Origin of the sequence: Citrobacter sp. TBCS-14 (assembly GCF_005280805.1) — a bacterium.
GTDB lineage: Bacteria > Pseudomonadota > Gammaproteobacteria > Enterobacterales > Enterobacteriaceae > Citrobacter > Citrobacter gillenii.
Genome location: NZ_SZWM01001345.1, coordinates 1 through 56,230, shown reverse-complemented (window position 1 = coordinate 56,230; position 56,230 = coordinate 1). Strand labels below are relative to the sequence as shown.

The 56,230-nt window shown below is 53.8% G+C and carries 57 protein-coding genes and 2 pseudogenes (1 of these 59 cut by a window edge); 42 read left to right on the top strand and 17 right to left on the bottom strand.

What is annotated here, in order from left to right; translation table 11 throughout:
* On the bottom strand, positions 1–1,766 hold the 5' portion of the coding sequence (gene igaA, locus FDX22_RS28045; RefSeq protein WP_117342462.1) for an intracellular growth attenuator protein IgaA. 370 nt of this gene lie to the left of the window's left edge; only the first 1,766 of its 2,136 coding nucleotides appear in the window; the start codon lies at positions 1,764–1,766; its stop codon lies off the left edge, out of view.
* Positions 1,767–2,089: 323 nt separating this feature from the next.
* Between igaA and nudE the strand changes: the two genes are divergently transcribed.
* On the top strand, positions 2,090–2,650 hold the full coding sequence (nudE, locus tag FDX22_RS28040) for an ADP compounds hydrolase NudE (protein ID WP_168246936.1): 561 nt from the start codon (positions 2,090–2,092) through the stop codon (positions 2,648–2,650).
* Between the two features lie 95 nt (positions 2,651–2,745).
* On the opposite strand, the gene mrcA is transcribed toward nudE, so the two are convergent.
* Complete coding sequence (gene mrcA, locus FDX22_RS28035) at positions 2,746–5,298, bottom strand: peptidoglycan glycosyltransferase/peptidoglycan DD-transpeptidase MrcA (RefSeq protein ID WP_170974773.1); 2,553 nt, start codon at positions 5,296–5,298, stop codon at positions 2,746–2,748.
* Positions 5,299–5,418: 120 nt separating this feature from the next.
* On the opposite strand from mrcA, the pseudogene FDX22_RS32400 reads away from it, so the two are divergent.
* The 13 genes and pseudogenes from FDX22_RS32400 to trpS form a co-directional block, all read left to right on the top strand.
* A pseudogene (locus tag FDX22_RS32400) lies at positions 5,419–5,726 on the top strand (DNA utilization protein HofM); the annotation flags it as partial.
* Positions 5,727–5,773: 47 nt separating this feature from the next.
* Complete coding sequence (locus FDX22_RS28025; RefSeq protein WP_146718095.1) at positions 5,774–6,553, top strand: DNA utilization protein HofM; 780 nt, start codon at positions 5,774–5,776, stop codon at positions 6,551–6,553.
* Entirely contained in the window at positions 6,553–7,092 is a 540-nt protein-coding gene (locus FDX22_RS28020; RefSeq protein WP_146718094.1) for a PilN domain-containing protein, read from the top strand. Before FDX22_RS28025 ends, FDX22_RS28020 begins: the two co-directional genes overlap by 1 nt.
* Positions 7,076–7,546, top strand: coding sequence for a hypothetical protein (locus FDX22_RS28015; RefSeq protein WP_115257307.1), 471 nt, complete (start codon positions 7,076–7,078; stop codon positions 7,544–7,546). The genes FDX22_RS28020 and FDX22_RS28015 overlap by 17 nt, the downstream gene beginning before the upstream one ends.
* Positions 7,536–7,940 carry a HofP DNA utilization family protein gene (locus FDX22_RS28010; protein WP_146718093.1) on the top strand — a complete coding sequence of 135 codons (405 nt, stop codon included), beginning with the start codon at positions 7,536–7,538 and terminating at the stop codon, positions 7,938–7,940. The genes FDX22_RS28015 and FDX22_RS28010 overlap by 11 nt, the downstream gene beginning before the upstream one ends.
* On the top strand, positions 7,852–9,090 hold the full coding sequence (gene hofQ, locus FDX22_RS28005; RefSeq protein WP_146718092.1) for a DNA uptake porin HofQ: 1,239 nt from the start codon (positions 7,852–7,854) through the stop codon (positions 9,088–9,090). The genes FDX22_RS28010 and hofQ overlap by 89 nt, the downstream gene beginning before the upstream one ends.
* A gap of 403 nt (positions 9,091–9,493) precedes the next feature.
* Positions 9,494–10,015 carry a shikimate kinase AroK gene (gene aroK / locus FDX22_RS28000; RefSeq protein WP_003023552.1) on the top strand — a complete coding sequence of 174 codons (522 nt, stop codon included), beginning with the start codon at positions 9,494–9,496 and terminating at the stop codon, positions 10,013–10,015.
* A gap of 55 nt (positions 10,016–10,070) precedes the next feature.
* A complete protein-coding gene (aroB, locus tag FDX22_RS27995; RefSeq protein ID WP_115257310.1) occupies positions 10,071–11,159 on the top strand; it encodes a 3-dehydroquinate synthase in 1,089 nt (362 codons plus the stop codon).
* A gap of 96 nt (positions 11,160–11,255) precedes the next feature.
* Positions 11,256–12,566, top strand: a complete 1,311-nt coding sequence (damX, locus tag FDX22_RS27990; protein WP_146718091.1) for a cell division protein DamX — start codon at positions 11,256–11,258, stop codon at positions 12,564–12,566.
* A 117-nt stretch (positions 12,567–12,683) separates the two neighbouring features.
* The gene (gene dam / locus FDX22_RS27985; protein WP_115257312.1) at positions 12,684–13,520 is read left to right on the top strand and encodes an adenine-specific DNA-methyltransferase; all 837 of its coding nucleotides are present in this window, start codon (positions 12,684–12,686) and stop codon (positions 13,518–13,520) included.
* 17 nt (positions 13,521–13,537) lie between these two features.
* Positions 13,538–14,215 (top strand): ribulose-phosphate 3-epimerase, encoded by a 678-nt coding sequence (gene rpe / locus FDX22_RS27980; RefSeq protein WP_096759286.1) that lies wholly within the window; start codon positions 13,538–13,540, stop codon positions 14,213–14,215.
* Entirely contained in the window at positions 14,208–14,966 is a 759-nt protein-coding gene (gph, locus tag FDX22_RS27975) for a phosphoglycolate phosphatase (protein ID WP_096759287.1), read from the top strand. Before rpe ends, gph begins: the two co-directional genes overlap by 8 nt.
* Positions 14,959–15,963 (top strand): tryptophan--tRNA ligase, encoded by a 1,005-nt coding sequence (trpS, locus tag FDX22_RS27970; protein ID WP_096759288.1) that lies wholly within the window; start codon positions 14,959–14,961, stop codon positions 15,961–15,963. The genes gph and trpS overlap by 8 nt, the downstream gene beginning before the upstream one ends.
* Before the next feature lie 106 nt (positions 15,964–16,069).
* On the opposite strand, the gene FDX22_RS27965 is transcribed toward trpS, so the two are convergent.
* From FDX22_RS27965 to tsgA, 6 genes are all read right to left on the bottom strand, one after another.
* Complete coding sequence (locus FDX22_RS27965; RefSeq protein ID WP_096759289.1) at positions 16,070–16,237, bottom strand: DUF4223 family protein; 168 nt, start codon at positions 16,235–16,237, stop codon at positions 16,070–16,072.
* Between the two features lie 240 nt (positions 16,238–16,477).
* On the bottom strand, positions 16,478–17,851 hold the full coding sequence (gene cysG / locus FDX22_RS27960; protein WP_096759290.1) for a siroheme synthase CysG: 1,374 nt from the start codon (positions 17,849–17,851) through the stop codon (positions 16,478–16,480).
* 11 nt (positions 17,852–17,862) lie between these two features.
* On the bottom strand, positions 17,863–18,672 hold the full coding sequence (gene nirC, locus FDX22_RS27955) for a nitrite transporter NirC (RefSeq protein ID WP_115257313.1): 810 nt from the start codon (positions 18,670–18,672) through the stop codon (positions 17,863–17,865).
* A gap of 173 nt (positions 18,673–18,845) precedes the next feature.
* Positions 18,846–19,172 carry a nitrite reductase small subunit NirD gene (gene nirD / locus FDX22_RS27950; protein ID WP_115257314.1) on the bottom strand — a complete coding sequence of 109 codons (327 nt, stop codon included), beginning with the start codon at positions 19,170–19,172 and terminating at the stop codon, positions 18,846–18,848.
* Positions 19,169–21,712 carry an NADPH-nitrite reductase large subunit gene (gene nirB / locus FDX22_RS27945; RefSeq protein ID WP_096759293.1) on the bottom strand — a complete coding sequence of 848 codons (2,544 nt, stop codon included), beginning with the start codon at positions 21,710–21,712 and terminating at the stop codon, positions 19,169–19,171. The genes nirD and nirB overlap by 4 nt, the downstream gene beginning before the upstream one ends.
* A gap of 271 nt (positions 21,713–21,983) precedes the next feature.
* Positions 21,984–23,165 carry an MFS transporter TsgA gene (gene tsgA / locus FDX22_RS27940; protein WP_115257316.1) on the bottom strand — a complete coding sequence of 394 codons (1,182 nt, stop codon included), beginning with the start codon at positions 23,163–23,165 and terminating at the stop codon, positions 21,984–21,986.
* A gap of 264 nt (positions 23,166–23,429) precedes the next feature.
* Here tsgA and ppiA point away from each other — a divergent pair, with 264 nt between their 5' ends.
* The 5 genes from ppiA to FDX22_RS27915 all read left to right on the top strand — a co-directional run bounded on the left by ppiA (position 23,430) and on the right by FDX22_RS27915 (position 26,767).
* Complete coding sequence (gene ppiA / locus FDX22_RS27935) at positions 23,430–24,002, top strand: peptidylprolyl isomerase A (RefSeq protein WP_096759295.1); 573 nt, start codon at positions 23,430–23,432, stop codon at positions 24,000–24,002.
* Positions 24,003–24,109: 107 nt separating this feature from the next.
* Positions 24,110–24,277 (top strand): YhfG family protein, encoded by a 168-nt coding sequence (locus tag FDX22_RS27930; RefSeq protein WP_115257317.1) that lies wholly within the window; start codon positions 24,110–24,112, stop codon positions 24,275–24,277.
* Entirely contained in the window at positions 24,267–24,869 is a 603-nt protein-coding gene (locus tag FDX22_RS27925) for a putative adenosine monophosphate-protein transferase Fic (RefSeq protein ID WP_117342456.1), read from the top strand. The genes FDX22_RS27930 and FDX22_RS27925 overlap by 11 nt, the downstream gene beginning before the upstream one ends.
* Positions 24,870–24,900: 31 nt before the next feature.
* The gene (pabA, locus tag FDX22_RS27920) at positions 24,901–25,464 is read left to right on the top strand and encodes an aminodeoxychorismate synthase component 2 (protein WP_117342455.1); all 564 of its coding nucleotides are present in this window, start codon (positions 24,901–24,903) and stop codon (positions 25,462–25,464) included.
* Between the two features lie 85 nt (positions 25,465–25,549).
* Positions 25,550–26,767 (top strand): aspartate aminotransferase family protein, encoded by a 1,218-nt coding sequence (locus tag FDX22_RS27915; protein WP_146718090.1) that lies wholly within the window; start codon positions 25,550–25,552, stop codon positions 26,765–26,767.
* Positions 26,768–26,858: 91 nt separating this feature from the next.
* Here FDX22_RS27915 and FDX22_RS27910 read toward each other — a convergent pair whose 3' ends face one another.
* Together FDX22_RS27910 and crp are read right to left on the bottom strand one after the other, a co-directional pair.
* On the bottom strand, positions 26,859–28,946 hold the full coding sequence (locus FDX22_RS27910; RefSeq protein WP_115257320.1) for a YccS/YhfK family putative transporter: 2,088 nt from the start codon (positions 28,944–28,946) through the stop codon (positions 26,859–26,861).
* 51 nt (positions 28,947–28,997) lie between these two features.
* Positions 28,998–29,630: a cAMP-activated global transcriptional regulator CRP gene (gene crp, locus FDX22_RS27905; protein WP_000242758.1), complete on the bottom strand. Its 633-nt coding sequence runs from the start codon at positions 29,628–29,630 to the stop codon at positions 28,998–29,000.
* A gap of 309 nt (positions 29,631–29,939) precedes the next feature.
* Here crp and FDX22_RS27900 point away from each other — a divergent pair, with 309 nt between their 5' ends.
* Entirely contained in the window at positions 29,940–30,344 is a 405-nt protein-coding gene (locus FDX22_RS27900) for an OsmC family protein (protein ID WP_096759301.1), read from the top strand.
* A gap of 72 nt (positions 30,345–30,416) precedes the next feature.
* Here the strand turns inward: FDX22_RS27900 and FDX22_RS27895 are convergent, their stop codons facing one another.
* The 4 genes and pseudogenes from FDX22_RS27895 to FDX22_RS27880 all read right to left on the bottom strand — a co-directional run bounded on the left by FDX22_RS27895 (position 30,417) and on the right by FDX22_RS27880 (position 33,377).
* The gene (locus FDX22_RS27895) at positions 30,417–31,286 is read right to left on the bottom strand and encodes a phosphoribulokinase (protein WP_096759302.1); all 870 of its coding nucleotides are present in this window, start codon (positions 31,284–31,286) and stop codon (positions 30,417–30,419) included.
* A 52-nt stretch (positions 31,287–31,338) separates the two neighbouring features.
* On the bottom strand, positions 31,339–31,557 hold the full coding sequence (locus tag FDX22_RS27890; RefSeq protein ID WP_096759303.1) for a YheU family protein: 219 nt from the start codon (positions 31,555–31,557) through the stop codon (positions 31,339–31,341).
* 2 nt (positions 31,558–31,559) lie between these two features.
* Positions 31,560–32,622 (bottom strand): annotated as a pseudogene (locus FDX22_RS27885) (hydrolase).
* A gap of 35 nt (positions 32,623–32,657) precedes the next feature.
* Entirely contained in the window at positions 32,658–33,377 is a 720-nt protein-coding gene (locus FDX22_RS27880; protein WP_146718089.1) for an NUDIX domain-containing protein, read from the bottom strand.
* Positions 33,378–33,569: 192 nt separating this feature from the next.
* On the opposite strand from FDX22_RS27880, the gene prs reads away from it, so the two are divergent.
* The 10 genes from prs (at position 33,570) to mdcH (ending at position 43,181) form a co-directional block, all read left to right on the top strand.
* Complete coding sequence (gene prs, locus FDX22_RS27875; protein ID WP_146718088.1) at positions 33,570–34,430, top strand: ribose-phosphate diphosphokinase; 861 nt, start codon at positions 33,570–33,572, stop codon at positions 34,428–34,430.
* A gap of 14 nt (positions 34,431–34,444) precedes the next feature.
* Positions 34,445–35,935 (top strand): nicotinate phosphoribosyltransferase, encoded by a 1,491-nt coding sequence (locus tag FDX22_RS27870; protein ID WP_117342450.1) that lies wholly within the window; start codon positions 34,445–34,447, stop codon positions 35,933–35,935.
* A 194-nt stretch (positions 35,936–36,129) separates the two neighbouring features.
* Positions 36,130–37,785 carry a malonate decarboxylase subunit alpha gene (mdcA, locus tag FDX22_RS27865; protein ID WP_062775702.1) on the top strand — a complete coding sequence of 552 codons (1,656 nt, stop codon included), beginning with the start codon at positions 36,130–36,132 and terminating at the stop codon, positions 37,783–37,785.
* Complete coding sequence (locus FDX22_RS27860; protein ID WP_146718087.1) at positions 37,785–38,672, top strand: triphosphoribosyl-dephospho-CoA synthase; 888 nt, start codon at positions 37,785–37,787, stop codon at positions 38,670–38,672. The genes mdcA and FDX22_RS27860 overlap by 1 nt, the downstream gene beginning before the upstream one ends.
* Positions 38,654–38,953, top strand: coding sequence for a malonate decarboxylase acyl carrier protein (gene mdcC / locus FDX22_RS27855; protein WP_062775705.1), 300 nt, complete (start codon positions 38,654–38,656; stop codon positions 38,951–38,953). Before FDX22_RS27860 ends, mdcC begins: the two co-directional genes overlap by 19 nt.
* On the top strand, positions 38,946–39,779 hold the full coding sequence (locus tag FDX22_RS27850; RefSeq protein ID WP_146718086.1) for a biotin-independent malonate decarboxylase subunit beta: 834 nt from the start codon (positions 38,946–38,948) through the stop codon (positions 39,777–39,779). Before mdcC ends, FDX22_RS27850 begins: the two co-directional genes overlap by 8 nt.
* Positions 39,779–40,579 (top strand): biotin-independent malonate decarboxylase subunit gamma, encoded by an 801-nt coding sequence (mdcE, locus tag FDX22_RS27845; protein WP_117342448.1) that lies wholly within the window; start codon positions 39,779–39,781, stop codon positions 40,577–40,579. The genes FDX22_RS27850 and mdcE overlap by 1 nt, the downstream gene beginning before the upstream one ends.
* A 124-nt stretch (positions 40,580–40,703) precedes the next feature.
* The gene (locus tag FDX22_RS27840; RefSeq protein WP_115257328.1) at positions 40,704–41,663 is read left to right on the top strand and encodes an AEC family transporter; all 960 of its coding nucleotides are present in this window, start codon (positions 40,704–40,706) and stop codon (positions 41,661–41,663) included.
* A gap of 3 nt (positions 41,664–41,666) precedes the next feature.
* Positions 41,667–42,284: a malonate decarboxylase holo-ACP synthase gene (locus FDX22_RS27835; RefSeq protein WP_146718085.1), complete on the top strand. Its 618-nt coding sequence runs from the start codon at positions 41,667–41,669 to the stop codon at positions 42,282–42,284.
* Entirely contained in the window at positions 42,285–43,181 is an 897-nt protein-coding gene (mdcH, locus tag FDX22_RS27830) for a malonate decarboxylase subunit epsilon (RefSeq protein ID WP_146718084.1), read from the top strand.
* Positions 43,182–43,264: 83 nt separating this feature from the next.
* Here the strand turns inward: mdcH and FDX22_RS27825 are convergent, their stop codons facing one another.
* Positions 43,265–44,197 (bottom strand): LysR family transcriptional regulator, encoded by a 933-nt coding sequence (locus tag FDX22_RS27825; RefSeq protein ID WP_117342446.1) that lies wholly within the window; start codon positions 44,195–44,197, stop codon positions 43,265–43,267.
* A gap of 16 nt (positions 44,198–44,213) precedes the next feature.
* Positions 44,214–46,118, bottom strand: coding sequence for an ABC transporter ATP-binding protein (locus tag FDX22_RS27820; RefSeq protein ID WP_115257332.1), 1,905 nt, complete (start codon positions 46,116–46,118; stop codon positions 44,214–44,216).
* A 131-nt stretch (positions 46,119–46,249) separates the two neighbouring features.
* Between FDX22_RS27820 and kefG the strand changes: the two genes are divergently transcribed.
* The 4 genes from kefG (at position 46,250) to slyD (ending at position 49,528) form a co-directional block, all read left to right on the top strand.
* On the top strand, positions 46,250–46,801 hold the full coding sequence (gene kefG / locus FDX22_RS27815) for a glutathione-regulated potassium-efflux system ancillary protein KefG (RefSeq protein WP_135912833.1): 552 nt from the start codon (positions 46,250–46,252) through the stop codon (positions 46,799–46,801).
* Positions 46,801–48,606 carry a glutathione-regulated potassium-efflux system protein KefB gene (gene kefB / locus FDX22_RS27810; protein ID WP_117342445.1) on the top strand — a complete coding sequence of 602 codons (1,806 nt, stop codon included), beginning with the start codon at positions 46,801–46,803 and terminating at the stop codon, positions 48,604–48,606. The genes kefG and kefB overlap by 1 nt, the downstream gene beginning before the upstream one ends.
* A 9-nt stretch (positions 48,607–48,615) precedes the next feature.
* A complete protein-coding gene (locus tag FDX22_RS27805; protein ID WP_005121675.1) occupies positions 48,616–48,816 on the top strand; it encodes a YheV family putative zinc ribbon protein in 201 nt (66 codons plus the stop codon).
* Between the two features lie 94 nt (positions 48,817–48,910).
* Entirely contained in the window at positions 48,911–49,528 is a 618-nt protein-coding gene (gene slyD / locus FDX22_RS27800; RefSeq protein ID WP_115257335.1) for a peptidylprolyl isomerase, read from the top strand.
* A gap of 113 nt (positions 49,529–49,641) precedes the next feature.
* Here the strand turns inward: slyD and FDX22_RS27795 are convergent, their stop codons facing one another.
* Positions 49,642–49,860 (bottom strand): protein SlyX, encoded by a 219-nt coding sequence (locus tag FDX22_RS27795; RefSeq protein ID WP_003023639.1) that lies wholly within the window; start codon positions 49,858–49,860, stop codon positions 49,642–49,644.
* 231 nt (positions 49,861–50,091) lie between these two features.
* On the opposite strand from FDX22_RS27795, the gene fkpA reads away from it, so the two are divergent.
* From fkpA to fusA, 8 genes are all read left to right on the top strand, one after another.
* On the top strand, positions 50,092–50,910 hold the full coding sequence (gene fkpA, locus FDX22_RS27790) for an FKBP-type peptidyl-prolyl cis-trans isomerase (protein WP_115257336.1): 819 nt from the start codon (positions 50,092–50,094) through the stop codon (positions 50,908–50,910).
* Positions 50,911–51,075: 165 nt separating this feature from the next.
* Entirely contained in the window at positions 51,076–51,798 is a 723-nt protein-coding gene (locus FDX22_RS27785) for a transcriptional regulator (protein WP_003023643.1), read from the top strand.
* Positions 51,798–52,184 (top strand): sulfurtransferase complex subunit TusD, encoded by a 387-nt coding sequence (gene tusD, locus FDX22_RS27780; RefSeq protein WP_115257337.1) that lies wholly within the window; start codon positions 51,798–51,800, stop codon positions 52,182–52,184. The genes FDX22_RS27785 and tusD overlap by 1 nt, the downstream gene beginning before the upstream one ends.
* Positions 52,184–52,543: a sulfurtransferase complex subunit TusC gene (gene tusC, locus FDX22_RS27775; protein ID WP_146718083.1), complete on the top strand. Its 360-nt coding sequence runs from the start codon at positions 52,184–52,186 to the stop codon at positions 52,541–52,543. The genes tusD and tusC overlap by 1 nt, the downstream gene beginning before the upstream one ends.
* 6 nt (positions 52,544–52,549) lie before the next feature.
* Positions 52,550–52,837 (top strand): sulfurtransferase complex subunit TusB, encoded by a 288-nt coding sequence (tusB, locus tag FDX22_RS27770; RefSeq protein ID WP_115257339.1) that lies wholly within the window; start codon positions 52,550–52,552, stop codon positions 52,835–52,837.
* Positions 52,838–52,962: 125 nt separating this feature from the next.
* Positions 52,963–53,337: a 30S ribosomal protein S12 gene (rpsL, locus tag FDX22_RS27765; protein ID WP_003023654.1), complete on the top strand. Its 375-nt coding sequence runs from the start codon at positions 52,963–52,965 to the stop codon at positions 53,335–53,337.
* A 95-nt stretch (positions 53,338–53,432) separates the two neighbouring features.
* Positions 53,433–53,903, top strand: coding sequence for a 30S ribosomal protein S7 (gene rpsG / locus FDX22_RS27760; protein WP_016154763.1), 471 nt, complete (start codon positions 53,433–53,435; stop codon positions 53,901–53,903).
* A 96-nt stretch (positions 53,904–53,999) separates the two neighbouring features.
* Positions 54,000–56,114 carry an elongation factor G gene (fusA, locus tag FDX22_RS27755; RefSeq protein WP_096759315.1) on the top strand — a complete coding sequence of 705 codons (2,115 nt, stop codon included), beginning with the start codon at positions 54,000–54,002 and terminating at the stop codon, positions 56,112–56,114.
* The last annotated feature ends 116 nt before the right edge of the window (positions 56,115–56,230 follow it).

Below are 56,230 nucleotides of genomic sequence, written 5' to 3'. Positions count from 1 at the left end.
ACCAGATCGCTGCCTTCGTCACTGATAATCAGGAAGCCGCCAGGCGCAGGGCTGTTCAGTGCCTGAGCGGCGCGGGCGGTCTCACGTGCAATAAACGGCGCAGTGGAGGTATTGACCAGGTTATCCAGCGACTCGGCGCTGACCGGGCGCAGCAACACGTTTACACCATCCAGCTTACCTGCGTTGGCCCGCTTCACCAGCGCGGTCCAGTCTTTACTGTTACCCAGATTGACCAGCGCATTTTTCAGGCGCACACATTCATCTTCGGCGGCGCACAGGTCGGCAGTCTTCAGGACAATCTCACCAAAGTCATCCAGTAATACCATGCCGGATTTCTGAATGGCCGATCGTAACGATGCGCTGACACGGGAATCATCATCGGGTTTGGGGTGTAGTTGGCGGCTGACGGCCTGCGTGAGTGCCGTCGCTTTATTCACCAAATCGGACTCGGGCAGCGGCAGCGCGCGTGCATCATTCCAGATAATCTGTGAGCAATCGAAAGGTAGAAAAGGCGTGGTGGGCTGTGCGTTCCAGCTTCCGGATGTGTGAATGTTGCACATTCCCGTACCGCTCAGATGCAGGGTATCGCCGACGCGAACCCCGGCGTTTTCGAGCTGCTTAACGCTGGTGGCCTCGATAGTTTGCGCGCCTTTCATCCAGGACAGCGTGAATTTTATCGGCATATCCAGCGGGATCCAGAACAGCAGCATCAGCAGGACCAGCAACGATCCCCCTGCGATAACAGCGCTGCGTAGCCAGTGCTGCAAGGGGAAGTTTTTCACTTCGTCATGCAAGGATAAAAAACGCCCCTGGCGGACAACGTGGCGATCGAGATAAATATCGATATCCGTTTGCTGCCCGAGATCTTGCGCAATGTAGGGCTGCCAGTGAGGTGGATAAATCAGATCAATAATACCCAGTGAGATATTATTAATATGTTCCTGGTCGTTTTCGCCAAACAGCCCCCAACGACGCGGGGTTCCGCGCAGGCAATGGATCTCCCGCAGGGCAGTTTTAGACGGCGGGGCGAACAGTCCCCACAGGCCCGCAGCCAGCAGCAATACGGCACCACCGGCCAGCCACGGTACAAAACCATCCGGCACGATTAAGCAAAAGAAGAACAACAGGAAAGATGCGGCAATCAGCAACGCCTCGCGGAGTCCTGCCGGGCGGCTCAGCGCATACTCTTCATGGGTTTCCTGGCGAATATTTAGCAGCTCAATTTGCTCGCTTTCTTCACCACGAATAGAGGCCTGCGTCGATGCAGTATGCTGTAGCGCATAGCCACGCGCTTCCTGCATGTACTCTTGCAGCGTATGACCGTTTAACGAGATCACCAGCGGTAGCGTATTTGTGTGGATCAGCTCAACGCTATTTTCGTCATTGATGTATTGTTCCCAGAAGGGAGGCAAATGCACTTCGACGGAATCCAGATAATAACGCCACTTATTGGGATCGTCCGTGGTGATACCGTAGCGCGTAATCGAATGGGTCAGCACGATGACGCTATTACTTTGGGCATTCAGTGTGAGCGATACAGGGGCGGCGCTGGCGCCTGTTGGGCCAGGTATCTGCTGATTTTGACTCAGGTTTTCCAGGTAGTTTTCGACTGCGCTGCGCTCTTCGGGCGTCAGTTTACGCTTATTGGCGTCTGAGAAAACGTTACTCCAGGGCAGTTTTTGCCGCCTGGATTTTGATCTGAGTCGCCACCCTGCAAGTAACGAGCAGGCCAGCAAAGCAGCTAAAAAAATCAGAATGGTGCTCATGCTTTCCCCATCTTACTTAGTCTGTCAGGCGTGGTCAGTCGCACCCTGGAAAATAATCGTGATTCTGTCGTTGGCTATCGGCAAGCGTGGAGTTGAACTTGAGCATCTTTAAAGTACAGCCCAGTAAATGCGAATCATAGCAAAATCACCAAAAACGGCATATCAGCAAATTCCTGGAGTTATTTCAACCTATTGACTTTTAATTTGAAATGGGAATTAACTTTTAGTGCGTTACATAAATGTAAATAAACGGCAATTCACATTGCCGAAACCGTGCGGTATATCGCACAATGACCCCAGATTTCACGGCAAAGACTCTCACGATGAGCAAATCATTACAAAAACCCACGATTCTGAAAGTGGAAACCGTCGCACAATCCCGGCTGTTTAAAGTCGAAAGTGTTGACCTTGAGTTCAGCAACGGCGTACGCCGCGTCTACGAACGTATGCGTCCGTCCACGCGCGAAGCGGTAATGATTGTGCCGATTGTTGATGACCATCTGATTCTCATCCGCGAATACGCGGTCGGGACCGAATCTTATGAGCTTGGTTTTTCCAAAGGGTTAATCGATCCCGGTGAAAGCGTGTTTGAAGCGGCGAATCGGGAGCTGAAAGAAGAGGTCGGGTATGGGGCAAATGACCTGACGTTTTTGAAAAAACTCAGCATGGCACCGTCCTATTTCTCCAGCAAGATGAACATCGTCGTGGCCGAGGACCTGTATCCTGAATCGCTGGAAGGTGATGAACCCGAGCCGTTGCCGCAGGTGCGCTGGCCGTTGGCACATTTGATGGATTTGTTAGAAGACCCGGACTTTCACGAAGCGCGTAATGTGAGCGCGCTGTTTCTGGTGCGTGAATGGCTGAAAGGGCAGGGACGACTGTAGCGTATAGCGCCGGAAGGTGACGCCAGAGGCGTCTTATCCGGCCTACCATGTTGCGTTAAGTAGGCCGGATAAGCGAAGCGCCATCCGGCAATAGATCAGAACAGTTCGTGAGCCTCACCATTATCAATAATGGTGGTCCCCACTTCATGTACCGCCTGCTGTGTGGGCTGAGTCCCTTCAATAAAATACTCTTCGCGACTGTTGCCGCCGCTCGCCAGTTGACCGGTGCTGCGATCGATATTGACCGTTACGATACCTGGCGGTGGCGTCAGCGGCTGCTCTGGTACGCCCTCTAACACACTCTTCATATAGGCATCCCACGCTGGCTGGGCACTCTTCGCCCCCCCTTCATAGCCGGAGATCTGATCTTTGATCGCACCCGAGGCCGTAGAGTGTCCAAGGTTACGGCGATGGTCATCAAAACCAATCCATACCGAGGTCACGACCCCTGGGCCGTAGCCGGAGAACCAGGCATCTTTCGAGCTGTTGGTGGTCCCGGTTTTACCGCCGATATCTCGACGCTGTAAATCACGACCTGCACGCCAGCCGGTACCCATCCAGCCTGGCTCACCAAAGATATTGGTGTTCAGCGCGCTTTTAATCAGGAACGCCAGCGGCGTGTTGATCACATGCGGGGCGTATTCCTGGGTCCCGCTTTGCGCGACCAGCGCCTGATTCGCCTGCTCAAGTTGCGGCATTGGCACCGCGGCATTCTGCTGTTCCTGAGAAATGGCAACGTCTTCAACGTTACTGTTTTCCAGCACGTTAGATTTCTGGGTGTCGCCATAAATCACCGGAATATCACACTCCGGACAGGCAATTTTGGGCTTCGCTTCGAAGATAACACCGCCCTGATCGGTTTCAATCTTACTGATGAAGTACGGATCAACCAGGAAACCACCGTTGGCCATCACCGCGTAGCCGCGGGCAACTTGCAGCGGGGTGAACGAGGCGGAACCCAGCGCCAGCGACTCGGTATGAACAATATTTTGCGCCGGGAAGCCAAAACGTTGCAGATACTCTGCTGCGTAATCTACACCCATCGCGCGCATGGCGCGGACCATCACCACGTTCTTCGACTGACCCAGCCCCTGACGTAAGCGGATAGGGCCGGCATATTGCGGCGGTGAGTTTTTCGGCTGCCAGTCAGAGCCTGCGCCCGCATCCCAGCGGGAAATTGGGACGTCATTCAGCATACTGGCCAGCGTCAGGCCTTTATCCATTGCCGCGGTGTAGAGGAACGGTTTGATATTCGAACCGACCTGACGTAACGCCTGGGTAGCACGGTTAAACTTGCTCTGGTTGAAATCAAAGCCACCAACCAGCGCCATTACCGCGCCGTTTTGCGGATTGATGGAGACCAACGCGGAGTTGACGTCAGGAACCTGTGCCAGCCACCAGGCGTCACCGACCTGGCGGACCCAGATTTGCTGACCCGTCTGGACAACATCGGTCACTTTTCGCGGCGTCGGGCCCTGTTGGGTATCGGAGCGGTAAGGACGCGCCCAGCGCATGCCTTCCATACGCAGCGCCACCGATGTGCCGTCCGCCAGCGTGGCGGTCGCTTCCTGTGGATTTGCGTTGGTGACCACCGCCGGCAGCAGCGGTCCGTAGGTCGGCAGCGCTTTTAGTGAGTCGGTGATTTTTTTGGTGTCCCAGGCGCTTTCGCCCACTTTCCATAGCACGTTTGACGGGCCACGGTAGCCGTGGCGCATGTCGTAATCCATGACGTTATTACGGACCGCCTGCTGGGCCGCCTGTTGGACTTTACGCGTAATGGTGGTGGTGATGCGATACCCGTCTTCATAGGCTTTTTCACCATAACGGCTATACATTTCCTGGCGCACCATTTCAGACAGATACGGCGCAGAGAAGGCAATTTCCGGCGCATGATAGTTGGCGTCAATAGCTTCGCTGCGTGCCTGATCGTACTGGGCCTGCGTGATGTAGTTTTCGCTCAACATACGCGACAGCACAACGTTACGTCGCGAGGTAGCCCGGTCCATTGAATAGAGCGGGTTGAAGGTTGACGGTGCTTTTGGCAGACCGGCGATGACTGCCATCTCGCTTAAGCTGAGCTGGTCGACCGTCTTACCGAAATAGACTTGTGCTGCGGCACCAACGCCATAGGCGCGATACCCCAGGTAGATCTTATTCAGATAAAGCTCGAGGATCTCATCTTTACTCAGCAGTTGCTCGATGCGGATCGCGAGGAAGACCTCTTTGATCTTACGCATCAGCGTGCGTTCCGGGCTGAGGAAGAAGTTTCTCGCCAACTGTTGGGTGATGGTACTCGCCCCTTGCGACGCGTGCCCGGAGAACAGCGCAACGCTGGCCGCACGGAAGATCCCCACCGGGTCAACGCCGTGGTGCTCATAAAAGCGGCTGTCTTCGGTGGCGATAAAGGCTTTGACCATTTCCGGCGGCATCTGATCCAGCGTGACCGGAATACGACGTTTCTCGCCATATTGCGCGATCAGTTCGCCGTCAGCGCTGTAAACCTGCATCGGGATCTGCAAACGCACATCTTTTAACGTCGCGACGTCAGGTAATTGCGGCTCAATATAGCGATAGAGGCCATAAATCGAGCCTGCTCCCAGCAGGATGCAACATACTGCAAGGATTAATAAATACTTTACGAACTTCACTGGAGATTTCCCATTTAGTGGCATTTGGGCAGTTTATAAACAAACGCGCGGTAGTATAAAGGCAAGCCAGACGCATTGATATACCCGTTAAAGCAACGGGTGATAAGGAGATCATCAGCAATGGCTTTCAATATCTGGCAAATTGGTCTGCATATTCAGCAACATGACGTGCTGGCTGTGGCCGTCGTTCGCGACGCCTCCGGTTGNGTTGGGTCCTACAACGCTGGTGGCGTATGCCGCTGGCACATCAGGTTGTCGTCGATGGGCACATTCGTGAGCCGGAACAGCTTACTGCGGTGCTCCTGCCGTGGAGCCGTGAACTACCGCACAGGCACCATATTCACCTTTCTTTTCCTGCCAACAGGACGTTACAAAAAAAGTTACCCCGTCCAGCAATNACGCGCGGTAGTATAAAGGCAAGCCAGACGCATTGATATACCCGTTAAAGCAACGGGTGATAAGGAGATCATCAGCAATGGCTTTCAATATCTGGCAAATTGGTCTGCATATTCAGCAACATGACGTGCTGGCTGTGGCCGTCGTTCGCGACGCCTCCGGTTGGTTTCTACAGCGCTGGTGGCGGTTGCCGCTGGCGAACCAGACGATTGTCGACGGGCACATTCGCGCACCTGAACAGCTCAGCAAGGTGTTATTGCCGTGGAGTCGTGAACTCCCTCGCAGACACCACATTCATCTGTCCTTTCCCGCCCACAGGACGTTACAAAAAAAGATCCCCCGCCCAGTCATGACGCTGCGTGAGCCAGAACAAACGGCATGGTTGTCTGGGTCGATGGCGCGTGAGCTGGATATGGACCCAGATGCGCTGCAATTCGATTATAGCGAAGACACCTTAAGTCCGGCCTTTAACGTGACCGCCGCGCAAAGCAAAGAGGTGTCGACCCTCCTGACGCTGATGCAAACGCTGAAAGTACAGATAACCGCCATTACGCCGGATGCCAGCGCGTTACAGCGCTTTATACCGTACTTATCGGTGCATCAGCAGTGTCTGGCCTGGCGCGATGACGCGCAGTGGTTGTGGGCGACTCGTTATGCATGGGGGCGTAAACCGGTGGGCGACAGTCACGCTATCGACGATCTTGCTGCAACATTATCGCTTTCCCCGGAAGAGATTGCGTTGTGCGGGCCAGGCCGTTTTGACCCCTTAAGCGTGGTGTCTGTTCGTCAGCCGCCCATTCCGCCTGAAAGTCATATCTTTACTATTGCGCTTGGGCTGGCAATGGGGGGAACAGACTGATGATAGCGACCATCAACCTTCTCCCCTGGCGTCAGTCACAGCGGCGCGCCTGCCTGCGGTTTTGGGCTGTTTTATTTAGCGGATCGCTGCTGTTGATCGTTGGCTGTGCACTGAGCTATTACGCTGTCGTCATCGAAGACAACCGGGCAAAAACGGTGAAGATAGCTGCTGAGAAAATGCGGGGCGAGACGCTTGTGGCCCAAAAACCGCATTTACTCAGCAGCCAGCAACAATGGCAACAGCGACAGCTGCGTAAAACGCAGCGAGATCAGACGCGAAGCTGGCAACCGATGCTCGAAGGACTGGCAAATTTACTGCCCGAACAGGTGTGGCTGACAACCCTGACCTGGCAACATGAAGTGCTGGAACTGAGCGGAATGGCGCAGAACTTTAGCGCCCTCAATACGCTGGAAACGCAATTACGCAAACAGTCCTTTTTTCGCTTAGGCGACCCCGGCGAAACTCAGAAGGATGCGTTGGGACGTTGGCAATTTCACTATCGTCTGACGCGGAGCGTAATGCATGAACGTACTCTGTGATCGTTGGCTGGCCTTGTCGCCGCGTTGTCGAATCGTCTGCTGGGGCGGCTGGAGTGTCACCATGGCGCTGATGGTCATGTTGTGCCTGCTTTATCCGCTACGGCAAGAATGGAACGTACAACGGGAGGAACTGCGGCAGCAACATGCGGCGAACCAGGCGCAATGGCGGAATCTGTACCAACTGGTTACACCGGCTGACCCCACACTTTGGGCTAATGACGAGAATACGATGCCTTTTTCCGCTCTGGATTTTCAGACTCCGCTTTCACGCCTGACTCACTGGCAGCCTTCTGCACAGGGCGGGGAGATGACGCTGAAGCCCGCCTGGGATGCTGTTCCAGCATTGTTTGTCCGGCTGGCGGAACGGGGGATGCAGGTCAACGGTTTTTCTCTTCACCTGGAGAATGCCGAGTTGATGCTAACACTGCAGCTGGAGCGCCTGAATGACGGTTAAGCGTGGACTGTTGGTGGGGATTAGCCTGCTGATACTGACCGGGATGCGCGATCCTTTCCTGCCGCCGGAGGATCGTTGCCATACTACTGAGCTGTCGACGTGGCGTTATCAAGGCGCGGTAAGTCGGGGAGGGCGCCTGATTGGCCTGGTTCAGGATAGTAAAAATACATGGCGGCGGATCGAATTGCATGAGGCGCTGAAGGGGGGATGGACGGTTTCTCATATCTCGGCACAAAGCATAACTATTGAGATGGGTAAAGACTGTGAGCCGTCACGCTGGCAGTGGCAACGACAAGGAGAAGGGCATGAAGCGATGGATAGCCGTGGTGCTGATGATCGTCATCCCCAGCGTGCTGGCGGGAAAAGCGCCAAACGTGACGCTGGTGGTGGATGATGTTCCCGTGGTTCAGGTATTGCAGGCGATGGCTGAGCAGGAAGGAAAAAATCTGGTGATTTCGCCCGATGTCAGCGGCGTGATGTCGTTGCATCTGACGGATGTCCCGTGGAAGCAGGCATTCCAGACGGTGGTGAAAAGCGCCGGACTGGTGTTGCGCCAGGAGGGGAGCATCCTGCATGTGCATTCGGTAGGCTGGCAGAATGAAAATGTGGCACGCCTGGAGATCGAGCAGGCGCGGCGGCAGGCCAGTCTCCCGCTGGAACATCGCAGCATTGTTTTGCAGTACGCTGACGCCACCGATCTGGCAAAAGCGGGTGAGAAACTGCTGAGCGCCAAAGGCAGTATGACGGTAGATAAACGCACGAACCGACTGCTGCTTCGTGATAACAAACCTGCGCTGATGGCGCTGGAAACGTGGGTGGCACAGATGGACTTGCCGGTTGAACAGGTCGAACTGGCGGCACACATTGTGACGATTAACGAAAAAAGCCTACACGAGTTGGGCGTGAAATGGTCGCTCGCCGATGCCACGCAAGCGGGGACTGTGGGCGGCGTCACTACAATGACCAGCGATCTCTCTGTGCCCGCAGCGACGTCGCGTGTGGGGTTTAACATTGGTCGTATCAATGGTCGTCTACTGGAACTGGAGCTGTCTGCACTGGAGCAAAAACAGCAGCTTGATATCATCGCCAGCCCACGATTACTGGCTTCTCACCTGCAACCTGCCAGTATTAAGCAGGGCAGCGAGATCCCTTATCAGGTCTCCAGCGGGGAAAGCGGAGCCACGTCCGTTGAGTTCAAAGAAGCCGTACTGGGAATGGAGGTGACGCCAACCGTGCTGCAAAAAGGGCGAATTAGACTAAAGTTGCATATCAGCCAGAATGTCCCCGGGCAGGTGTTACAGCAGGCGGATGGCGAAGTACTGGCTATCGATAAGCAGGAAATTGAAACGCAGGTCGAGGTAAAAAGCGGAGAGACAATCGCGCTGGGTGGGATTTTTTCGCATAAAAATAAATCTGCGGCGGACAGCGTGCCGTTGTTAGGCGATATCCCCTGGCTTGGATATTTATTTCGCCATGACGGTAAAGAGGATGAGCGGCGCGAGTTAGTGGTTTTTATCACGCCCAGACTGGTCTCGAGCGAATAATTTATGCATGAAAAGCCGTTGTTTTTGCACTGGACATGTTTCAGAAATTTGACGTGCGGGTGTATTTAGCATACAAGGAGTACCGATTTGAGCGTCGGTCGTTTTCTTTACTTGTGCACCGGTAATACGCTTTGCCTTTCTGGTGGTGTGTCATGGGTTGATTTGGCGTCATTTGGCCGTGCGATTCGTTGCCAGGCCTGATGTTTGCAGGGCAATACGCCTGCCACGACCAGAAATGCGAAAGGTTTGGTGATTTATTCAGTTGCCAAACCCGCTTGAGTATTGAGATAATTTTCAGTCTGACTCTCGCAATATCTTATGAGGTTTCAGTTCATGTCCTGCTGCGCTGAGTGTCTGCGAAGCGGGTTTATCATTAACGAATAGTCTTAGTAGTACCGAAAAAATGGCAGAGAAACGCAATATCTTTCTGGTTGGGCCTATGGGTGCCGGAAAAAGCACTATTGGGCGCCAGTTAGCTCAACAACTCAATATGGAATTTTACGATTCTGATCAAGAGATTGAGAAACGAACCGGAGCTGATGTGGGCTGGGTCTTCGATGTAGAAGGTGAAGACGGCTTCCGCGATCGCGAAGAAAAAGTCATCAACGAGTTGACGGAAAAACAGGGTATTGTGCTGGCAACTGGCGGTGGCTCTGTTAAATCACGTGAAACACGTAACCGTCTTTCCGCGCGTGGCGTCGTGGTCTATCTTGAAACGACAATTGAAAAACAACTTGCGCGAACTCAACGCGACAAGAAACGCCCACTGCTGCAGGTAGAATCACCGCCTCGCGAAGTTCTGGAAGCGTTGGCTGACGAACGCAATCCTCTGTATGAAGAGATTGCTGACGTGACCATTCGCACCGATGATCAGAGCGCTAAAGTCGTGGCAAACCAGATTATTCATATGTTGGAAAGCAACTGATTCTGGCTTAATACACTCGTCTGCGGGTACAAGTAACTAAGGTGGATGTCGCGTCATGGAGAGGATTACAGTCACTCTCGGGGAACGTAGTTACCCTATCACCATCGCGGCTGGTTTGTTTAATGAGCCGGCTTCATTCTTACCGCTGAAATCGGGCGATCAGGTTATGTTGGTGACCAACGAAACCCTGGCTCCCCTTTATCTCGATAAGATTCGCGGCGTACTTGAACAGGCGGGTGTTAATGTTGATAGCGTCATCCTTCCCGACGGCGAGCAGTATAAAAGCCTGACGGTGCTGGATACGGTATTCACAGCATTACTGCAAAAACCGCACGGTCGCGATACCACGCTGGTTGCTCTTGGCGGCGGCGTGATTGGCGATCTTACCGGTTTTGCAGCCGCCAGCTATCAGCGCGGCGTACGTTTTATTCAAGTTCCGACAACGCTGTTGTCGCAGGTTGATTCCTCCGTTGGCGGCAAAACCGCCGTAAACCATCCCCTCGGCAAGAACATGATTGGTGCTTTTTACCAACCCGCTTCCGTGGTGGTGGACCTCGACTGTCTGAAAACGCTTCCTGCGCGTGAACTGGCGTCGGGTCTGGCGGAAGTGATCAAATACGGCATCATCCTTGACGGTGAATTTTTCAGCTGGCTGGAAGACAATCTGGACGCATTACTGCATCTGGACGGTCCGGCAATGGCGTACTGTATCCGCCGTTGTTGTGAGCTGAAGGCAGAAGTTGTCGCAGCAGACGAGCGCGAAATGGGCTTACGTGCTTTACTGAATCTGGGACATACGTTTGGCCATGCAATCGAAGCTGAAATGGGTTATGGCAATTGGTTACATGGTGAAGCGGTGGCCGCAGGTATGGTAATGGCTGCTCGTACGTCAGAACGTCTGGGTCAGTTTTGCTCCGCGGACACGCAGCGCATCATTACGCTGCTGAAGCGGGCAGGCTTACCGGTTGATGGACCACGTGAGATGTCCACTCAGGCCTATTTACCGCACATGCTGCGAGATAAAAAAGTGTTGGCGGGGGAGATGCGTTTAGTGCTTCCGTTGGCAATAGGGAAGAGTGAAGTGCGCGGCGGAGTGTCGCACGAGGTGGTTCTTAACGCTATTGCTGATTGCCAGCAGGCGTAACAACAAGAAAGGTCCGGCTTGCGTTGTAAGGCGTAAGTCTTTTAGCTTCAGGTTATGTGCAACGTCGTAAGCATTAACCTTTGAGTGGGGTGTTAAATGGATGAATTCAAACCAGAAGACGAGCTGAAACCCGATCCCAGCGATCGTCGTACTGGTCGTTCTCGTCAATCGTCTGAACGCGATAATGAGCCGCAAATCAATTTTGATGATGTTGATCTGGATACTGACGATCGTCGTCCAGCGCGCGCGCGTAAAGAACGTGACGAAGAGCAAGACATTGAAGAAGACTATGAATCTGATGACGATACCGTGGATGAAGAGCGTGTAGAACGCCGTCCGCGTAAGCGTAAGAAGGCCGCCAGCAAACCTGCCTCTCGTCAATATATGATGATGGGTGTGGGGGTTCTGGTGCTGCTGCTGTTGATAGTCGGCATCGGGTCAGCGTTGAAAGCCCCCTCATCTCCCTCTTCCAGCGATCAGACGGCGTCTGGCGAGAAGAGTATCGATCTTTCTGGCAATAGCGCGACCGATCAGGCGAGTACCACTCAGCCTGCAACGACTGCTGAGCAACCGGCTGGCAATGCGCAGCAGGATGTTTCTCTGCCGCCAATTTCTTCTACGCCAACTCAGGGGCAAGCACCTGTTGCCGCTGAAGGTCAACAGCGTGTTGAAGTTCAGGGCGATCTGAATAATGCCCTGACGCAATCGCAAGGTCAGGAACAGGTGAACAACGTGGTTGTGAACTCCACGCTGCCAACCGAACCTGCTACCGTTGCACCTGTTCGTAATGGTACTACGGCGCGTCCTGCAACAACGGAGCCTGCTGAGCGTCACGCGACTGCGCGTCCGGAACGCAAACAGGCCGTTATTGAGCCGAAGAGCAAACCGCAGACGACCGTGAAAGCAACGCCGACAGAGCCAAAACCTGTTGCCCAGGCGAAGCGCACTGAACCGACTGCGCCAGTGACTGCACCGGTTACTACGACCAAAGCACCTGCGGCAACGACTGCGCCAAAAGCGACAGCTGAGCCTAAAGCAACCGTCAGTACCACCACACCTGCGCAGACTGCTACTCCTGCGCCAACTACGGCAACGCCTGTAGCGGGCGGAGCAAAAACGGCGGGTAATGTTGGGGCGTTAAAATCAGCGCCGTCCAGTCATTACACTCTGCAGCTCAGCAGTTCTTCTAACTACGACAACCTGAACGGTTGGGCGAAGAAAGAGAACCTGAAGAACTACGTGGTGTATCAGACGACGCGTAACGGTCAACCGTGGTATGTTCTGGTGACGGGTGTATATGCATCTAAAGACGATGCTAAACGTGCGGTGTCTACGTTGCCAGCCGACATTCAGGCGAAAAACCCGTGGGCGAAACCGCTGCATCAGGTTCAGGCCGATCTGAAGTAAGATAGGATATGTTCTGCAATGGTTTGATGTTTCGCCCAATTGCGGGACAAAGACTAAAGCGCAGGATGCTGTCGGAGCTTTCTCCACAGCCGGAGAAGGTGTAATTAGTTAGTCAGCATGAAAAAAAATCGCGCTTTTCTGAAGTGGGCAGGGGGAAAATACCCCCTGCTTGATGATATCAAACGGCATTTGCCTCAGGGCGAATGTCTTGTCGAACCCTTCGTGGGTGCAGGGTCGGTGTTCCTCAACACCGACTTTTCTCGTTATATTCTTGCCGATATCAACAGCGACCTCATCAGTCTCTATAACATCGTGAAGTCGCGTACCGATGAGTATGTGCAGGCTTCGCGCGAGCTGTTTGTCCCTGAGACCAATCAGTCTGAGGTGTACTATCAGTTCCGGACAGAATTTAACGCCAGCCAGGATCCATTCCGACGTGCGGTACTGTTCTTATACCTCAACCGTTTTGGTTACAACGGCCTGTGTCGGTACAACCTGCGTGGCGAATTTAACGTGCCGTTTGGCCGTTATAAAAAACCCTACTTCCCGGAAGCAGAGTTGTATCATTTTGCCGAAAAAGCGCAGAATGCAGAGTTTCATTGCCTCTCCTATGAAGAGTGCATGGAGCGTGCTGATATCAACTCTGTGGTTTATTGCGACCCGCCTTATGCGCCGCTGTCGGCGACGGCGAATTTCACCGCGTATCACACCAATAGCTTTAGCCCGAAAGAGCAGGCGCATCTGGCCGAAATGGCAGAAAAGCTGGTCAGTAAGCAGATCCCGGTGTTAATTTCGAACCATGACACGCCCGATACGCGCGAGTGGTACCGAGCGGCGAAGCATTTTCAGGTAAAAGTGCGGCGCAGTATAAGCAGCAACGGCGGCACACGTAAAAAGGTGAATGAACTGCTGGCTCTGTACAAACCAGGAGTCGTAACGCCTGCGAAAAAATAATTCTCAAGGAGAAGCGGATGAAACAGTATTTGATTGCCCCCTCAATTCTGTCGGCTGATTTTGCCCGCCTGGGTGAGGACACCGCGAGCGTTCTGGCCGCCGGTGCCGATGTCGTGCACTTCGACGTCATGGACAACCATTATGTACCTAACCTGACTATCGGGCCGATGGTACTGAAATCGCTACGCAAATATGGGATTACCGCCCCTATTGATGTGCATCTGATGGTGAAGCCGGTTGACCGTATTATCCCGGACTTCGCTGCCGCTGGCGCCAGCATCATTACTTTTCACCCGGAAGCCTCCGAACACGTCGATCGCACCTTACAGCTGATCAAAGAGAATGGCTGTAAAGCGGGCCTGGTGTTCAACCCGGCCACGCCGCTGAGCTACCTGGACTACGTTATGGATAAGCTGGATGTGATCCTGCTGATGTCCGTTAACCCCGGTTTTGGCGGCCAATCTTTCATTCCGCAAACGCTGGAAAAACTGCGTGAAGTCCGCCGTCGTATTGATGAGTCTGGCTATGACATTCGCCTGGAAGTTGATGGCGGCGTGAAGGTGAACAATATCGGCGAAATCGCCGCAGCGGGTGCGGATATGTTTGTCGCAGGTTCCGCGATTTTCGACCAACCTGACTACAAAAAAGTCATTGATGAAATGCGCCATGAACTGGCGAAGGTAAGTCATGGATAAATTTCAGGATATTCGGGGCGTAGCTTTTGACCTCGACGGTACGCTGGTTGATAGCGCGCCGGGATTAGCCGCCGCAGTGGATATGGCGCTGTACGCGCTGGAATTACCCACTGCAGGCGAAGAACGTGTGATTACCTGGATTGGTAATGGCGCAGATGTATTGATGGAGCGTGCACTCACCTGGGCTCGCCTTGAACGCGCTACGCTGCGTAAAACGACGGGCAAACCGCCTATCGATGACGACATTCCTGCCGTTGAGCAGGTGCGTATTTTACGTAAGCTGTTTGACCGCTATTACGGTGATGTTGCCGAAGAAGGGACGTTCTTATTTCCCCACGTTGCCGATACGCTGGGCGCGCTGCATGCGAAAGGCCTGCCGTTAGGTCTGGTGACCAACAAGCCGACACCGTTTGTGGCACCGCTGCTTAACGCACTGGATATCGCCAAGTATTTTAGTGTGGTCATCGGCGGTGACGACGTGAAAAATAAAAAACCGCATCCCGATCCGCTGCTGCTAGTGGCCTCACGTATGGGGATTGCGCCTGAAAAATTGCTCTTTGTGGGTGATTCGCGCAATGATATTCAGGCGGCAAAAGCCGCTGGCTGTCCTTCGGTTGGTCTTACGTATGGGTATAACTACGGTGAAGGGATCGACCTCAGCCAGCCGGATGTAATATATGACAGCATTAATGACCTTCTGCCCGCACTCGGGCTTCCGCATAGCGAAAATCAGGAATTGAAAAATGACTAAGCCCATCGTTTTTAGTGGCGCACAGCCCTCAGGTGAATTGACCATTGGCAACTATATGGGTGCGCTGCGTCAATGGGTAAACATGCAGGATGATTACCACTGCATCTACTGTATCGTGGACCAGCATGCTATCACCGTCCGCCAGGACGCGCAGAAGCTGCGTAATGCTACGCTGAATACGCTGGCGCTGTATCTGGCGTGTGGTATCGATCCTGAGAAAAGCACCATTTTCGTTCAGTCCCACGTGCCGGAACATGCACAGTTAGGCTGGGCGCTGAACTGCTACACCTATTTTGGTGAACTGAGCCGCATGACCCAGTTCAAAGATAAATCTTCCCGTTACGCTGAAAACATCAATGCCGGTCTGTTCGACTACCCGGTACTGATGGCAGCCGATATTCTGCTGTACCAGACCAATCTGGTACCGGTAGGGGAAGATCAGAAACAGCACCTGGAACTGAGCCGTGACGTCGCCCAGCGTTTTAACGCACTGTATGGTGACATCTTCAAAGTGCCTGAGCCGTTTATTCCGAAATCCGGTGCGCGCGTGATGTCCCTGCTGGAGCCGACGAAGAAAATGTCTAAGTCGGATGACAACCGCAACAACGTGATCGGCCTGTTGGAAGATCCGAAATCTGTGGTGAAGAAAATCAAACGCGCCATGACGGATTCCGATGAGCCGCCTGTTGTTCGTTACGATGTGCAGAATAAAGCGGGTGTTGCCAACTTGCTGGATATTCTCTCTGCCGTAACGGGTAAGAGCATCCCGGAACTGGAGCAGCACTTTGAAGGCAAGATGTATGGCCACCTGAAGGGTGAAGTTGCCGATGCCGTTTCCGGTATGTTGACTGAGCTTCAGGAACGTTACCACCGTTTCCGTAACGATGAAGCCTTCCTGCAGCAAGTGATGAAAGATGGTGCAGAAAAAGCCAGTGCGCGCGCAGCAGAAACACTGAAAGCGGTGTATGAAGCAATTGGATTTGTTGCGAAGCCGTAATGTAACGTACGGCTAAAATAAAAGCCGGATTATCTCCCATACTGTTTAATATTATAACGGCATGGGAGATAATCCGGCTTTATATATTTATACGGAATATAAATAATTACAGCGCAGTGTCACCGCAGCCGCCAATGATTTTAGAAATAGAAATGGCTGGGTGCAGAAAATAATCGTAATCACAGGTCTTGTTTTTGTTCTGAACGCTACCGGTGCAGGCAGTCAATGTGGAGAGAGCCAGCAGTACTGCAGCAGCTTTAAGCATGTTTTTCATTTAATAATCCCTATCAATCAATAAAATATCAGTATGCCAATTCCATATGCTTCGAAAAACACGTAGTGAATTAAGCTTGCTATATATAACGTGACCAGGAAGTTATTACTTGTTCTTTTAACTTAATAGTAGATTTAAGAATTTTTAAAAAATAATAATTGATGATGATTAAAGATGAAGGATAATGACTGGAAGGGTAATCAAAAGACGGCGCTATGCAGAAAACATAGCGCCTGAATATTAATGGTTTGAGAACCAGTTCAGCTTATCGCGCAGGCCAACCACGCGACCAACAATGATCAGCGCCGGGCTTTCCACCTGTTGCGCCAGTTCACCGAGTTGCGTCAGTACACCATTGACAACGCGCTGTTTCACGGAGGTCCCGTTTTCGACCAGCGCAACCGGCATGTCTGCTGGCATCCCAAATGCGATCAATTTTTCCTGGATAGTGGCCGCCTGATTCAGCCCCATATAGAACACCAGCGTCTGTTTTTCTGCTGCCAGGTTTTCCCAGTCCAGCTCGCCGCCGGTCTTCAGGTGTCCGGTGACCAGGCGTACGCTCTGGGCGTAATCACGATGCGTCAGCGGAATGCCGGAATAGGCAGAACAGCCGGACGCCGCGGTAATACCGGGAACAACAGAGAACGGGATACCTTCGTGGCACAGGGTTTCCAGCTCTTCGCCACCGCGACCAAAGATGAACGGGTCGCCGCCTTTCAGGCGCACTACGCGTTTGCCCTGTTTCGCCTGGTTCAGCAGGATCTGGTTGATCTCTTCCTGCGGTACGCAGTGATAACCCGCACGCTTGCCGACGAAAATGCGATCGGCATCGCGACGAACAAGGTTCATGATGTCATCGGATACCAGGCGGTCATACACCACGACATCGGCCTGCTGGATCTGTTGTAGCCCTTTCAGCGTCAGCAGTCCGGCATCGCCTGGACCGGCACCAACCAGCACTACTTCGCCACGATGGTCCAGCGGTTCGCTGAGCATCTGCTCGGTCGTTTCTTCTATTGCCTGCCGATCGTCGTTTGCCAGAGACTGCGCCAGCCTGTCGTTAACAAACAGCTTTTCCCAGAAGCGGCGACGTTCACCCATACTGGCGAACTGCTTTTTCACCCGGGAACGCAGCTGTCCTGCATACTGCGCGACCTGGCCCAGATGCTGTGGCAACACGGATTCGAGCCTTTCACGCAGCAGTCGCGCCAGAACAGGAGAGGTACCGCCAGAGGAGACCGCCACCATCAGTGGTGAACGGTCAATAATGGAGGGCATGATGAAACTGGCCGCTTTTGGGGCGTCGACCACGTTACAGAAGATGCGACGTGATTCAGCGGCGTTGCTGACGCGAAGGTTGACGGCATCGTCATCGGTGGCGGCGATCGCCAGCCAGCAGGAGTCGAGCAGGGCTTCGTCAAACGGCCCCTCAACCAGCGTCAGCATGCCTTCATTTGCCCATACGGTGAACTGTGGAATAAACGCTAGCGCATTAACCGTTAAACGGGCGCCTGCTTCCAGCAGTAACCGCGCTTTGCGTTCTGCGACATCACCACCGCCGACGATCAAGCAGTCGCGGTCACGTAGTTGACAAAATATAGGCAAATGATCCACGACATTACCCCTTAATTATTGGCAGCAGCCTCAGTTTGGTTGATTTTTGCCGGAACGGGACGCTCCGATTTTGGCGTAGCATACCAATAACCCAACCCCATGAATACGACACCGGACAAAGTATTACCGAGTGTCACCCACAGCAGGTTATGGCCAATTCCGGACAAGGTATAGGCATCGCTGTGATGACCGAACCAGGAGAGCGCAAATAGCGTCATGTTGGCAACGGAGTGTTCATAGCCAGAAGCGATAAACGCCAGCAGGCACCACCAGATGGCGAGGAACTTCGCCGCACCTTCAGTACGGATCGCCATCCAGATTGCCAGGCAAACCAACCAGTTACACAACGCACCTTTAAAGAAGAGTACGCTGGCAGGGGCTGTAGTTTTCGCCAGGGCAACGCTATGTACGATGCTGGTATCGACCGGCAGCAGGCTACCGCCACCCCAGCTGTACAGCAGGGCGACGAACACGGAACCGAGCAGATTTCCCAGCCAGGTTTGCGGCAGAATGGCCCACATCTGACCGTGGCTGATGGTGCCCGCTTTGACGCCAAGCGTCAGGAACATGGTGTGCCCGGTAAACAACTCTGAACCGGCAATAATCACCAGCGTTAAGGCAATACCAAAGGTTGCACCCATCACCAGAGGGCGTACGGATGGATCAAGCAGATTGCCGAGAGTGAAAATAAGAATGATGCCGAGACCGACATAAGCGCCCGCCATGGCGGAACTGACCCAGAAACCGATTGGGTTGTTGGCCGACAGGCGTGCAATGCGCGCAGCGTTAGCCGCACACTTATTGATAGTGTCTGTAAACATGTGTTTGATTATCCTTGAAGAACAAAAAGTAAAATAAAATCGTAACCGTAGGCCGGATAAGGCAGTTATGCCGCCATCCGGCAATGTGCCTGATGGCGCTACGCTTATCAGGCCTACTAAAAAGGCCTACCAATACGTCTAAAAAGGGAGGCATTGCGCCTCCCAATAATTTACTAACCGCGCAACTGCACCATGCCGTCTTTCACCCGGGCTTCGTAGTGCGCCACGGAATGACTTTCGTCCTCCATGCACAGACCGTCGCTGAGGCGGAAGCGCTGTTTTTTCAGCGGGCTGGCAACCCATAGCTCGCCCTGGTGCTCAGCAATAATCCCGCGTGAAAGTACGCTGGACTGGAAGAACGGGTCGATGTTGCTGATCGCAAACACCTGGTCGCTGTGATAAGGACGGAAAATCGCGACTTGCTCTTTACCTAACAGGGCGCAGACGCCTGTTGCAGGCAGAATGTCATCGATTTTGCAGATGTTTTTCCACTGGCTCATGCGTTTTCCTCCACCAGAGTGACCGGGATACGCTCATACGGCGTGGCCGGGCGATGTTGTTCACGTTCAGGCACAACCTGGACATTCGGATCGCGTTTATCGCTGTTAATAAAGTGCTTGAAGCGAACCTGCGCGGACGGCGTGTTGACGGTTTCTGTCCACTCGCATACGACGGCTTCACGCAGACGTGCCATCTCTTCTTCCAGATGCTCGTTCAGGCCCAGTTTGTCGTCAATGATGACAGACTTCAGATACTCGATGCCGCCTTCCAGGTTATCTAACCACGGTGCGGTACGGGTCAGTTTGTCCGCAGTACGGATGTAGAACATCATGAAGCGGTCAAGGTATTTCATCAGCGTTTCACGGTCGAGATCCGCTGCCAGTAGATCCGCATGGCGTGGTTTCATCCCGCCGTTACCACAGACGTACAGGTTCCAGCCTTTTTCAGTGGCGATGATACCCACGTCTTTACCTTGGGCTTCTGCGCACTCACGGGTACAGCCAGAGACGCCAAACTTCATTTTGTGCGGGGTACGAATGCCCTTGTAGCGGTTTTCAAGCTCAACGCCGAAGCCTACGCTATCGCCGACACCATAACGGCACCAGGTGCTACCCACGCAGGTTTTCGCCATACGCAGCGCTTTAGCATACGCATGACCGGTTTCGAAGCCCGCTTCAATCAACTGACGCCAGATTTCCGGCAGGTCATCTTTTTGCGCGCCGAACAGACCAATACGCTGAGAACCGGTGATCTTGGTGTACAGATTGAACTCACGAGCGATACGGCCCACGGCAACCAGACCTTCCGGGGTAATTTCGCCACCGGCAGAGCGTGGGATAACGGAGTAGGTACCGTCTTTCTGGATGTTGGCCAGGAAGTTGTCGTTGGTATCCTGCAGCGGCGTGTGCTGCGGCTTGAGGATGTATTCATTCCAGCAGGAGGCCAGCAGGGAACCGACGGTTGGTTTACACACTTCGCAGCCGTAACCTTTACCGTGTTTCGCCAGCAATTCCTCGAAGGTTTTAATGCCTTCCACGCGGATGAGATGGAACAGTTCCTGACGTGAGTACGGGAAGTGATCGCACAGGTTGTTGTTGACTTCGATGCCCTGTTTCGCCAGTTCGGCATTCAGCACCTGGGTAACCAGCGGAATACAACCACCGCAGCCAGTACCGGCTTTGGTTTCGGCTTTCAGCGCTGCAACGGTGTGGCAGCCTTTGTTAATGGCGGCAACCAGCATGCCTTTGGTGACGTCGAAGCAGGAACAAATCTGCGCGCTGTCCGGCAGTTTATCCACGCCGATGGACGGCTTACCGCTGCCTGAGTGTGCTGGCAGGATCAGTGAGTCCGGGTTTTCCGGCAGTTCGATGGCGTTCAGCACCAGCTGCAGCAGGTTGCCGTAATCGCTGGTGTCACCCACCAGAACCGCGCCCAGCAGCGTTTTGTTATCTTCGCTGACGATCAGGCGTTTGTAGACTTCTTTACTTTCGTCGAGGTAAACGTAGCTACGGGCGCCCGGTGTACGCGCATGTGCGTCGCCGATACCGCCGACATCTACGCCCAGCAGTTTCAGCTTGGCGCTCAGGTCTGCGCCTTCGAACGCGTTTTTGCTACCGAGAATATGGTCAACGGCGACCTGCGCCATTTTGTACCCCGGTGCGACCAGGCCATAAACGCGGTCGTTCCAGCTGGCGCATTCGCCGATAGCGTAGATATCCGGGTCAGAGGTCTGGCAGGCGTCGTTGATCACGATACCGCCACGCTGTGCCACATCAAGGCCGCACTGGGTTGCCAGTTTGTCGCGCGGGCGAATACCGGTGGAGAAGACAATGAAGTCGACTTCCAGTTCGCTGCCGTCGGCAAAGCGCATGGTTTTACGCGCTTCAGTGCCTTGCTGGACGATCTCTTTGGTATTTTTGCTGGTGTGCACACGCACGCCCATGCTTTCAATTTTGCGACGTAACTGCTCGCCACCCATCTGATCCAGCTGTTCAGCCATCAGCATCGGGGCAAATTCAATCACGTGGGTTTCAACGCCTAAGCTTTTCAGGGCACCTGCGGCTTCCAGACCCAGCAGGCCACCACCGACAACGGCGCCGCGTTTACTGCGACGAGCGCAAGACTCAATGGCGTTGAGGTCTTCAATGGTACGGTAAACGAAACAGTCCTGCGTTTCCGAACCTTTAATTGGCGGGATCCACGGGTAGGAGCCGGTTGCCATGATCAGTTTATCGTAATAAACCGTACGACCAGCGCTGGAGTGGATCACCTTCTCCTGGCGGTTGATGGTAATCGCGCGTTCGCCGACTAATACCTTCACGCCGTGCTTCTCGTAGAAGCCTTCACGCACCAGAGACAGCTCTTCAGCAGTGTGGTGAGAGAAGTAAGAAGACAGGTGTACGCGGTCGTATGCTTTGCGGGGTTCTTCACAGAAGACGGTAATATCAAACTTGTCCGCATCGGATTTATCAAGAAGATCCTCAATAAAGCGATGGCCGACCATACCATTACCGATAATAGCGAGTCTGACTTTGCTCATTTTTGCCTCGATTTCTTTTCTATTACTGCCTACCTTAACGATTCAGCAACCCCGCTTATTGATACAAATCAATTTCGCCCTTATATACTCCTTAAGAGGTATATAACTGATTTGTCAGCGTTTTTATAAGTCACGGAATTGACAGGCTTTTCATGTTTGTATGATTAGCGTACAAATTAAGGGGTTTTAGTGTGAATAGGTCAGGATCCTAAGGGTTAGAAAGGGGAGTGATAAATGCCGGATAATCAGAGCCGCTATCCGGCATTCAGGTTTACTGCACAGCCGGTGCGTTATGCTGGCGATGACGCGTAACAAACCCAAGGATAAAGCACATCACGAATACCACAGCATACAGGCCATTCGCGGTTTGTAGTGCGGCCAGAGGACCGCTGTGGGCAACGATCGGACCGGTCACCACGAAGGTTAACATGGTCCCAATGGTGCCGCAGGTCAGGACGAAGTTAACCAGCTTCGGTGAGGCCACTTTAGTCTGCTGGGAGCCGAGGGTGATAATGGTGGTATAGATGGCGCTGGAGAAGAAGCCCAGCGTCAGGATGAACCACGGCATGTGCTCTGGCGTACCGGTGATGAAGAGATACATCAATACGGTTGCCAGTCCTGCCAGCACGGTCAGGATACGCTGCAAATCAAAGAAGCGCAGGATAAAGCTAAACGCCCACATACCCACCATGTAGGACATCCAGAAATCGCTGACCAGCTTACCTGCATCGTTCAGGCTCATGCCGAGGCTTTTGGCGTATTCCGGCACCCAGGAGATAAAACCCAACTGACCGAGGATGTAGCACAGCGCGGCGATGGACAAAAACAGCACACCGATGCCCCACTTCTCTTTCGCCACCGGTGTTTCCGGTTGCTGCGCGTGTTTACCCAGCGCCGGGAACTCACAGCCAAAGGTCAGCAGGAAAATGGCGACGTACACCAGGCCGATACAGGCGTAGACCCAGTACCATTCGATGCTACGCGCCAGCAGGTACGCGGCAACCATCGGGAAAATCATGCCCGCCATGCTGAAGAAGGAATCTGTAAACAGCAGGCGAGATCCACGCTGGCGACCTTCATACATCTGGGTGACCAGGAAAGTACCAATCGACATGGTGATCCCGCTGACGACCCCCAGCACAAACATGGCGGCGGAGAACAGCGCCAGGCTATGCGTGAGCATCAGTCCGGCGACAGCCAGCAGCATCAGAATAAAGCCAAAACGTAGTTGCGTTTTCAACGGGACAATTTCCATCAACCACGCATTCAGAAAAATAGAGATCAGAATACCGGCATTCAGAAAGGTGAAGGTGTTACTCATACTGGAAACGGGCAAATGGAAATAGTCTGCGATGTTTCCCATCACCATCCCGGTGACAATAACCAACGCGCCTGTCAGGGCGTAGGAGAGAAAGCTGATCCATGTGAGCTTGATACGATTGCTGTTAGTCATGACTGGCCTGTATAGAAGTGTAAGGCGCATTGAAGGCGCCGTGAGCGGGCGGATTTTAGGCGTTTTGTTGATGTATTTAAATATTTTTTAGCAACTGCTGTTTCTATTACATATTTCAATGTGATCATGATCACATTGATGCGCGTTGCAAAGCATTTACATTTGTTTCAGGTTCGTAAAATTAAGTAAAGGGATGGCCTTGTCATGGAAGGCTCTTTAGAATCAATTCACTTGCTTCATTTCTGCTCTTGTAAAGGAATTCTCATGCTCAAATCGACTCTGGCGGCTGTTGCAGCTGTTCTCGCTCTTTCTGCCCTCTCTCCCGCAGCACTGGCAGCGAAAGGTGACCCACGTGTACTGCTGACGACCTCTGCTGGTAACATTGAGCTGGAGCTGAACAGCCAAAAGGCCCCGGTTTCAGTGCAAAACTTTGTCGATTATGTAAATAGTGGTTTCTATAACAACACCACGTTTCACCGTGTGATCCCTGGGTTTATGGTACAGGGCGGCGGTTTTACCGAGCAGATGCAGCAGAAGAAACCTAACCCGCCTATCAAAAATGAAGCCGATAACGGGCTGCGCAATACCCGTGGCACCATTGCCATGGCGCGGACCGCAGACAAAGACAGCGCGACCAGCCAGTTCTTTATCAACATTGCGGACAACGCTTTCCTCGATCACGGCCAGCGTGACTTCGGCTATGCCGTTTTTGGTAAAGTGGTGAAGGGGATGGATGTCGCGGATAAGATAGCTCAAGTGCCGACTCACGACGTCGGCCCTTACCAGAACGTTCCGTCCAAACCGATTGTTATCCTGTCTGCGAAAGTTCTGCCGTAATCGTATTTTTGCGCGGGCGGTTCCTGCCCGCGTTCTCTCCCTTCTCTGCGTAACCCGAAATTGCTGCTTATACTTGTGGCAAGTGCTGGCTCATTCAGGGAGGTCACGTGAAAAAACTCACCGATAAACAAAAGTCCTGTCTTTGGGAGCAGCTGCGAAACGGCAATTTCCAGGCTAGTCGACGTCTGGAAGGCGTGGAGATTCCACGGGTTACGCTGAGCGCTGAAGATGCCCTGGCGCGCCTTGAAGAATTGAGGAGGCACTATGAGCGATAAATTCGGTGATGGGCGAGATCCCTATTTGTATCCGGGCCTGAACGTGATGCGTAATCGTCTCGGGGTCCATCAGGCCCAGCGTCTGGCGCAGGCGGCCTACGAATTGACGGCGCTGCGGGCGGCGACGATTGGGCTGGGCCCGCTAAAACGCGGTCTGCCGCATCTGTGCGCTATTCATCGCCAGCTCTATCAGGATATTTTTGACTGGGCGGGCCATCTACGCGAGGTCGATATTTACCAGGGCGATACCCGCTTCTGCCACTTTGCTTATATCGAGAAAGAGGGCAACGCGCTGATGCAGGACCTGGAAGACGAGTCCTGGCTGGTAGGGCTGTCGGCGGATAAGTTTATCGACCGACTTGCGCATTATTATTGCGAAATTAATGTGCTACACCCATTTCGTATTGGCAGCGGTCTGGCCCAACGTATTTTCTTCGAACAGTTAGCGGTTCATGCCGGGTATATGCTCAGTTGGGAGGGTATCCCGGTCGAAGAGTGGAATCAGGCCAACCAGAGTGGTGCGATGGGCGACCTGTCGGCGCTGCGGGCGATATTTCGTAAAGTGGTAAGCGAAGCCCGAGAAACTGGGTAGAATAGCGCGGTTTTTCTGTACCGGAGCCGCCATGATCCTGCTTATCGATAACTACGATTCTTTTACCTGGAACCTGTATCAATATTTCTGCGAACTGGGCGCAGAGGTCCTTGTCAGGCGCAACGACGAGCTGACGCTGGCGCAAATTGATGCGTTAAGTCCGCAAAAAATCGTTATTTCCCCCGGTCCCTGCACGCCGGATGATGCCGGGATTTCTCTGGATGTCATCCGTCACTATGCGGGAAAAACCCCGATGCTGGGCGTCTGTCTGGGCCACCAGGCGATGGCGCAGGCGTTTGGTGCCAGCGTCGTGCGGGCGGCGAAAGTCATGCACGGTAAGACCTCCCCGATTACGCATACCGGGCAGGGCGTTTTTCAGGGGCTGGCGAACCCGCTAACGGTGACGCGCTACCACTCTCTGGTGGTTGCACCTGAGACGCTGCCGGCCTGCTTTGAGGTAACGGCCTGGAGTGAAACGCAGGAGATTATGGGCATTCGCCACCGCGAGTGGGATTTGGAAGGCGTGCAGTTTCACCCGGAGAGTATCCTCAGTGAGCAGGGGCATCAGCTGCTGGCTAATTTCCTCAATCGGTGATTTGTAGTTGCTATTCAGTGACTTTTTATTCATATTTTGTGATTATAATTTCACTAGCATTTCTGCTTAACTGGGTGGTAATGACATGGCAACTGAACAAACTGCAATTACGCGCGCGACATTCGATGAAGTGATTCTGCCGATTTATGCACCGGCAGAGTTTATTCCGGTCAAAGGGAAAGGAAGTCGAGTCTGGGATCAACAGGGTAAAGAGTATGTTGATTTCGCGGGTGGTATTGCAGTTACCGCGTTAGGGCATTGCCATCCGGCCCTGGTCGAAACGTTAAAAACGCAGGGCGAAACCCTGTGGCACACCAGTAACGTTTTCACCAATGAGCCTGCACTGCGCTTAGGCCGCAAAATCATTGATGCGACCTTTGCCGAACGCGTGCTGTTCATGAACTCTGGCACTGAAGCCAACGAAACCGCCTTTAAGCTGGCGCGCCACTATGCCTGCGTCCGGCATAGTCCGTTCAAAACCAAAATTATCGCCTTCCATAATGCGTTTCATGGCCGCTCGCTGTTTACCGTTTCCGTCGGTGGGCAGCCAAAATATTCTGACGGCTTTGGGCCAAAACCGGCGGACATTATCCATGTACCGTTTAACGACCTGCATGCGGTAAAAGCGGTGATGGACGATCACACCTGCGCGGTGGTGGTCGAGCCAATTCAGGGCGAAGGGGGTGTTATGGCCGCCACGCCGGAATTCCTGCAGGGCCTGCGCGAACTGTGCGATCAGCATCAGGCATTGCTGGTGTTTGATGAAGTGCAGTGTGGTATGGGGCGTACCGGCGACCTGTTTGCCTATATGCACTACGGCGTGACGCCGGATATCCTGACCAGCGCCAAAGCCCTCGGCGGCGGTTTCCCGGTGAGCGCGATGTTGACCACTCAGGAAATCGCTTCTGCGTTCCATGTCGGTTCGCACGGTTCAACCTACGGCGGTAACCCGCTGGCCTGTGCGGTTGCAGAGACGGCGTTCGATATTATCAACACGCCGGACGTGCTGGACGGTGTTCAGGTCAAACGTCAGGCATTTGTTGCGCATTTACAGAAAATAGATGCTCAGTATGACATTTTTAGCGATATTCGCGGTATGGGGCTGCTGATTGGCGCGGAGCTGAAGCCGCAGTTCAAAGGTCGGGCGCGTGATTTCCTCTACGCCGCTGCTCATGAAGGCGTTATGGTGCTGAACGCGGGGCCGGACGTCATGCGTTTTGCGCCATCGCTGGTGGTGGAAGAGGCGGATATCGATGAAGGGATGCAGCGCTTTGCGCAGGCGGTAGCGAAGGTGGTGGGTTGATTGCCGGATGGCGGCGTAAACGCCTTATCCGGCCTACAGGGTAAGGTGTGATTCGTAGGCCGGATAAGCGTAGCGCATCCGGCAGTCGATCTTAACCTTTCATATCCCGCAACCGGCGGCTCAGCCAGATACCGTGGTGCGGGCGTTGACGCCATGCCACCGACGAAATGGTGTGCATGGTATTCAGATGCCCCAGTATACGTTGCAGATGCTGCTCCAGGGTACTTAATGGACCGTGGGACAGCATCTCCGACGACTCGAGAATGTTCACATCACCGGAGCTCCCCGGCCCGTCATATTCCAGCCGCTGCTGACAACGCTGAATCGCAATTTCACAGGACTGCAGATACCGCTGCGCCAAATCCGGCGTCAACATGGTGTGTTCCCGGGCCAGCGTGGTCATCGCATTAATATGTTCGACGATGAACTGGCTGTGCGTGACCCACAGTTTCATATCGGCCAGGTAATGTGAGTTAAAACCTGGCTCCTGCATCGCCTGGTTCAGTGAGTTAAACAGCGTGTTATGCGCCTGGTTGACCCGCATACGCTGATACGCCAGCGGTGTGGCCTGTGGATCGTTGCTGAGGATCAGGCGAATGGCTTCCTGGTCAGCTTCCAGCGCATCGTGGGCGTTTTTGCGCAGCAGGCCGCTTTGCCACTGTGGCCACAGCCAGAGCGTGCCGCCAAAGGCAATCAAACAGCCCAGCACCGTATCGACAAAGCGCGGCACAATAAACTGTTCTCCGTTCAGCGTCAGCAACTGCAGGGTATACACCGCCGTAACCGTAAACCCGACGGTGGCCCAGCCGTAGTTTTTGCGCATGATCAGATAGCTGACGAGGGTGATGACCAGCATGGCAGCCAGCGTAAACCCTTCCGGAATATGAAAGTGCAGCGTGACGCCGGCAATCACCAGCCCGACAAGCGTGCCCAGTGAACGATGCAGAATGCGTACCCGCGTGGCGCCGTAGCCATTTTGCGTGACGAACAGGACCGTCATCAGGATCCAATAAGGTTTGGGCAGGTGTAAGGCGCTGCCCATCAGGCTGGCGATGCTCAGCATGACGCTGATACGCCCGGCATTACGCAACGCGGGAGATTTCAGCGACAGATAGTTTTTCAGGGCCGGGAGTAACGGCAGGCGGCGCTGTTTGTCGGCCATTAAATCTCGGGCATACAGCGGACGCTGGGTGCGCAGCACGCGGGCAATGCGGCTAAAGTGCCAGTAGCAAAACTGCCCGACCGGGTTTTCCGGGTGCTGGTTGGCAATTTTCTCCAGCGTGCCAATCTGTTTTTCCATCGAAAAGCGTGTTGGTAAGCGGTGATACAGAATGTCATCTGCCAGTACGCGTAACCGGTCGGCGACGGTGCGCGCATTCCAGCGAATCACCTGTTCTGCATGACTGCGTTCGACCAGCTTCTGCACCTCTTCTGGTTGATGCAGGCTGACGGAAATATGCTCCTGCAAATCCAGCGCCTCCTGAAAGGCCCGTAGCAGGCGTTTGTACTCGTTGTTGTGATGCGCCGACAGCATATGCATTTGCTGATAGCACTGGGTGATCAGATCCACCGCTTTTTGCTGGCGAACCAGCAGCGGGGGCAGCGCTTTTTCGGGATCGACGTGCTGGGTTAGCAGGCTGTATTTCGCTTCACAGTAATCGGCCAGTTCGCGATATAACAGGCTGAGCGATTCGCGCAGCGGCTGCTCACGCCACAGCCAGAACCAGAACCAGTTGAACGCGCCGTACCACAAAGTTCCCAGCGCATAGATCAGCAGCGGTTCCCAGACCGGCATGTTGCCAGCCAGGCTTAGCGTGAAAATTGCCGCAATCAGTGAGGCGGGCAGCAGTCGTGCATGCAGCGGGCTTAACTCGGCGGTCACGCCGAGAATCAGCGTCAGGCCGGTAAGGATCAGCGGGAGCGCAATGCTTTCTGCCAGCAATAGCTGCATGATCAGGCTGCATCCGGCAAACAGTGACGCGCCAATAACTAAGCGTTTAAAAAATCGCTTATGCGGGGTATCAAGACCGGCAATATTGCAGCAGGCGGGGACGAGGGAGAACAGCAGCCCCAGATGAAGCTGACCGATGATAAGACCGACAGCCACGGGTAAACACAGCACCAGCGTTTGTCGTAGTGCGTAGTTGATCTCGGGGTGATAAATCAGTCTTCGCCACATCGGTGCAAACAAAAATGGCGCATTACCAGGTAACGCGCCATTTCGACGAGGTTAACGCGTGCCGTAGACGACGATGGTCTTACCGTGCGCGGAGATCAGGTTCTGATCTTCCAGCATTTTCAGGATACGACCAACGGTTTCACGGGAGCAGCCAACGATCTGGCCAATTTCCTGACGGGTGATTTTGATCTGCATGCCGTCCGGGTGGGTCATCGCGTCAGGTTGTTTCGCCAGGTTCAACAGGGTCTGGGCGATACGACCGGTGACATCCAGGAAGGCCAGGTTGCCCACTTTTTCGGACGTTACCTGCAGGCGACGAGCCATCTGAGAAGACAGGCGCATCAGAATATCCGGGTTAACCTGGATTAATTGACGAAATTTTTTGTATGAAATTTCAGCAACTTCACATGCGGTTTTGGCACGTACCCAGGCGCTACGTTCCTGGCCTTCTTCAAACAGGCCTAATTCACCAATGAAATCGCCCTGATTCAGATAAGAGAGGATCATTTCTTTCCCTTCTTCATCTTTGATCAGCACTGCCACTGAGCCTTTAACGATGTAATACAACGTTTCCGCTTTTTCACCCTGGTGAATCAGCGTGCTCTTCGATGGGTACTTATGAATATGGCAATGAGACAAGAACCATTCGAGAGTCGGGTCTGTTTGCGGTTTGCCAAGCACCATGCGCGGTTATCCTCTGTTATAAGCTGTCTCCAGAGTCAGAACACGACGCTGCCTCTGGGGTTGCAAAAATATGCTTCCCGCTACCTGGGAAAGGGGCTGCTAAAAAGTGAACTGCAGCCTGTAATGTGATGTCCTCTGCATACATGCAGTACGTCAATGTATTACTGTAGCATCCTGACTGTTTTAGCATAGCTTTCGCCGTGTGTCTCCTGGTGTCTCGCTTCAGCATGACTCAGGTCGCCTTCCGTTGCGAGAATTGTTATGTACGCGTAATCTGTCAGGAAAATTGAAACATTGGAGTTACGAAATATGCAAGCGCGTGTAAAGTGGGTTGAGGGGTTAACCTTCCTCGGTGAGTCCGCCTCAGGCCACCAAATCTTGATGGACGGTAACTCCGGTGATAAAGCGCCGAGCCCGATGGAAATGGTACTCATGGCTGCGGGTGGCTGTAGCGCCATTGATGTGGTGTCGATCCTGCAAAAGGGTCGTCAGGATGTGACCAACTGCGAAGTGAAGCTCACTTCCGAGCGTCGTGAAGAAGCGCCGCGTCTGTTTACCCATATTAATCTGCATTTCATCGTTACCGGCAACGATCTGAAAGACGCTTCGGTGTCTCGCGCCGTCGATCTCTCCGCGGAAAAATACTGCTCCGTGGCGCTGATGCTGGAAAAAGCGGTGAATATTACCCATTCCTATGAAGTGATTGCCGCGTAATCCCTGATGCCGGATGGATGATGTTGATTTGTAGGCCCGATAAGCGTAACGCCATCGGGCACTTCCCACGCTTCACTCGATTTTTTTGCCTTCCATCAGTCGCTGGACCAGCGGCAGCATAATCAATTCCATCGCCAGCCCCATCTTGCCGCCCGGCACCACTAATGTATTGATATGGGAAATGAATGAGCCCTGCAGCATCGCCAGCAGCCACGGGAAGTCGATGCCTTCCAGATTACGAAAATGAATCACTACAAAGCTTTCATCCAGTGACGGAATGCTTTTGGCGGCAAAAGGATTGGAGGTGTCGACGGTCGGTACACGCTGGAAGTTAATATGCGTACGGGAAAACTGCGGGGTGATGTAATTAATGTAGTCGTCCATTGAACGTACCACCGAATCCATTACCGCCTCGCGGGAGTGACCGCGCTCGCTGGTGTCGCGGGTCAGCTTCTGGATCCACTCCAGATTGACGATCGGTACCACGCCGACCAGCAGATCAACATGCCGCGCCACGTTTTGCTGCGGCGTCACCACGCCACCGTGCAGGCCTTCATAGAATAAGACGTCTGTGGGTTCAGGCAGCGGCTGCCACGGGGTAAACGTTCCCGGAACCTGATTCCACGGTACGGCCTCATCGTAGGTGTGCAGATATTTTCGTGACTGGCCTTTGCCGGTCTGGCCGTACTCGCTGAAGGTTTGTTCCAGCAGGCCGAAGTCGTTGGCTTCGGGGCCGAAGTAACTGATGTGTCGCCCGGCGTCGCGCGCTTTGCGGATCGCCATGTCCATCTCCGGACGGGTATAGCGGTGAAAACTGTCGCCTTCCACCTCGGCGGCGCGCAGATTTAACTGGGCGAAAATTTTACGAAACGCGAGGCTGGTGGTGGTGGTCCCCGCGCCGCTGGATCCTGTTACCGCAATCACCGGATGTTTGGCAGACATAATAACTCCATGGATAGGTTAGTTTTTATTATATTCAGCCGCCGGCTGCGGGTTATTCGCGAAACTGTTTTCGCGGCATAATGTTGACCGTTTCATGCAGTTCTGACCATACCAGTACAGCTTCGCCAGATTGTAACTGGCGTCGGACGTCGGCGACTTTTTGTTCGAGCGAACGTTCATGTTCACCATAATCGGTACCTTCGCGCAAGACAAAGCTTTCAATCAGATTGTCCAGCGCTTCAGGGGATAAGTCCTGCCAGGGGATCTGCATGATTATGCCTCCAGATACGTTGTCAGCCAGTCGGGGATACGGGATTCCAGCCACATCTCAGGATGGCGCAGCGTGCCGCTAATAAACCCGACGTGTCCACCGTGCTCGGTTAACTGATATTCCACCTGTGAGGGCAGATTTTCCGGTTTGGGGATCACGTGGTGATCCATAAAAGGATCGTCCTTGGCGTGAATAATCAGCGTTGGTTTGGCGATCAGGTTGAGTAGTGGCATGGCGCTACACTGACGATAATAGTCTATCGCATCGGCAAAACCGTGGATTTTGGCGGTGATCAGATCGTCAAAGTCACGAATGCGGCGCAGGGACTTCAGCTGTGCCAGGCTTACCGGCAGCGAGCCAGGATAAGCTTCGAGCTTACGCGAGGCATTGGCTTTTAACAGATTAAGCAGATAGCGCTGGTAAACGCGGGAGAACCCTTTTTCCATATGATAGCTACAGGCCTCCAGCACAAAGGGGGCGGAGACAATAACCGCGGCATCAATCGGGATAGCGTTCCCTTCTTTGGCCAACAGGCAGGCCAGCATGTTGCCACCGAGCGAGTAGCCGACCGCTGCGGTTGGCACGCGGCCGAACTCGCGCTCCAGCCAGCGTAAAAACCAGGTACCGTCCTCGGTCTCGCCGGAGTGATAAATGCGGTTCAGGCGATTCGGCTCGCCGCTGCAGCCGCGAAAATGCATCACCACGCCTAACCAACCGCGCTTTTGCGCCGCCTCAATCAGACCGTGGGCGTACGGGCTGTTCAGGCTACCTTCCAGACCGTGAAAAACCACCAGACGCGGTTTGTGCTTCGCCTGATGCGGATCTTCACTCCATGCCAGATCGACAAAGTCGCCGTCGGGTAATTCCAGACGCTGCCAGTGGGCGTCGAACTTCACCTTACGGCGAATTAAACGCGGCAGCATGGTCTGCAGATGGCGATTACTGATCCCGCGCATCGGGCGGAATTCTCGCGAATCATCGGCAGGGAGATTCATTTCTGTTGGAGTGATTTCAACCATAACACCAGAGCAATTAATCATCGAAAACAGCAACTATACCGCGCACAGAGCCTGCGGGTTAGCCAATATGTGATTTTGTACTTATTCAGCCAGCAGGTTACGTGAGAAAAGATGAAAATCCACACCCGGTTTACGTCGCCACAGGCGGGCTTTCCGCGTGCCGGTGGCCATGCTTTCACCGGTATCTTCAAACATATCTGAGGCCTCAAAGCGGCGGATCAGGCTTTTGCGCTGAATCGGCTGGCCGAGGATAACCTCTGTGGCTTCCTGTAGCTGACCATGGGTAAAGGTATCCGGCAAACAATAAACGGGCAGTAAAGAATATTTCGTTTTTTGCCGCAGCCGGTTCAGGGCGGCATCAATGATCGACTGGTGGTCAAAGGCCAGCGGATAGTCGGCAAGCTTATCAACCGGGACCCAGCGGGCATCGCTGACGCTGGCAATATGCGGTTCGCAGTCCACCCAGGCGATAAGCGCAAACCAGGTGACCGTCAGGCTCCAGCCACGCGGGTCACGATCTGGCCCGGAAAATGTGTCCAGCTGTTCCAGCCACGAAGGCGAAACGCCAGTTTTTTCAGTGAGTTTACGCAGCGCTGTGGCGCGAGTGGAATCATCGTGTGCCATATCAATAAAGCCGCCGGGTAATCCCCAACGTCCTTTCTGCGGCTGGTTTGCCCGTTCGACCAGCAGCACGCACAGCGCCTGTTGATGCACGGTAAACAACACGCTATCCACCGTTACCAGCGGGGAGGGAAAGCGGCGGGCATCGTACTGATTCAGGTAGTCGGCTTCGGTGGTCATAAGGTACTCACGATGATGTGCAACGCTGCCAAGTGTACCAGCCCGGTATCGGTGGGCAAGGTGCGTTTTTTTTCCATTGATTATCAGTTGATTAGCGTATGTTCAAAAATACTTTATTTTATGCTTGCTTAATAATTGTCTTAGGGACATTATTAATTGTGTCGAAGGGACACAATTTGAAGGGGAAGCGAGATGAGCGTAAAATTAACCTTAACGCTGGATGACCAGGCTTACGCTATTGTCAGCGGTATTTTTCCTGATGGGGCCGTCTGGTTGAAAGTCACCGACGCGTTGCCATGCTTCGCTCACCAGATGCGCATTCGTGCCACGGCGATGCGCGATATGAACGACTTTATGCTATTGGCGCAGTTGGTCGACGCGGTGCGCCATCAGACCGATGTACGGGTCAGCCATCTTGAACTTCCCTGGCTGCCGTGGGCGCGCCAGGACCGACATATGGTTGCGGGCGACAGCTTTGCGCTGAAGGTTTTTGCCCGTCAGCTCAATACGTTGCAGTTCGACAAGGTGAAGGTACTTGATCCACACAGCGACGCGGCGGCAGCGGCTATCGATAATTTCATCACTCTTCCCCAGGAGGTCTGTTTGCTGCAAAGCGCGACCTTGCAGCGCCAGTTCCAGCAAAATGCGCTGATGCTGGTGGCTCCTGATGCCGGAGCATTAAAGAAAATTGATGCTGTCGCCAGAGCCTCAGGGGTTGCTGAATACGCCATTTTGAGCAAAAAACGCGATGTCGCCAGCGGCAACCTGACGGGTTTCGCGTTGGTTGCCGGGGATGTTAAAGACCGGGATGTGCTGATTGTCGACGACCTGTGCGACGCTGGCGGCACCTTCATTGGCTCTGCCCAGGTTTTACGCGATGCCGGCGCGCGCAGCGTCAGCCTGTACGTCACCCACGGGATCTTTTCTAAGGGCGTTGAGCACCTGTTTGCCAACGGCATTGACGCCGTTTACACCACCACATCGTTAGCGTCCTCTACGCTGGCCCATCCGCAGCTTGAACTTATCGACATTGACGCGATTTACCGCGCCTGAGGGAGACACCTGTTATGAAAATGAATCCAATCTTGGCTATTGATGGCTACAAAGTGTCTCACCGCGTGCAGTATCCGCAGGGCACCAGCCGGGTCTATTCCAACTTTACCCCGCGCAGCGATCGCTTTTTCTCGTCGCCGTTGCCGGATGGCAAGCTGGTGTTCTTCGGTCTGCAGGGCTTTTTGCAGTGGTTTTTGGTTGATTTGTTTAACGAGGCGTTCTTTGCCCGACCGCAGGAAGAGGTGGTCAGTGAATACAAACAGGTGATGGACGGGTATCTGGGAAAAGATGTCGTGGCGGTTGATCACATTCGTGCGCTGCACCAGCTGGGCTATCTGCCGTTGCACATTAAAGCACTGGATGAAGGCAGCAAAGTCCCGATGGCGGTGCCGGTATTAACCATCATCAATACTCAACCTGAGTTTTTCTGGCTGGTGAATTACCTCGAGACGGTACTGTCGGCTGAGCTGTGGAAAGCGTCAACCAATGCCACCATCGCGCATCACTACCGCAAAATCTGTGCGCATTGGGCAGAAAAAACCTGTAGCGATATGACGCACCTTGACTTCCAGTGCCATGACTTTTCGTTTCGCGGTATGTCAGGATTGCAGGACACCATGCAGGCGGGCGGCGGGCATCTGCTGAGTTTTAAAGGCACCGACAGTATTCCGTCGCTGCTGTACGCCCGTGATTACTACACCGACGGCGAGGCGTATTTCATCGGCGCCAGCATTCCAGCCACCGAGCACAGCGTGATGTGCATGGGCGAGCGTGAACACGAGATCGAAACCTTCCGTCGTCTGATTGCCGATCTGTACCCGCAAGGATTTGTGTCGATAGTCTCCGATACCTGGGACTACTGGCAGGTGCTGACGGAGTATACCCGGGAACTGAAGCACATCATTCTGGCGCGTGAGGGGCGGGTGGTGTTCCGCCCGGACAGCGGTAACCCGGTCGATATTCTGTGTGGCACTGGGCTAGATGACGATAACCGTGCCGAACGTACGCCAGAGGAAAAAGGTTCCGTGGAGGTGCTGTGGGAGATTTTTGGCGGTACGGTAAACGCCAAAGGGTATAAGGTGCTCGACCCGCATGTAGGGCTGATTTATGGCGACTCCATTACGCTGGAGCGGGCGAATGAAATCTTGCGTCGCCTCGAGGCTAAAGGCTTTGCCAGCTCAAACGTGGTGTTCGGGGTGGGATCGTTTACCTATCAGTACAACACGCGAGATACCTTTGGCTTTGCGATGAAAGCGACGTGGGGAGAAGTGAACGGTAAAGGCCGGACCATCTTTAAGGAGCCGAAAACCGACAATGGTCTGAAACGCTCTGCCCGCGGGCTGCTGCGCGTTGCACGTGATGAGCAGGGCGAGTTACGACTGCATGATGAACAACGTTGGCAACAGGAGCAGGAAGGCGAGCTGAAAACCCGCTTCCTCGACGGTAAGCTATATCACCGTCAACATTTCGACGATATCCGCCAGCGCCTGGCGGCGCAAAAATAATTTCCTACAAGCGGGTAGCGATACCCGCTTTACTTACCCCGCTTAAATTGATCCTCATCACAAATCGTTACTTCAATTATTACTCTCAAGCTAATGATTCACGCCTACGCTTAATTGATGAATTTCTCACCAGAGCGCACACTCTTTCCAGTGTTAAGCAATCAAAAATGATTCGCTGAATCAGGAGGTTAATAATGTTATCTGGGCAAACGCCAGCTCGAGTCTGGAACACCCGCCGCACAGAAAAACAGCGGCGTCTGGCTTCCGTTCCGGTGCAGGGCAAGGTTCTGCCGACCGCAGACCTGACCGCGATGCTGGAATTACTTATCGCGCCGGGTGACCGCGTGGTATTAGAAGGGAATAACCAAAAGCAGGCAGATTTCTTATCTCGCATGCTGGCTGAAGTTAACCCGCAAAAAGTGCACGACCTGCACATGATTATGCCAAGCGTCGGACGCAGCGAGCATCTGGATATCTTCGAAAAAGGTATCGCTCGCAAGCTGGACTTCTCTTTCTCCGGTACCCAAAGCCTGCGTATTTCGCAGCTACTGGAAGATGGTCAGCTGGAAATTGGCGCCATCCACACCTACATCGAACTTTACTCCCGTCTGTATGTTGACCTGTCACCAAACGTGGCGCTGATTGCCGGTTTCAAAGCCGACCGCAAAGGTAACCTCTACACCGGGGCGAGTACCGAAGATACCCCGGCGCTGGTTGAAGCCGCCGCATTCCATGACGGTATCGTCATCGCGCAGGTTAACGAACTGGTCGACGATGAATGCGACCTGCCGCGCGTTGATATTCCGGGCTCATGGATTGATTACGTGGTCGTCGCCGATAAGCCGTTCTTCATTGAACCGCTGTTCACCCGTGACCCGCGCCTGATCAAACAAGAACATATCCTGATGGCGATGATGGCCATTAAAGGTATCTACGCAGAACACCAGGTCCAGTCGCTCAACCACGGTATCGGCTTTAACACTGCGGCAATCGAGCTGCTGTTGCCGACCTACGGCGAACAGCTGGGTCTGAAAGGCAAAATCTGTAAACACTGGACGCTGAACCCGCATCCAACGCTGATTCCTGCTATCGAAAGCGGCTGGGTTGAAAGCGTGCACTGCTTCGGCGGTGAATTAGGGATGGAAGAGTACATCCGTGCCCGCCCAGACGTGTTCTTCACCGGTGCCGATGGTTCAATGCGTTCTAACCGTGCTTTCTGTCAGCTGGCGGGTCAGTACGCGGTCGATATGTTTATCGGTTCCACTTTGCAGGTTGATGGCTATGCCAACTCCTCAACGGTGACCCGTGGACGCCTGTCTGGTTTCGGCGGCGCACCAAACATGGGCCATGACCCGCACGGCCGTCGTCATGCAACACCTGCCTGGCTGAACATGATTACCGAACCTGACCCAATGCAGCGCGGTAAAAAACTGGTTGTTCAGATGGTGGAAACCTTCCAGGCCGGTGTGAAACCGACCTTCGTCGAGAAACTTGATGCGGTTGAAGTCGCCAAAACCTCCGGGATGCCGCTGGCACCGGTGATGATTTATGGCGATGACGTCACCCACGTCCTGACCGAAGAAGGGATCGCTTACCTCTACCGGGCAAAAGATCTTGAAGAGCGCCGGGCGATGGTGGCTGCGGTTGCCGGGATCACCGACATCGGTCTGGGCGTTGATGCGAAACGCGTCGCTGAACTGCGTCAGAGTGGCAAGGTGGTGTATCCAGAAGATATGGGCATTCGTCGTACCGACGCGACCCGTTCTCTGCTGGCCGCCGGTAGCGTGTCCGATCTCGTTGAATGGTCTGGCGGTCTTTACAACCCACCTGCGAAATTCCGGAGCTGGTAATGAAACTTCTGTCCCCGATTCAGGTTGAAGGCGGTGCCGAATGGCTGGCGCAAACTGCCACGCAGTGTCTGATTGACGAAGCGCGACTCAGCCCGAAACCCGGTCTGGTGGACAGTCGGGGGAATGGCGCGCATCACGACTTGTCGCTTGCGTTAATGGAGCGTTCTGCGCACAGCCTGACCTCTACATTTCAGTCGTTGGCGCAACAAAGCTGGCAGCGTCCAGCGGATATTGCGCTCAGACAAACCATAGGGCGACTCGGTCGCGAAGGCGAGCAACAGATGATGGCGGCCACGGACGGTGTGAACACCCACCGTGGCGCGATTTGGGCACTGGGATTGTTGGTGAGCGCGGTGGCAATGCACGGTGGCACCGCGAGTGCACAGCAGGTCGCGGCGACTGCCGCCGAGCTGGCAAAACTGCCGGATGCCGCCGCACCCAAAGTGTTCAGCAAAGGGCTGCGTGCGACGCACCGTTATCAGGTGCCGGGTGCACGTGAAGAGGCACAGCAGGCTTTTCCGCATGTGATGCAGCGTGCGCTGCCGCAACTGCGTTTAAGCCGGTTTAACGGCAGCAGTGAAACGCACGCCAGACTCGACGCGCTGATGGCGATCATGACCTCGCTGACTGATACCTGCGTGCTGTCTCGCGCAGGTATGGAAGGGCTGGATGCCATGCAGGACGGTGCCCGCGCGGTGCTGAATGCTGGCGGCAGCGCTCATCCAGCAGGTCAGGCGGCATTGGCCGCACTCGATAGCCATATGCTGGCGCTGAACGCCTCGCCGGGCGGGGCAGCAGATTTACTCGCCGCCACCTTGTTCATCGACCGCATCGATTCGCCCTATACACGAAGTATTAAGAGGATGTTATGGAACACATTACGTTAACCGTACCGGCCAGCCGCACCTTAAGCGGTAAAGCGCTGGCAGGCGTCGTGGGCTCCGGGGATATGGAGGTGTTATTCACCGCCGACCAGAGCCAGACGTTAACCATTGATATCACCACTTCTGTCGATAACAGCCGTAGTCGCTGGGAAGCGTTGTTGAACCGTCTGCAAACGGTCAGCAGCCTGCCTGCAGGAAAACTGACGATCCACGACTTTGGCGCAACCCCAGGTGTTGCACGTATTCGTATCGAACAGGTATTTGAAGAGGTGAGCCATGCGTGATGACAGCAGTTTTATCGAATTAAAAGCACGTCAGCGTGCCCACGCGCTGCTTGATGAAGGCAGCTACCGCGAACTGCTCGACCCATTTGATGGCGTGATGTCGCCTTGGCTTGGCGCGCAGGGCATCGTTCCGCAGTCGGATGACGGCATGGTCGTTGCTAAAGGCACCATCAACGGCAAACCGGCCGTGGTGGTGGCGATTGAAGGCGCATTCCAGGGTGGCAGCATGGGTGAAGTGTCCGGTGCCAAAATGGCGGCGGCGCTGGAGCTGGCGGCGGAAGATAACCGCAACGGCATCCCAACTCAGGCTGTTTTAAGCCTGGAAACCGGCGGCGTGCGTTTGCAGGAGGCCAACCTTGGCCTGGCGGCGATTGCCGATATTCATGCGGCGATTGTTGACCTGCGTCGTTACACCCCGGTAGTCGGCATTGTCGCCGGTACCGTGGGCTGCTTTGGCGGGATGTCTATCGCTGCGGCACTGTGTAGCTACCTGATTGTGACCCGTGAAGCGCGTCTGGGGCTGAACGGCCCGCAGGTTATCGAGCAGGAAGCGGGGATTGAAGAGTATGACTCCCGTGACCGTCCGTTTATCTGGAGCATGACCGGTGGTGAAATTCGCTACCAAAGCGGGCTGGTGGAAGCGCTGGTCGGCGATGGCGTGAACGCCGTGAAAGCGGCAATGAACGACGCGCTGGCAAAAGGCGTACCGGCAAAACACCGCACCGATAACTACGACTGGTATCTCGACCGCTTAACGAGTTTTGACACCTGTAAACAGGCCGATACCGAACAGATTCATGCGCTTTTCGCCCGGGAGGTGAAATGATGAGTAACTCAATAAGCCGTGGCGAATTATGGCTGGAAACCCTCGTACCGAACGCTAAACGTATTGCCGGGCTGTGTCCGTCCGTACAGGCCGCTGATGGTGAACTGAACGGTGAAACGGTGCGCTTTATTGCCGTTGTCCCGGATGCCAATAACCATTACCCACGTGCTGCTGGCGGTGAAGTCGGTCTGCTGGAAGGCTGGACACTGGCGAAAGTGGTGAGCGAGACCATCGCAGCCGACGCCAATAACGCGGTAAAACGTCCGATTGTGGCGGTGATTGATGTGCCAAGCCAGGCATACGGTCGTCGTGAAGAAGGCTTCGGTATTCACCAGGCGCTGGCCGGTGCGGCGGCGGCGTATGCCAATGCGCGTCTGGCGGGCCACCCGGTCATTGGCCTGATTGTCGGTAAAGCCATGTCCGGTGCCTTCCTGGCACACGGTTACCAGGCAAACCGTCTGATTGCGTTCAACGACAAAGGTGTGCTGATTCATGCGATGGGTAAAGAATCTGCCGCGCGTATCACGCTGCGTTCCGTTGAGGCGCTGGAAAAACTGGCGGCAACCATTCCGCCAATGGCGTACGACATCAGCAACTACGCCACGCTGGGGTTGCTGGAAAATCTGCTGGATATCAGCAACCCAGATGCGCCATCTGCAAACGATCTGACGCAGGTTAAAAACACCCTGCAACAGGCCATCAATGACGCTCGTCAGGATCCAACGCTGAAAAGCCGTCTGGGCGCTGACAATCGCCGCAGCTCTGCCCTCGTACGCGAACGTATGCGAGCAAGCTGGTAAGTAAAAAGAGACCTGCCAGATGTAAGACTTTGCGGGCGCAGACGTTGCGCCCGCGTGGGCCACTGCATCTGAAAAATAATAATCATCGCGTCAGTGCTACTTTTTTTTATATTACAGGTGAATTATGACTTACGTAATTGTTCATGCTCTTGCTCCGATTTTCGTCATCATGCTACTAGGATTCTGGGCCGGGAAGGCCAAAATGGTGGACAACAAAAACGTCTCCCTACTCAATATCTTCGTGATGGACTTTGCTTTACCCGCTGCGCTGTTTAGCGCGACGGTACAAACCCCATGGGCCGGTATTGTTGCGCAGTCACCGCTGATTGTGGTGCTGACGTTGGCAATGTGGATTACCTATGCTGTCATCTACTTTATGGCGACCAAAGTCTTCAAAAAATCTCCGCAGGATGCCGCCGTGCTGACGTTGACCGTCGCGCTGCCAAACTACGCGGCGCTTGGCTTGCCGATTCTTGGTAGCGTCCTCGGTGAAGCGTCATCAACGTCGCTTTCGGTTGCCGTGTCTATTGCCTGCGGTTCCGTGCTGATGACGCCGTTCTGCCTGCTGATTCTGGAGCGTGAAAAAGCGCTGGCAGCAGGTGGAAATACCGGCTCCACACTGTCAATGCTGCCGGTATTGATGTGGCGCTCTATCAAGAAACCTATCGTGATGGGCCCGCTGTTGGGGGTTATTCTCTCGGCTATCGGCATCAAAATGCCGGAACTGGTACTGGCGGCCATTAAACCGCTGGGCCTGTCTGCAACCGCCGCCGCGCTGTTCCTGACCGGGGTTATCTTGTCTGCCCGTAAACTGCAGATCAATACCGTGGTTATTACATCGACTATTACCAAGCTGCTGATTCAGCCTGCAATTGCCTGGGGCATCGTGCTTATCTTCGGTCTGCATGGCTCCGTAGCCATTACCGCTATTCTGATGATTGCGCTGTCTGCCGGTTTCTTCGGTGTGGTGTTCGGTAACCGCTTTGGCGTGCAGTCGCCGGATGCAGAAGCCGTGCTGCTGTTGAGCTCAGTCCTGTGTATCCTGTCGCTGCCGCTGTTTATCTCGCTGACTTCAGGAATGTAAATCATGACCTCAACATTACGCCCACACGATCTTATCTGGCTGAATGCGCGTGACGCGCTGGAAGAGACCACGGAATCCTGGGTGGATGACGTTTGGCATACCGGCCTGCCGGTGGTTGTGCGGCGTGATGTTGACGAGGCGGGGCGTATCCCCGTCGGTGTGCGCGGCATGAAGCGCTGTCAGCGGGCGGCGGGTTGGGTTAACCCTGATGCCGTCACCCGCGTCTGTACCCCGGAGTCGCTGGTTGACCCGCAGGCGATGCTGCGTTCACCGTTTATCTCTCAGCCACCGGTTCAGGTGGCTTTGTTGCTGTCACAGCAAGCGTGGCCGTGGACATGGGGTATTACCGGCAGCACCGGTTATGCGCTGGCGACCGGGATCCCGGTGATTCATGCCAGTAGCGATCTGGATTTGCTGATCCGTGCCCCGCAGGCGCTATCACGCGAGGTGCTGGAAAAATGGCAGCAACAGCTCACGGACGGTCTGTGCCGTGCGGACACTCAGGTAGAAACGCCGTATGGCGCGTTTGCCCTAAACGAATGGCTGCGCGACGGCAGGGCACTGTTAAAAACATCGCAGGGGCCGCGGTTGGTGAGCGACCCGTGGAGCAGGGAGGAGTAAATGAAAATTCTGTTCACCTTTCCGGGACAGGGAACCCAGCAACCAGAGATGCTGCATAACCTGCCGGGAACGGAATTGGCGCTGGCACGTGAAGTGCTGGGTGCAGAAGCGGATACGCTGGATTCCCCTGACGCATTGCAACACACCCGGGCGGTACAGTTAGCGCTGTTGATTGCCGGGGTTGCCTGGGCGCGCGAGCTGGAACGTCGCGGCGTTTCACCAGACATTGTGAGCGGGCTGTCGATTGGTGCATATCCGGCAGCGGTGGTGGCCGGGGCGCTCGACTTTACCGACGCGCTTAAACTGGTGGCGTTGCGCGGTGATTTGATGGAGCAGGCCTATCCACATGGCTACGGCCTGACGGCGATCATGGGGCTGACGTTATCGCAGGTGGAATCGCTGGTGGCGGGTAGCGGAACGTATATCGCCAACCTCAATGCCGAAACGCAGATTGTGATTGCCGGGACTGATGAGGCAATGGCTGGAGTGGCAAAACGGGCGTTGGAGAAAGGGGCGAGCAAAGCACATCGTCTGGCGGTTAGCGTACCGTCACACTGCGAACTCCTGGCAGAACCTGCGCAAAAATTGGCAGAGGCGTTTAGCCAGGTGACACTTTCTCGTCCTCGCTACGCTTATCTCAGCGGCAGCACTGGACGCGTGCTGTGGCAGCCGGAGCGCATTGCTGACGATTTGGCGATGAATATGGCGCGCACCGTGCGCTGGCAGGAGGCGGTGGTCTCCGCCAATGAGCGTGAAGCCCGGCTGGCGATTGAAATGCCACCCGGCGGTGTGTTGACCTGCCTGACGCGTCAGGCGGCGTGGGAAGGAGAGTCAATTTCGCTCGAACGCAGCGGCGTGGACGTTGCTGTACATCTGGCGAAACGGCTGCGTGCATAGTGGTATTGCCTGATGGTGCTGCGCTTATCGGGCCTACAAAATCGGTAGGCCGGATAAAACGCGTTAGCGTTGCCATCCGGCAATCAGGCTCCGCTCTTCAAACTCCGCGCATACATCCGCCCTTCGGCAGCTAACGCCAGCAAACTCGGGTCGCGCTCGCGGTTGCGGGCAAAGACAATCGCGATAAGTTGCTGCATTTGATAGGGCTCGGACAGCTTTTGCAGCTTCACGGTATTCTCATACATCTTCTTCATTCGCCCTGGCATCAAACAGAATCCAACCCCTGCCTGCACCAGACTGAGCATCGAGAAAATATCGTTCACGCGAGTGACGATTGAAGGCTCAAACCCGGCGACATGAAACGCTTCCTGGAAGCCCGCATAGGTGGCAAAGCCTTCCGCCAACGAGACGAACTTCTCATTGCGATAATTGCGAAGATCCGCTGTTTTGCTGGGATCCAGCGCTGCCGTGATCGGTGCAGCAAGGTAGATGTCATCGTGGAACAGCGGCAACACTTCCAGACTGTTACGGTCGATCTCGCTTTCAGAGATCGAGATCAGAATCGCATCCAGGGTACCGCTCTCCAGCATATTCAGCAGGGCTTCGTTTGATCCCATCGTCAGATCCATTTCCAGATCCGGACGACGTAGCTTCATACCCATAATCAGGCGTGGCACCGTTTCCAGCGTTAACGAGTAGAGCGTGCCGACACGCAGACGGCCCTGACCGACGCCCGCCGTTTTGCGCGTCTCTTCCAGCCCACGTTCCATCAGCTGGGTCACTTCCTGACAGTACTCCAGCAGCGTCCACGCCGCCGGTTGCGCAATCAGGTTACGCCCTTTGTGTACAAACAGCGGACAACGAACGTTCTCTTCCAGCGTATGCAGCGCCCGATGCACGCTCACGCCGCTGATATCCAGCGCCTCGGCGGTACGGGCGATGTTGCCCTTCTCCATAAAGGTCATGAAGATGGTCAGTTTGCGGAAGGTAATATCATCGGTGATTGATAAGTTCATCGTCCGCCTTTCGTGGTTAGTCGTTCTGCAGCATCTGCTCAAGTTGCTCTTGCGCGTCCAGCCAGGCCATTTCACACTCTTCCAGCCCTGATTTAGCGCTGGCTTGCTGTTGTAAACATGCGGTCAGTTCGGCCTTGCGGCTTTGGTCGTACAGCTCGCTGTCACCGAGTTTTTCTTCCGCTTGTGCCAGCTGTGCCTGCAGCTTCTCCATCTCTTTTTCAAGACGGGTAATCTCTTTACGCAGCGGCTGGGTTAGGGTGCGCAGTTCGGCTTCACGGCGCTTCTGGTCTTTACGCGCCTGGGCGCTGTTGACGCTCTCTTTTGCCGGTTCATCGCTCTGACTTTCCTGCTTTTGTACGTCGCTCAGCCACTGTTGATAATCTTCCAGATCACCGTCGAACGGCTCAACTTTTTTATCATGAACCAGATAGAGATCGTCGGTGGTGGAGCGAATCAGGTGACGGTCGTGCGACACCACCACCAGTGCGCCTTCAAAATCGATCAACGCTTCGGTCAGTGCCTGGCGCATGTCGAGATCCAGGTGGTTAGTCGGTTCATCGAGCAGCAGCAGGTTCGGACGCTGCCAAACGATAAGCGCCAGTACCAGTCGTGCCTTTTCACCCCCCGAGAAGCGAGCGGTCTGTTCGGTGACTTTATCGCCCTGGAAGCCGAAGCCGCCGAGGTAATCACGCAGCTTCTGTTCTAACTCCTGTGGCGCCATGCGGGCCAGATGCTGAATGGGCGATTCATCCGCGCGTAAAAACTCCAGCTGATGCTGGGCGAAGTAACCGAGCTTAATACCTTTCGCCAGACCGATTTCACCGCTAATAGGTGCCAGTTCTCCTGCCAACAGTTTAATCAGTGTGGATTTACCCGCGCCGTTACGGCCTAACAGGCCGATGCGTGACCCTGGCACCAGGTTCAGCTTGATGGAGTCGAGAATAATGTTCTCGCCATAACCTGCGCTGACCTTCTCCATTTTCAGCAGTGGGTTAGGCAGGCTTTCGGGTATGCGGAAGCTGAAGTGGAACGGGTTATCAACATGGGCTGGGGCAATCAGCTCCATGCGTTCCAGCATCTTGATACGGCTCTGCGCCTGTTTGGCTTTGGTGGCCTGCGCCCGGAAGCGGTCGATATAGCTTTGCAGATGCGCCACGCGCTCCTGCTGGCTTTCGTACATCGCCTGTTGCTGCGCGAGGCGAGTGGAACGCTGTACTTCAAACGCGCTGTAGTTCCCGGTGTACTCGAACAGGGTTTGCTGTTCGATATGAATAATCTTATCCACCACCGGATCGAGGAAGTCACGGTCGTGGGAGATCAGGATCAGCGTACCCTGATAGCTTTTCAGCCATCTTTCCAGCCAGATTACGGCGTCGAGATCGAGGTGGTTGGTCGGTTCATCAAGCAGCAGCAAGTCAGAACGGCAAATCAGCGCCTGAGCCAGGTTAAGACGCATACGCCAGCCACCGGAGAAATCGCTGACCGGGCGTTCAAGTTGTTCGTTAGAAAAACCGAGGCCGTGCAGCAGGCTGGCGGCACGCGAGCGCACGGTCCAGGCGTCGATGGCGTCCAGTTTGCCGTGCACGGTGGCAATCGCATGCCCGTCGTTACGTTCGTTGGCCTCGTTCAACTGTGCTTCCAGTTGACGATACTCGCGGTCGCCGTCAATGACGTATTCCAGCGCAGGCTGAGCAAGCGCGGGCGTTTCCTGATTTACCCAAGCGAGCTGCCAGTTACCTGGGTATGTAAACCCGCCAGCGTCGGCGCTGATTTCATTTTTCAGCAATGCCAGCAGGGTAGATTTACCGCAGCCATTCTTACCCACCAGGCCCACTTTCTGACCTGGATTAATGGTGGCCGTGGCATTTTCCAGCAGGACGCGCACGCCGCGACGAATTTGTAACGAGGAGAAAACAATCATAAGGCGCCGTATGTTCAGACTATGTTAATTTATCATTATGATAATGTAATGTGTGGGCGGTTTGCCGCACCGAGGCGCAATGGTAGCCCAAAACGCCGAAAATAGACAAAGACATAACCGGGAGGGGGATGATGTTCCAGCCAGCGAAAGTTTTGCTGCTGTATGCCCATCCGGAATCTCAGGACTCGGTCGCGAACCGGGTGCTGCTTAAACCGGCCATGCAGCTCAGTAATGTTACCGTGCACGATCTTTATGCGCACTATCCTGATTTTTTTATCGACATCCCGCATGAGCAGGCGCTGCTGCGTGACCATGATGTGATTGTTTTTCAGCATCCGCTGTATACCTATAGCTGTCCAGCGCTGCTCAAAGAGTGGTTTGACCGTGTGCTGAGTCGTGGGTTTGCCAGTGGGCTGGGAGGAAATCAGCTGGCGGGAAAGTACTGGCGGAGCGTCATCACCACCGGTGAACCCGAAAGCGCGTACCGTTATGACGCGCTGAACCGCTATCCAATGAGCGATGTGCTGCGCCCCTTTGAGCTGACAGCCGGTATGTGTCGAATGCACTGGATGAGCCCCATCATCGTTTACTGGGCCAGACGGCAAACGAAGCAGGAACTGGACAGCCATGCCAAAGCGTATGGTGAATGGCTGGCAAATCCAATCCCTGCGGGAGGCCGCTGATGGAAGGTTCTGATTTATTGACTGCGGGAGTGCTGTTCCTCTTCGCGGCGGTAGCGGCGGTGCCGCTGGCGTCAAAACTGGGTATCGGCCCGGTGTTAGGGTATTTACTTGCAGGGATGGCGATTGGGCCGTGGGGATTAGGATTCATCAGCGATGTGGATGAAATTCTCCATTTCTCCGAGCTGGGTGTGGTCTTTCTGATGTTCATTATTGGGCTGGAGCTTAACCCGGCCAAACTGTGGCAACTGCGGCGCTCTATCTTTGGCGTCGGAGCCGCGCAGGTGATGCTCAGCGCGGTGATTTTGGCCGGGCTGCTGATGCTGACCCACTTCTCCTGGCAAGCAGCCGTGGTGGGAGGGATTGGTCTGGCGATGTCGTCCACTGCGATGGCGCTCCAGTTGATGCGGGAAAAGGGGATGAACCGCAGCGAATCCGGACAGCTGGGCTTTTCGGTACTGCTGTTTCAGGATCTGGCGGTGATCCCAGCATTGGCGCTGGTGCCGTTATTGGCGGGCTCTGCCGATGAGCATTTTGACTGGATCAAAGTGGGCATGAAGGTGCTGGCTTTTGCTGGCATGTTGATTGGTGGACGCTATTTGCTGCGCCCCGTTTTCCGCTTTATTGCGGATTCCGGCGTGCGGGAAGTGTTTACTGCCGCCACGCTGTTGTTGGTGCTCGGTTCTGCTTTATTCATGGACGCGCTGGGGCTGTCGATGGCGCTGGGAACGTTTATCGCCGGCGTGTTGCTGGCGGAAAGCGAATACCGTCACGAGCTGGAAACGGCTATCGATCCCTTCAAGGGGCTGCTGTTGGGGCTGTTCTTTATTTCTGTGGGGATGTCGCTCAATCTTGGCGTGCTGTATACCCATATCCTGTGGGTGGCGGTAAGCGTTATTGTGCTGGTGGTGGTTAAAGCGCTGGTACTGTATGTGCTGGCGCGCCTGAATGGCATGAGAAGTTCGGAACGGATGCAGTTTGCCGGAGTATTAAGCCAGGGGGGCGAGTTCGCGTTCGTATTGTTTTCAACCGCGTCCTCGCAACGACTGTTTCAGGGCGATCAAATGGCGCTGCTGCTGGTGGCCGTCACGCTATCGATGATGACCACGCCGCTATTGATGAAGCTGATTGATAAATGGCTCTCCCGCCAGATTAACGGCCCGGATGAAGAAGATGAAAAACCCTGGGTGGAAGACGATAAGCCGCAGGTGATTGTGGTGGGATTTGGCCGCTTTGGTCAGGTAATTGGGCGTTTGCTGATGGCGAACAAAATGCGTATTACCGTGCTGGAGCGGGATATCAGCGCGGTGAACCTGATGCGTAAATACGGTTATAAGGTGTATTACGGCGATGCCACGCAGGTGGAATTGTTACGTTCTGCTGGTGCAGAAGCGGCACAATCGATCGTCATTACCTGTAACGAACCCGAAGATACGATGAAGTTAGTGGAATTGTGCCAACAGCATTTTCCACATTTGCATATTCTTGCGCGCGCGCGCGGACGTGTAGAGGCGCATGAGTTAATACAGGCTGGTGTGACACAGTTTTCCCGCGAAACCTTCTCCAGCGCACTGGAGTTGGGGCGAAAAACGCTGGTGTCATTGGGGATGCACCCGCATCAGGCGCAGCGTGCCCAGCTGCATTTTCGTCGGCTGGACATGAGCATGTTGCGGGAGCTGATCCCTATCCACACAGATACGGTACAAATCTCTCGAGCCCGAGAAGCCAGGCGCGAACTGGAAGAGATTTTCCAGCGTGAAATGCAGCGAGAGCGACGTCAGCCGGACGGCTGGGATGAATTTGAGTAGAGGATAACCATGGCAATTCGTAAACGTTTTATTGCAGGTGCAAAATGCCCATCCTGCCAGGCGCAGGATTCACTGGCGATGTGGCGCGAAAATAATATCGATATTGTTGAGTGTGTTAAGTGTGGTCACCAGATGCGGGAAGCGGATAAAGAAGCCCGCGAGCACGTTCGCAAAGAAGAGCAAGTAATAGGGATTTTTCATCCGGACTAGCGATATGCCGCAGCTTTTTTTAAGCTAGAGGGTACACAGGTGCAGAATTCCGCTACAATCTGCGCCACTATTCTTTCCATGCTCAGGAGATATCATGAAAGTAGCAAAGGACCTGGTGGTCAGCCTGGCCTATCAGGTACGTACAGAAGACGGTGTGTTGGTTGATGAGTCTCCGGTGAGTGCACCGCTGGACTACCTGCATGGTCACGGTTCCCTGATTTCTGGCCTGGAAACAGCGCTGGACGGTCACGAAGTTGGCGATAAATTCGATGTTGCTGTTGGCGCAAACGACGCTTACGGTCAGTATGATGAAAACCTGGTGCAGCGCGTGCCGAAAGACGTCTTCATGGGCGTTGACGAACTGCAGGTTGGCATGCGTTTCCTGGCGGAAACCGACCAGGGTCCAGTACCGGTAGAAATTACCGAAGTGGAAGACGACCACGTCGTGGTTGACGGTAACCACATGCTGGCTGGCCAGAATCTGAAATTCAACGTAGAAGTTATCGCTATCCGTGAAGCAACCGAAGAAGAACTGGCTCACGGCCACGTTCACGGTGCAAACGGCCATGACCACGATCACGAACATGGTCACGATGGTTGCTGCGGCGGTCACGGCCATGACCACGATCATGGTCATGAACACGGCGGCGAAGGCTGCTGCGGTGGCGGCGGTAAAGGCAAAGGTAACGGCGGCGGCTGCGGTTGCCACTAATCGGTATGATTGCCTGATGGCGCTACGCTTATCAGGCCTACCGTAGGACGGATAAGACGTTTACGTCGTCATCCGGCACAAAAAAAGCGGGGAAACCCCGCTTTTTTTACGTCTTAATAATGCGGTGGTGGCGTCTCTTCAGACTGCGACGCAATATGGGATGGCTGCGTTGCTTTAAGCTTCTCCGTCAATAGACGCAGATGATCGCGCAGTTTAGCCATTTCCAGTTCGTGAGCGGTGACCGTCACGTTGAGTTCTTCAATGGTGATTTCCTGAAATGCCAGGCGACTTTCCAGCTCAGCCAGGCGGGTTTCCATCGTTGTATCCTGCATGATTCACCTCTTCTGTTATTTCCGGCAGATCGCGGACTGCGGCGAATTTTACTCAACTTTGTCTGTTTGCACAGCACTCATTCCTTCGCAACGAAACTAATTTAAACAAAAAGAGTCTGAAAAGTGGTGATAATAGGGCGTGCCCGTATGTTGATTTGTTCTGCAACGCTTTATAGTACATTTTTGTGTTAGTTAACCCTGGGGTGAGATGCCCCGGCCCTGGAGAGATGGATGAAATCACTGTTTAAAGTAACGCTGCTGGCGACCACGATGGCCGTAGCTCTACATGCCCCGATCACCTTCGCCGCCGATGCTGCGAAACCAGCCGCTACTGCTGACAGCAAAGCCGCATTCAAAAATGACGACCAAAAATCTGCTTACGCGCTGGGCGCGTCTCTGGGTCGTTACATGGAAAATTCCCTGAAAGAACAGGAAAAACTGGGCATCAAACTGGATAAAGACCAGCTGATCGCTGGTGTTCAGGACGCGTTTGCTGATAAGAGCAAGCTGTCCGACCAGGAAATCGAGCAAACCCTGCAGGCGTTCGAAGCGCGCGTGAAGTCTTCCGCTCAGGCGAAAATGGAAAAAGACGCGGCTGATAACGAAGCCAAAGGTAAAGTGTACCGCGAGAAGTTTGCTAAAGAGAAAGGCGTTAAAACCTCTTCTACTGGCCTGGTCTACAAAGTAGAGAAAGCAGGTACTGGTGAAGCACCGAAAGACAGCGATACCGTTGTAGTGAACTACAAAGGCACACTGATCGATGGTAAAGAGTTTGATAACTCTTACACGCGTGGTGAGCCGCTCTCTTTCCGTCTTGACGGTGTTATCCCAGGCTGGACCGAAGGTCTGAAAAACATCAAGAAAGGCGGTAAAATCCAGCTGGTTATTCCACCGGATCTGGCATATGGCAAAACCGGCGTTCCGGGTATCCCGGCAAACTCCACGTTGGTGTTTGATGTTGAGCTGCTGGACATCAAACCGGCCCCGAAAGCCGACGCTAAACCAGATGCTGCCCCGGCTGAAAAAGCTGCAGACAGCAGCAAAAAATAAGTTACCTAAAACCGCCGCCCACAGGGCGGCGGTTTTTTATTATCGACAGGATATAATTAATACTGGAAAGCGCCTCGTGCGCTGTATTACTTTAGATGCCCCTAATAGTGATGAGCCTGCCCTGACAACATAACGACAGGCTCCTGAAAAGGAGTGCTTTTTTTCATGTCCAGGTCGCTTTTAACCAACGAAACCAGTGAGCTAGATTTGCTGGATCAACGTCCTTTCGATCAAACCGACTTCGATATCCTTAAATCCTACGAAGCGGTAGTGGACGGGTTGGCGATGCTCATTGGTTCCCATTGTGAAATCGTATTGCACTCTTTGCAGGATTTGAAATGCTCGGCTATTCGCATTGCTAACGGTGAACATACGGGTCGTAAAATTGGCTCACCGATTACCGATCTGGCGTTGCGCATGCTGCATGATATGACGGGTGCGGATAGCAGCGTGTCGAAGTGTTACTTCACACGTGCGAAAAGCGGTGTCTTGATGAAGTCGGTGACGATTGCCATTCGCAACCGTGAGCATCGCGTAATTGGTCTGCTGTGTATCAATATGAACCTTGATGTTCCTTTCTCGCAGATAATGAATACCTTTATTCCACCGGAAACCCCAGAAGTGGGTTCTGCCGTGAACTTCGCCTCATCAGTGGAAGATCTGGTTACCCAGACGCTGGAGTTCACGATTGAAGAAGTGAATGCCGATCGTAACGTCTCCAACAATGCGAAGAATCGTCAGATTGTCCTGAACTTGTATGAGAAAGGTATCTTCGATATCAAAGATGCTATTAACCAGGTTGCTGACCGCCTGAACATCTCCAAGCACACGGTTTATCTTTATATTCGCCAGTTCAAGAGCGGTGATTTCCAGGGGCAAGACAAGTAATGCGCTTTGCTATCGTCGTGACTGGACCTGCTTATGGTACGCAGCAGGCGAGCAGCGCATTGCAATTTGCTCACGCATTGATTGAAGAAGGTCATGAGTTAAGCCGTGTCTTTTTCTATCGTGAAGGCGTGTATAACGCCAATCTGCTGACGTCGCCCGCCAGTGATGAATTTGATCTGGTTCGCGCCTGGCAACAGCTTAATCAACAGCATGGCGTAGAGCTAAATATCTGCGTGGCAGCGGCGCTACGCCGCGGCGTTGTTGATGAAACTGAAGCAGAGAGGTTGGCGTTGGCTGGGGCTAATTTACAAGCGGGTTTTAACCTTAGTGGGCTGGGTTCGCTCGCTGAGGCATCCCTGACGTGCGATCGCGTGGTGCAGTTCTAATGAATCGAATCGCTTTTGTATTTTCCACCGTGCCTCACGGGAGCGCATCGGGCCGTGAAGGTCTGGATGCACTACTGGCGACATCAGCACTAACAGAAGATCTCGGCGTCTTTTTTATCGGGGACGGCGTCTTCCAAATCCTGCCAGAGCAAAAACCTGATCTCATTCTGGCACGGGACTATATTGCGACCTTCAAATTGTTGGGGCTGTACGATATAGAACAATGTTGGCTGTGCGCTGCCTCATTGCGCGAACGTGGCCTTGATACGGACATGACATTCGTTGTCGATGCGACGGTACTTGAACCTGAAGAACTGCGCCGTGAACTGGGCAACTATGACGTCATTATGAGGTTCTAAACGCGCATGCTGCATACTCTACATCGCTCACCGTGGCTGACTGACTTCTCCTCCCTGCTGCGTCTTGTTGGCGCAGACGATGAGCTTTTATTGCTTCAGGACGGCGTGACTGCAGCCATAGAAGGCAGCCGTTTCCTTGAAACGCTGCAAAATGCCTCCATTAAGGTTTATGTACTGGAAGAAGACATTAAGGCTCGCGGGTTGGGTGGTCAAATTTCAGACAGTGTCGTCAGGGTTAGCTATACTGACTTCGTCAGACTTACGGTGAAGCATCCCAACCAGATTGCCTGGTAATTGCGGGATCGTTGTATATTTCTTGACACCTTTTCGACACCGACCTAAAATTCTGCGTCCTCATATTGTATGAGGACGTTTTATTACGTGTTTACGAAGCAAAAGCTAAAACCAGGAGCTATTTAATGGCAACAGTTAACCAGCTGGTACGCAAACCACGCGCACGCAAAGTTGCAAAGAGCAACGTGCCTGCGCTGGAAGCCTGCCCGCAGAAACGTGGTGTATGTACCCGTGTATATACCACCACTCCTAAAAAACCAAACTCCGCACTGCGTAAAGTATGCCGTGTGCGTTTGACTAACGGTTTTGAAGTGACTTCCTACATCGGTGGTGAAGGTCACAACCTGCAGGAACACTCCGTGATCCTGATCCGTGGCGGTCGTGTAAAAGACCTTCCGGGTGTTCGTTACCACACCGTTCGTGGTGCGCTTGACTGCTCCGGCGTTAAAGACCGTAAGCAATCACGTTCCAAGTATGGCGTGAAACGTCCTAAGGCTTAATGGTTCTCCGTTAAGTAAGGCCAAACGTTTTATATTAATGTCAAACTAAACTCTTAGAGTTTTGGACAATCCTGAATTAACAACGGAGTATTCCCATGCCACGTCGTCGCGTCATTGGTCAGCGTAAAATTCTGCCGGATCCTAAGTTCGGATCAGAGCTGCTGGCTAAATTTGTAAACATCCTGATGGTAGATGGTAAAAAATCTACTGCAGAAACCATCGTATACAGCGCCCTGGAGACCCTGGCTCAGCGCTCTGGTAAAGATGGCCTGGAAGCCTTTGAAGTAGCCCTCGAAAACGTGCGCCCGACTGTCGAAGTTAAGTCTCGCCGCGTTGGTGGTTCTACTTATCAGGTACCAGTTGAAGTCCGTCCGGTTCGTCGTAATGCTCTGGCAATGCGTTGGATCGTTGAAGCTGCTCGTAAACGCGGTGATAAATCCATGGCTCTGCGCCTGGCGAACGAACTTTCTGATGCTGCAGAAAACAAAGGTACTGCAGTTAAGAAACGTGAAGACGTTCACCGTATGGCAGAAGCCAACAAGGCGTTCGCACACTACCGTTGGTAATCCCTTCGGAGTAATAGTCACCAGGCGGGCGCTTCTTGTAAGCAGCCCGCTTTGGGCTACTTAAATTGAACGCCTAAAAGATAAACGAGGAATCAAATGGCTCGTACAACACCCATCGCGCGCTACCGTAACATCGGTATCAGTGCGCACATCGACGCCGGTAAAACCACTACTACCGAACGTATTCTGTTCTACACCGGTGTAAACCATAAAATCGGTGAAGTTCATGACGGCGCAGCCACCATGGACTGGATGGAACAGGAGCAGGAGCGTGGTATTACTATCACCTCCGCAGCGACTACTGCATTCTGGTCTGGTATGGCCAAGCAGTATGAACCGCATCGCGTAAACATCATCGACACCCCGGGGCACGTTGACTTCACAATCGAAGTAGAACGTTCCATGCGTGTGCTTGATGGTGCAGTAATGGTTTACTGCGCAGTTGGTGGTGTTCAGCCGCAGTCTGAAACCGTATGGCGTCAGGCTAACAAATATAAAGTTCCACGCATTGCGTTCGTTAACAAAATGGACCGTATGGGTGCGAACTTCCTGAAAGTTGTTGGTCAGATCAAAACCCGTCTGGGCGCGAACCCTGTTCCGCTGCAGTTGGCTATTGGTGCTGAAGAACATTTCACCGGTGTTGTTGACCTGGTGAAAATGAAAGCCATCAACTGGAACGAAGAAGACGCAGGCGTAACCTTCACTTATGAAGATATTCCGGCAGACATGCAGGAACTGGCTGAAGAATGGCACCAGAACCTGATCGAGTCCGCTGCAGAAGCTTCAGAAGAGCTGATGGAGAAATACCTCGGTGGTGAAGAACTGACTGAAGAAGAGATCAAGACTGCTCTGCGTCAGCGCGTTCTGAACAACGAAATCATCCTGGTAACCTGTGGTTCTGCGTTCAAGAACAAAGGTGTTCAGGCGATGCTGGATGCGGTAATTGATTACCTGCCATCCCCAATCGACGTACCTGCGATCAACGGTATTCTGGACGACGGTAAAGATACTCCGGCTGAGCGTCACGCTAGCGATGAAGAGCCGTTTGCTGCTCTGGCATTCAAAATCGCTACCGACCCGTTCGTGGGTAACCTGACCTTCTTCCGCGTGTACTCTGGCGTGGTTAACTCCGGTGATACTGTTTACAACCCAGTGAAATCGGCTCGTGAACGTTTTGGTCGTATCGTACAGATGCACGCCAACAAGCGTGAAGAGATCAAAGAAGTTCGCGCGGGCGATATCGCGGCTGCGATCGGTCTGAAAGATGTGACAACTGGTGACACCATTTGTGATCCAGACCACGTGATCATTCTGGAGCGTATGGAATTCCCTGAGCCGGTAATCTCCATCGCGGTAGAACCGAAAACCAAAGCTGACCAGGAAAAAATGGGTCTGGCTCTGGGCCGTCTGGCTAAAGAAGACCCGTCTTTCCGCGTATGGACTGACGAAGAATCTAACCAGACCATTATCGCCGGTATGGGTGAGCTGCACCTCGACATCATCGTTGACCGCATGAAGCGTGAATTCAACGTTGAAGCGAACGTCGGTAAACCTCAGGTTGCTTACCGTGAAGCGATTCGCGCGAAAGTTACCGATATCGAAGGTAAACACGCTAAGCAGTCTGGTGGTCGCGGTCAGTACGGTCATGTTGTTATCGACATGTACCCGCTGGAGCCGGGTTCAAACCCGAAAGGCTACGAGTTCATCAACGACATCAAAGGTGGTGTAATTCCTGGCGAATACATCCCGGCCGTTGATAAAGGCATCCAGGAACAGCTGAAATCTGGCCCGCTGGCTGGCTATCCGGTTGTTGATCTGGGCGTGCGTCTGCACTTCGGTTCTTACCATGACGTTGACTCCTCTGAGCTGGCGTTTAAACTGGCTGCTTCTATCGCCTTCAAAGATGGCTTTAAGAAAGCGAAACCTGTTCTGCTTGAGCCGATCATGAAGGTTGAAGTAGAAACGCCGGAAGAGAACACTGGTGACGTCATCGGTGATCTTAGCCGTCGTCGTGGTCAGTTGAAAGGTCAGGAATCTAACGCTACTGGTGTTCAGATTCATGCTGAAGTTCCGCTGTCTGAAATGTTCGGATATGCAACTCAGCTGCGTTCTCTGACCAAAGGTCGTGCATCTTACTCTATGGAATTCCTGAAGTATGATGATGCGCCGAACAACGTTGCTCAGGCCGTAATCGAAGCCCGCGGTAAATAAGCCGCAGGTTAAAAACCAAAATCCCGTGCTCTCTCTATAAGGGGAGAGCACTATAGTAAGGAATATAGCCGTGTCTAAAGAAAAATTTGAACGTACAAAACCGCACGTTAACGTCG

What these genes read in the sequence shown, in the direction of transcription:
- crp (WP_000242758.1), bottom strand. Translation starts at nt 29,630, where the DNA reads ATGGTGCTTGGCAAACCGCAAACAGACCCGACTCTCGAATGGTTCTTG.
- FDX22_RS27900 (WP_096759301.1), top strand. Translation starts at nt 29,940, where the DNA reads ATGCAAGCGCGTGTAAAGTGGGTTGAGGGGTTAACCTTCCTCGGTGAG.
- aroB (WP_115257310.1), top strand. Translation starts at nt 10,071, where the DNA reads ATGGAGAGGATTACAGTCACTCTCGGGGAACGTAGTTACCCTATCACC.
- FDX22_RS27820 (WP_115257332.1), bottom strand. Translation starts at nt 46,118, where the DNA reads ATGATTGTTTTCTCCTCGTTACAAATTCGTCGCGGCGTGCGCGTCCTG.
- slyD (WP_115257335.1), top strand. Translation starts at nt 48,911, where the DNA reads ATGAAAGTAGCAAAGGACCTGGTGGTCAGCCTGGCCTATCAGGTACGT.
- FDX22_RS28010 (WP_146718093.1), top strand. Translation starts at nt 7,536, where the DNA reads ATGACGGTTAAGCGTGGACTGTTGGTGGGGATTAGCCTGCTGATACTG.
- hofQ (WP_146718092.1), top strand. Translation starts at nt 7,852, where the DNA reads ATGAAGCGATGGATAGCCGTGGTGCTGATGATCGTCATCCCCAGCGTG.
- FDX22_RS27895 (WP_096759302.1), bottom strand. Translation starts at nt 31,286, where the DNA reads ATGTCTGCCAAACATCCGGTGATTGCGGTAACAGGATCCAGCGGCGCG.
- FDX22_RS27965 (WP_096759289.1), bottom strand. Translation starts at nt 16,237, where the DNA reads ATGAAAAACATGCTTAAAGCTGCTGCAGTACTGCTGGCTCTCTCCACA.
- rpe (WP_096759286.1), top strand. Translation starts at nt 13,538, where the DNA reads ATGAAACAGTATTTGATTGCCCCCTCAATTCTGTCGGCTGATTTTGCC.
- tsgA (WP_115257316.1), bottom strand. Translation starts at nt 23,165, where the DNA reads ATGACTAACAGCAATCGTATCAAGCTCACATGGATCAGCTTTCTCTCC.
- FDX22_RS27915 (WP_146718090.1), top strand. Translation starts at nt 25,550, where the DNA reads ATGGCAACTGAACAAACTGCAATTACGCGCGCGACATTCGATGAAGTG.
- damX (WP_146718091.1), top strand. Translation starts at nt 11,256, where the DNA reads ATGGATGAATTCAAACCAGAAGACGAGCTGAAACCCGATCCCAGCGAT.
- FDX22_RS27795 (WP_003023639.1), bottom strand. Translation starts at nt 49,860, where the DNA reads ATGCAGGATACAACGATGGAAACCCGCCTGGCTGAGCTGGAAAGTCGC.
- aroK (WP_003023552.1), top strand. Translation starts at nt 9,494, where the DNA reads ATGGCAGAGAAACGCAATATCTTTCTGGTTGGGCCTATGGGTGCCGGA.
- FDX22_RS27785 (WP_003023643.1), top strand. Translation starts at nt 51,076, where the DNA reads ATGTCCAGGTCGCTTTTAACCAACGAAACCAGTGAGCTAGATTTGCTG.
- nudE (WP_168246936.1), top strand. Translation starts at nt 2,090, where the DNA reads ATGAGCAAATCATTACAAAAACCCACGATTCTGAAAGTGGAAACCGTC.
- fkpA (WP_115257336.1), top strand. Translation starts at nt 50,092, where the DNA reads ATGAAATCACTGTTTAAAGTAACGCTGCTGGCGACCACGATGGCCGTA.
- pabA (WP_117342455.1), top strand. Translation starts at nt 24,901, where the DNA reads ATGATCCTGCTTATCGATAACTACGATTCTTTTACCTGGAACCTGTAT.
- FDX22_RS27850 (WP_146718086.1), top strand. Translation starts at nt 38,946, where the DNA reads ATGCGTGATGACAGCAGTTTTATCGAATTAAAAGCACGTCAGCGTGCC.
- fusA (WP_096759315.1), top strand. Translation starts at nt 54,000, where the DNA reads ATGGCTCGTACAACACCCATCGCGCGCTACCGTAACATCGGTATCAGT.
- gph (WP_096759287.1), top strand. Translation starts at nt 14,208, where the DNA reads ATGGATAAATTTCAGGATATTCGGGGCGTAGCTTTTGACCTCGACGGT.
- ppiA (WP_096759295.1), top strand. Translation starts at nt 23,430, where the DNA reads ATGCTCAAATCGACTCTGGCGGCTGTTGCAGCTGTTCTCGCTCTTTCT.
- trpS (WP_096759288.1), top strand. Translation starts at nt 14,959, where the DNA reads ATGACTAAGCCCATCGTTTTTAGTGGCGCACAGCCCTCAGGTGAATTG.
- FDX22_RS28020 (WP_146718094.1), top strand. Translation starts at nt 6,553, where the DNA reads ATGATAGCGACCATCAACCTTCTCCCCTGGCGTCAGTCACAGCGGCGC.
- FDX22_RS28015 (WP_115257307.1), top strand. Translation starts at nt 7,076, where the DNA reads ATGAACGTACTCTGTGATCGTTGGCTGGCCTTGTCGCCGCGTTGTCGA.
- FDX22_RS27835 (WP_146718085.1), top strand. Translation starts at nt 41,667, where the DNA reads ATGACCTCAACATTACGCCCACACGATCTTATCTGGCTGAATGCGCGT.
- dam (WP_115257312.1), top strand. Translation starts at nt 12,684, where the DNA reads ATGAAAAAAAATCGCGCTTTTCTGAAGTGGGCAGGGGGAAAATACCCC.
- mdcC (WP_062775705.1), top strand. Translation starts at nt 38,654, where the DNA reads ATGGAACACATTACGTTAACCGTACCGGCCAGCCGCACCTTAAGCGGT.
- FDX22_RS27880 (WP_146718089.1), bottom strand. Translation starts at nt 33,377, where the DNA reads ATGACCACCGAAGCCGACTACCTGAATCAGTACGATGCCCGCCGCTTT.
- kefB (WP_117342445.1), top strand. Translation starts at nt 46,801, where the DNA reads ATGGAAGGTTCTGATTTATTGACTGCGGGAGTGCTGTTCCTCTTCGCG.
- mdcE (WP_117342448.1), top strand. Translation starts at nt 39,779, where the DNA reads ATGAGTAACTCAATAAGCCGTGGCGAATTATGGCTGGAAACCCTCGTA.
- tusD (WP_115257337.1), top strand. Translation starts at nt 51,798, where the DNA reads ATGCGCTTTGCTATCGTCGTGACTGGACCTGCTTATGGTACGCAGCAG.
- FDX22_RS27910 (WP_115257320.1), bottom strand. Translation starts at nt 28,946, where the DNA reads ATGTGGCGAAGACTGATTTATCACCCCGAGATCAACTACGCACTACGA.
- FDX22_RS27825 (WP_117342446.1), bottom strand. Translation starts at nt 44,197, where the DNA reads ATGAACTTATCAATCACCGATGATATTACCTTCCGCAAACTGACCATC.
- nirD (WP_115257314.1), bottom strand. Translation starts at nt 19,172, where the DNA reads ATGAGCCAGTGGAAAAACATCTGCAAAATCGATGACATTCTGCCTGCA.
- FDX22_RS27890 (WP_096759303.1), bottom strand. Translation starts at nt 31,557, where the DNA reads ATGCAGATCCCCTGGCAGGACTTATCCCCTGAAGCGCTGGACAATCTG.
- FDX22_RS27840 (WP_115257328.1), top strand. Translation starts at nt 40,704, where the DNA reads ATGACTTACGTAATTGTTCATGCTCTTGCTCCGATTTTCGTCATCATG.
- FDX22_RS27925 (WP_117342456.1), top strand. Translation starts at nt 24,267, where the DNA reads ATGAGCGATAAATTCGGTGATGGGCGAGATCCCTATTTGTATCCGGGC.
- FDX22_RS28025 (WP_146718095.1), top strand. Translation starts at nt 5,774, where the DNA reads ATGGCTTTCAATATCTGGCAAATTGGTCTGCATATTCAGCAACATGAC.
- tusC (WP_146718083.1), top strand. Translation starts at nt 52,184, where the DNA reads ATGAATCGAATCGCTTTTGTATTTTCCACCGTGCCTCACGGGAGCGCA.
- tusB (WP_115257339.1), top strand. Translation starts at nt 52,550, where the DNA reads ATGCTGCATACTCTACATCGCTCACCGTGGCTGACTGACTTCTCCTCC.
- mdcH (WP_146718084.1), top strand. Translation starts at nt 42,285, where the DNA reads ATGAAAATTCTGTTCACCTTTCCGGGACAGGGAACCCAGCAACCAGAG.
- FDX22_RS27860 (WP_146718087.1), top strand. Translation starts at nt 37,785, where the DNA reads ATGAAACTTCTGTCCCCGATTCAGGTTGAAGGCGGTGCCGAATGGCTG.
- kefG (WP_135912833.1), top strand. Translation starts at nt 46,250, where the DNA reads ATGTTCCAGCCAGCGAAAGTTTTGCTGCTGTATGCCCATCCGGAATCT.
- nirC (WP_115257313.1), bottom strand. Translation starts at nt 18,672, where the DNA reads ATGTTTACAGACACTATCAATAAGTGTGCGGCTAACGCTGCGCGCATT.
- prs (WP_146718088.1), top strand. Translation starts at nt 33,570, where the DNA reads ATGAGCGTAAAATTAACCTTAACGCTGGATGACCAGGCTTACGCTATT.
- FDX22_RS27805 (WP_005121675.1), top strand. Translation starts at nt 48,616, where the DNA reads ATGGCAATTCGTAAACGTTTTATTGCAGGTGCAAAATGCCCATCCTGC.
- rpsL (WP_003023654.1), top strand. Translation starts at nt 52,963, where the DNA reads ATGGCAACAGTTAACCAGCTGGTACGCAAACCACGCGCACGCAAAGTT.
- rpsG (WP_016154763.1), top strand. Translation starts at nt 53,433, where the DNA reads ATGCCACGTCGTCGCGTCATTGGTCAGCGTAAAATTCTGCCGGATCCT.
- mdcA (WP_062775702.1), top strand. Translation starts at nt 36,130, where the DNA reads ATGTTATCTGGGCAAACGCCAGCTCGAGTCTGGAACACCCGCCGCACA.
- FDX22_RS27870 (WP_117342450.1), top strand. Translation starts at nt 34,445, where the DNA reads ATGAAAATGAATCCAATCTTGGCTATTGATGGCTACAAAGTGTCTCAC.
- nirB (WP_096759293.1), bottom strand. Translation starts at nt 21,712, where the DNA reads ATGAGCAAAGTCAGACTCGCTATTATCGGTAATGGTATGGTCGGCCAT.